Raw genomic sequence first — 44350 nt, 5'->3', positions numbered from 1 at the left:
GATGGTGGACGCATCCAGCAATGGGCTATGGTCATGAATCAACTATTAGTTCATGACCACCTAAAGGAACGTGTGAAGAAATATCTAGAATAACTTACACACTTTTCTTGACAAGCCCTAAAACTTATTCATGCAATAGAATAAATCAGGACATACCTTTTTAGCGATTTTGTATGTCCTTTTTATATCATTTTTTCTAAATAGAATAAAAAACTAGCTGCTCTAAAGTCAATTAACATTCATGTACCATTTATACTGTCAGTAAATAGTGAGCTGACTAGTGAATTAACGATGCTCTTAAATTACTAGCTCCATTTTCCAAGTATCCCTTTAAACATGTTAACATATATACCCATCCCTCTTTTTGTCCAAGCATTTTGTTCACTATTTCAGGGTCATCTGCTTTTAAGCCAGTTTCGTTTATTTCGATGATCGTAGTCGATTGTTCCAATTCTTTTAATGTAATGGTAACAACCGTTTCTTCACCATGCTCTGCTCCCCAAGAGAATACAATTTTTTTGCCTTCCTCGATTTCTAATACGTTGATTGCACCTTCTGCTTCGTATTCATCATATTTCAAAATGATTGTCTTACCTTGCTCCCATCTTTCAGAACTCGATGAAAACCAAAAATGTCCGATTTTATTCGGATCTACTATAGCATTGAACACATCATTTGCAGATTTTTGTATTTTAAATTTTGTTATTACTTGAGTATTCATTTTTCAACTCGCTCCTTGCTCTTACTAGGCGTAAATGTTTTTTTATTTCAATTAAATTCAAATCTGTTATTGTGCCTTGATGGAAATATAGCTGCCACCTTTCATCTTTCAGTTTCCAAATAGAACTGAGAGGGTGACTTTATTTAGCTTTTCATGATTTTTACATAACCTCTATTTGAAAATGCCTTTCCTCTAACGCCTTTAGATGTTCTTTTAAATTATCTTCTATATTATCTCCTCTTGCAAATACTATTTAACCATTACGTTTCTACCTTATCTTATATACTCAATCAACCAACAATCTTGATAAACCCCTTCGTGTAGCTCATGCTTTGGGAGAAATTTCACCTTTTTAAATCCACATTTTTCATAGCATTTTAACGCCCTCTTGTTCCACCCTTGAGGATCCATCACTACTCGGCTTGCTTTTTCATGCTCTAATAAGTACGTAACCATTGACGTTACAAGTAATGTACCAATTCCTTTATTCCAATACGCCACTTCCCCAATAAATTGGTCTATGCCGTAAACATTTTCGTTTAAATAACCATACTCCACTTTTGCCTCGGCATCTAATTCATAAAATTGGATATATCCTATCTCTTTACCTTCAAACACAATAATGCATTTTATCGTTTCATCTTCAGGATCATAAAAAACGTTACGCACCTTTTCTAAATGAAACGGATTGTCCCTACCTTCATAATACTTAAGAACTTCAGGGTCAGAAAGCCATTTTGCTAACAAGAATTGATCTTCTTCTTCTAACAGACGCACTAATAATTTGCCATTTTGAAATAACATATTATCCTCACAATCGATTTAATAGAGTAAGATAAGATTCGTTTTTATGAAAGAATTTCTCCTATATTTCCCCCTCAAAAACCTTAAGAATATGACAACCTTTCATCATCATACGCTTTATAAAATGATAAAGGTGTGTGAACTATTATGATATGGAACCAAAATAAAATCTTATTTTATACAATTAAAGGCTCGTCGATTAAACAGTTCTTTATTATCGATCTTGTTGTTGGAACTGGTATTTACTATGGAGTAGAAACATTCTCTTCAAATGTAGTCATAGCCATAATAGGCTGTGTGATTGGAACTGAAGGCATCAAAAGAATACCAAAGTTAATAAAATCAATTGAGTGAATTATGATGAACATATTTACTTAATTAACTTAAAAGTTAATTCAACAAAAATGCGTAAACTCCTTTGGAATTCACGCACCCTTATATTAAGAGAGTACTTTTTTAAAAGAAAATTTTGCTAATTGTTCACCCTATGATGGTAATTTTGTCTCAACAAAGCACGCTTTTTTATAAACATTTTTTGATAAGATAAAATCGACTCCCATTTTACTATTTTATATATGTATCCAAAACCGTTTCACTACATTGCCATCCTCTTCAATAAAGTCCTTATCTTGAACCCCACCGTTTTTTAAGATTACTTTTTCTGAGCCTTTATTCGTTTCATCACAAACAACAAGTACCTTTTGAATGCCAAGCTCTCGTGCTTTTTCTAATGATAAGGAAAGTAGTTTAGTTGCATATCCCTTTCCCCTTTCACTAGGGCGGATTCCATATCCAATATGCCCTCCGCAGTTGAATAGCCTCTCATTTAATTGATGGCGAATATTAACGGCCCCAATCACCTTTTTCCCTTTATCTACTAACCAATAAGTAGAGTCTGGCACCCAATTTCCCGGGAGATTTTTTCCCTCCTCGGAATCCTTTAATGATTGAATCATTTCTCGAAAATTTGTTGCGTCTTTACTTATTACCCAAGGTACCATTACCTCGCCACTTTCCTTCCATTCATTATAAAAAGATAGATATTCAGATTCATATTCCATTGAAGGCTTAGTTAAAAATATTTGCTTCAAAAAATCACCTTCTAACATATTTTTCTAATTAGTATTCGGTTTACGGACTAAAAACTCCTTTTTATTTTCGCGATTCCTTGATTTTTCAAAAGTAAAAAAAGCGTTTCTGAATATTCATCCAGAAACGCTCTAATAATAGCGAAATCATAATGGGGTTGGAGGATTAAGCATTTCATCAAAATTCATTTCAAGTAGCTGCCCAGCATGGACCAAGCCTGAACCAAATCCATACATTAAAACTTTGTCTCCGTTTTTAACTTTCCCCTCGCGAATTCCAAGGTCAAGCGCTAAAGGAATCGTTGCAGCTGAGGTGTTTCCATAATTGATCAAGCTATAAAGTGTTTTCTCCATAGGATAATTCAATTTTTCACAAATTGGCTCGATCAACCGTAAGTTTGCGCTATGAGGTATAAACCAATCCACTTCGTCCAAGCTCATATGTGCCTTATCTAAAATATGTCTAATGTTATTAGGAACGTTTCGGACAACCCAGCGAAAAACTTCTCTACCATTTTGCACAAGATATTGCGTATCAACTAATTCAATATTATTTACCTGCTTTGCTAGGCCTGTGCGATATACGTGTTGCGCTCCACTCCCATCACTTCCCATATGAAACCCAATGAAACGATTTGAGCGTTCGTCCCTTTCAACTAATACAGCACCTGCACCATCGCCAAATAAAACACATGTACTTCGATCGGTATAGTCAGTAATTTTTGAAAGTGTTTCTGCCCCGACAACAAGGACCTTTTTATGAAGACCTGAGGCAATATAGCTATTTGCTGTATGCAATGCATAAACAAAACCTGCACATGCTGCACTTACATCAATGGCACCTGTTCCCGGTATATTTAATCTGTTTTGGATGATGCTCGAAACAGATGGAAACGGGAAATCGGGCGTGCTAGTTGCCACGATAATCATATCGACATCATCAACTTTTTTATTATATCGTTTCATTAAATCCTCTACGGCAAATACACATAAATCACTTGTAAATTCGTTAGGGCCGGCAATTCTGCGCTCTTCAATTCCTGTTCTTTGAATAATCCAATCATTACTTGTTTCGACGATTTGCTCAAGATCAAAATTTGTTAACCTTTTTTCAGGCACATAAGTCCCAATTGCTGTCATTCTTGCACCAAACATTTTCTCCACCTACTTTTTTTAAAGGTTAGTACTAGTATCTGGTACTAATTATAACATAAAATATTTAATTTCCAATGGTTACCTTTTCCCAGTGATTAAATTCCCCTACTATTATGGAAAAAAGACTGTTTTCTCATTCGTTACTAATGTAAAATTACTGCCCTAAAAAAGCGCAAAAAAAAGCACAGTCCCAAGGTCTTTAAGGATTGCACTAAATATCACCCATAAAATCTATAAATTATTTCTTTGCAACGATCGTATCAACAAAAGGTTCAACAGAGGAAATTGATACATCCTGATAATAATATTTTACAATGTCTTCGTACTTCTTTCCTTCCTTTGCCATTCCATTTGCTCCATATTGGCTCATGCCAACACCATGACCATAGCCTTTCGTTGTAAAGATTAGGTTTTCACCACTTTGTTCTACCTCAAAATCATTTGAAGGAAGGTCAAGTTTTTCTCTTATATCTTTCCCTCGGAATTCTTTATCACCTAATTTGATTGTAGCTACTCGATTGCTTTCTGTAAGTTTTTTCTCTCCAATCATGTCTGTTTGTCTATTCAATTGAATCCCAAGTGCCTTTTCTACTTCTGAAATCGTTATAACTACTTGGTCATTAAATTTTGGGGATTCTTTATCCCAAGGACTTGCAACACTTCGTAAATAAGGATAGCTATTTTCCCAATAATCCTCTGAGTTTTCTGTATAGCCATTGCTTGTTGAATGAAAGGAAGGATCAATTGGTTTCCCTTCATATGTTAAGATTTGACCTTGTGTTGCATGAACCGCTTCCTGAATTTTAGTAATATTTGATTGATAATTTTCTCCCCACTGCTTGGCTAATTCAGCTTTATTTTTATAAACTTGATAGTTTTCGGGATTATCGGAAATGTCAGCATCGACAGGAAGTTCTTTATCTTTAGATTTTTCACTCACAAGCATTTTATTAACTAAAAATGTTCTTGCTGCCAACGCTTGAGCCTTTAATGCCTCTAATTCAAATGTAGCTGGCATTTCAGATGCAACAACACCTACAACATATGCCTCAAACGGTACATTTTCGATTTTCTTTAAACTTGTCCTATACACTGAAACCTCAACTGCTTGATTTGCTGCTTGATTTGCTGCTTCATCTGCCATTACATTGTTCTTATCAATTTTTAAATCTATTTCCTCATTACCTTTAATCTCTGAAAACGAGACTACTAGTATTGACGGGATTAAGAGAACTATAATAAAAGCTGAAAAGAAGATCCATAATAATGGACTGATTTTAATCATTTTGCCCTCCAAGTAAATTTTCTTATTATATAGGCTATGTACTACCGCCTTGTTATATCACCTTATTCTTCCAATATATAGGAGGTTTTTACTTCTTTTTTTATGAGAAACTGTAACTTTTTTCATTTTTAATCGATTAATAACTGAACAGCTAAACAAAAGGGGGGATACCATTGTCAAACTCCAATAAATTAGTTGAGATAATTGAGGAGGTATATGAACGGTATTATGGGGATGTGTATAAATTTTTAATCTGTTATACAGGCAACAGAAACGATGCAGAGGATTTAACCCAGGAAGTTTTTATGAGAGTCATAAAGTCTTTCTCTACTTTCAATAATGGAAGTAACCTAAAAAGAAAATCATTATCGCATTTATATCCGAATTACTGACTAAAACAATTGATCAATGCCCTGAAATTGTTCAAAAAAGAAGAACAAGTAGTATTCCCGTCACAGTGACTATTTGTTCTTCCTTCATCAATCATAAAGGTACTCACTCTTGGAGAAAGTCTTTTACAGCCGTTAAAAATGCAGGTAAATTATCATCATGTACAAAATGTCCAGCATCTTCTATTGTCACTAATTTGCAATTTGGGATAAGCTCAGAAGCCTCCTGCAATTTATTTTGTGGGATATGACTTGACTGACCACCGATAATTAGAGTTGGTATACTAATGTCTGGAAGCTGTTCCCACCATTTTGGGTTAGGGTTATTAAGCTGCTGGATGATTGACTGAATGACAAGCCAATCGAATGGTACTGGCTCAGACGGTTTCGGTGGAACTTCCAACTGCTCACCGGTAAAAGGTGGGGGAGTGTCCACAACAATCAACCTTTCTACCCTTGATGGATATGCTTCGGCGAAAAGATAGGAGACAGTTCCTCCCATCGAATGACCAATTAGTGTAAACCGCTCCAAATTCAGATCATTTGCAAAATCTAGCAAATCTTTACACATTAATTCAAATGTGTAAGCATTCGTTCTTGCACTTCCACCATGTCCTCGTTGGTCTATAGCATAAATATGGTAATCCTCATCTAAAACAGCAGCAACATTATCCCAAGACTCCCCACTCATTCCTAATGCGTGAAGTGCTATAAGAGGTGGTGCAGTAGGCTCTCCGCTTTCATGATATTGCAATGTAAGTCCATTCACATCTATTTGTTTTTTGCGTGTTTCCATCTCCGATCATCCCCTTTGTTTAAGAGCTCTTCATATACTTTTTAGTTAAGCAAACAATCCTACTTTTCTAGTTATCGTTTTCTGCATACTCACCTAGTTACAAAACTCATTTATGATTTGCTTCTTTAACTCTTCAATCGGAAACTTCTGTGGATAAGTGGAAATCATATACATAATTCCTTGGAGTACAGATGAAAAATATAATGAGCGTTGTCTCGGATTATCAACTCCTTTCCTTTCAAATATTTCGCATTGTAATTCAAATAATCTTGCATTTTCCTCAATCAGTAGTTTGCTATATTTTATAAGCTCTTCATCGGCCGCTGGCTGTGTTTGCAAATGAAGATAGAACCGGTGTACCTCAGGATTTTGCTGGATATTATCGATTGCTCCGTTAATAATATGTTCAAGCTGTTTGCTAGGTGTATCGATAGACTTTGCTCCTTCCATTACTTCAACAACTTCGTTAATTCTTTCATTAACCATCTCAGATAGTAACTCTTCCTTACCACTGTAATAGTTGTAGAGTAATCCTTTTGAAATACCTGCTTGCTTTGCTATATCGTTAATCGATGTTGCATAATATCCTCTATTAATAAACAATTGCATAGCTGCAATACGAATTTTCTCTATAGAGAGTTGACGAATACGTTCATTTTCTTCGGTAGTACGTGGCATGATAAGTTCAATCCTCCGTAATGCTATATTACTGCTTGAATTTTAATGAAATTTTGAGCTTGTATTTGCTCCAAATAAATCTCGATTATGTATAGGAAAAGCAATTCTTTTCCTAACAGTATCAGCTTCATAATATTTACCATTTCATTTTATTATTGAATGAACGTTTAGTCAATTAAAAATAAATATAAAAAGAAAAAGGCATCCCTGTTCATTACAGAAACACCTCATTTGCACATACACTAAAAATATAATCAAATAGCATGATTACGTTTTTTATTCTTTTTGTCTCCTTGCTCCTCATCGACAGCTAAAACTTCTCGTTCCTCATGAAATTCGACTTCCGATTGTCCTGTTATTTCATCAAATGGAGTATAGATAAGCTCTACACTATTCTTCTTAACAAATACTTTGTAAAATCCAATTCCAACTAATAGTACTATAGCGGCTGGAAAACCTACGACCATTAAATCAATCGGGCTCATTTTATTTCCCCTTTATTCGCCTCTTATTAACAATCTATTGAAACATCTTTTCGATATGATGAAGTTCTACCTTATCTTCTTCCTTTCGAGCATCGATATACTCATTTTCATTCGTTATTTTTATTTCTCCTTTTTTCAAGAATGCCAACAACTGCTTAGCTTCTTTGATAATTTTATCTTTACTGCTATTTAGCATTTCTCTTTTACGCTCAAACTCATGTTTATCCCATTGATCAATTTGATTAAGCTTTGGAAATGTATCAATTCCGGTAATGTAAGTAAGCCCTAGAAATCGAAGAAAGGAATAGCCATGGCAATAGTCATCATACAATTGCTCTAATAGCTCAACTAGATCACCTTCTTCTGCTATTATATGTTCCAAAAGTAATACAATTCGCTGCTGTTCGAACTGTCCAAAGGGAATTTCCATTCGAATGAGTGTCTCTAATTTATTTTTGATATACTTATCTCTATAATCTAAATCTAGTAAGCGAAAATAGAAATCATATCCGTAAATATTTTCAATATCATCCGTTTTATAAAGCCATTTTTCAAATTCCGCAATACTAATCTTTTCTTTATAAACATTGTAAAACTGTCTTTGAATATCTGTTATCTTACTCACGTCTATCCCCCTCCTTACTGAAACGCATGCTGTTAAACCTAAATTTCATTCCCCTATAGCAAAGTATCATTTATCTGAGTAATGACAGTTCCTTCAGGTAAATGAGAACATAAACGATCAATAGTAGAATATTTCTCCTCATTAGAAAATAAATAAATCCCAGCACCATCGTGACAAATCGTAATAAAGGTCGTATCTGCTTCGATATTAAAAACTGGAATTGATCTTTCCTTTTTCCTTCCCCATTCCGTAACATTTCTTAATTGGAAAACCAAATTATCAGAGTAAGAAATTGCATAAAATTCATTTTGTGTTGGAAGCCAAAAGGTCTCTTCTATAACAAACATTAATTGATTTGAATCAGTAATCATTACAGTAAAACACGGTGGCTGATAGGAATGTTTTTTTAGAATGGTATAATATGTTCTTTTTTCCTCAAGATATTTTAACGTGTACTTAATTTTATTATCATTAAATAAAGTGATACATTCGTTCACATTATCATCATATGTAATGAAGGTAAGATACAAAGGATACTTATCCTGTGCAATTAAAAAGTCTCGTAAAAATGTTTTATTTTGTTCAACGTAATCTCCCTCAGAACCTTCACTAATAAAATATGCAGATGCGATTTCATCATTTAACGTTATATAGTAACCAACCTCATCAAAAAATTCTTCTGTTTGTTCTTTTTCTTCAATCCATATTTCTGACATCGTTTACTCCCATCATATTTTTTCAAAAACTAGAGTGCACTACACATAATTATTAAAAGAATACGTTTTGGAAAATATTTGGTTTCACCTAAATTATACATGTCTAATTAGCTAAACAGTTTAAAGCAACCTCGAAAGTCTTATTCTTCATCTAAATCAATCTAACTGCTCTACCTATTTGGTTCAACCCTAGTAAAAAAGCGACTACTCTTTATGAATAACCGCATTATCTTATTATATATTTTTCATTATCTCTTATTTCATTTATCACATTAGGAATATCGTCTATAGTGTTTTTACTTGTATCAAGAAGATGTTTTCTATCTAATCCTGACTCTATAAACTCATGGACTAATACTAGACAACGTTCACCCATCCTATTCTCTAGTTTTCTCATATTATCTCTGTTCATTAAAGTTTCATTATCTGTCCATAAAACAACATAACTAACCTCTACATTTAAGTCTTTAAGCTTTTCCCTAAGCCATTTTGCTTCTTGTGGAAAGGTTACATAATCAATGACAACATCATTCCCAAATGAAATAAAATTTTTCGTCAAGCTTAAAATATTTTCCCAAATTAAAGAGAGTTCTTCCTTACTTTCCCAAGGTTTTTTTCTCCCATTAACATGCATATGACTGATGGAATCTCCAGAAATATAAGCACTCCGATATAAACTTTTTACTAGTTGTTTTGAAGTCGTAGATTTCCCAACACCAGCTGGACCGGACACAATATAAACCTTGCATACTTCAGCACGTTCCATATCATCTATTCCTCTCTACAGTTAGATCGAATAATAAATAGTATTCTAAATATCTAGATAACAATCCTGCTCTAATCAAACAAACCCTTTAACAAAAATAAGGCCATCTCAATTGGGAGAAAACCCGATAGCTTTGAGACAGCCTCTACCTATTTAGAAAACCATTTTACCTTTTCAAAATGATTCCACTCTACTGATTTTTTTAGTCTAAAGTTAATATGGCCGATTATCGATTTTTCTTTAAGAAAACAAGTCGTTCGCTGCACTATTAACAATAATGGGGCTTGTTCAATGCTAAAATACTTTTTTACTATAAATTCTGATTGAGAGCATCCATGATAAAATATACAAAACAACGACGAAAACAATCATTAATAAATATAGCTGGGTGGTCGTAAAGGATAAGAATGTTTGAATGATATCTTGTAAAAAAGTATTTAAATCAAATATAAAATTACTGACAATCATATAAATGACAAACGAAATAACCCAAGCAATTAATAAATACTGACTTTTAAAGAAATAAGAAAATGGGAAGGCAATTGAAATAAACAGTGAAACAATGCAAATAATGAACAACAATTGTTCCCATTCGATTATTTCTCCGTTAATCACCCAATTTGCTATAAAAATTGTCAAAAGCACCATAAAGGTAAAAACAAATGCACCAATATATTTTGAACTGACAATTTCTTTTCTTGTATACGGTAAAGCATTCAATAAAACGTTGATAGAGGACTTTTCATCAGTAGCAAATGCTGTCATGTTGATGACAATACTAAATAACACACCTATTAAGACCGTAGATGAACCAGAAAATAAATAGATAAATAGAATGGGTAAGAGTATCAGTAATATTTTTTTCTGCAATACGATATCTTTACGAATAAGATTTAGCATATTTTTCATTTCCTTTCTTTGTATAAAACATAATATCCTCAAGAGTCGGTTTCTCTATAATGACTGACTTGCCAAAAATAGCTTCTGCACGCTGCTTATTCGTTGTTAAAGCTTCAAAACCATGATTTGATTTACGAATTGCGATAAATTCCCGTTCTGTATCGCGATCCAATAAATTTGTTTCGCCTTTCACAATCGCATACTCTTCTTCAATTTTATAGTACTCTTTTGTGAAAATATGCTGTCCATTATGAATGAATGTTATATAATCTGCGATTCGATCTAAATCTGTCGTAATATGTGTTGAAAAGAAGATTGTTTTCTCACCATTTTGCATTAGATTATGAAGCAGCTCTAATAGCTCTCGACGAAATATTGGATCTAATCCAGATGTTGGTTCATCCATGATAATGAGCTCTGCATGGTGTGATAAGGCCATTGTTAAAGAAGCCTTCATCATCATCCCTTTTGAAAATGTTTTTATGCTTTTCTTTAAAGGCAGCTCAAACATTTCAACATATTGATGAAATAATGCATCATCCCAGTTTTTATAGGCAGGCTTGATCAATCGCTTCATTTCTTGCAAGGTAAGATTTTCATAAAAAATATTGTCATCAAACACAAAACCGATTCGTTCCTTAATCTCTTTTTCGTGCTTTTTGTAATCCAAACCAAAAATTGAAATTGTCCCACTATCAGGCTTTAGCAAATTCATGATCATTTTGATCGTTGTCGATTTCCCAACCCCATTTCCACCAATAAACCCAGTAACAAAGCCTTTTTTAACCGAGAGAGAGAAGTCCTTCAGTTGAAATCCACTAAAAGCCTTATTTACATGTTGTAGTTCAATTACATTTTCCATCACGATTCCTCCTTATATAAAATCGTAAGCAGTTCACTTAATTCTGGTAAATCGATTCCGATTTCTTTACTGTTTTGGATAGCAGCCATTAATTGTTCTTCGATTACTTTCATTTTTCGCTCCCGAATCATTTCATTATTTTGTTCAGACACGAACGAGCCTTTCCCAACTACCGAGTAGATGAATCCATTTTTTTCGAGCTCCTCATATGCACGTTTTGTTGTTATGACACTTATATCTAAATCTTTAGCTAACTGGCGCATTGAAGGTAAAGATTCCCCAGGTTTCAGTTCATTGGTCAAAATATGCTTTTTTATTTGGGCATAAATTTGCTCATAAATAGGTTCTTTTGAATTATTAGAAATAATAATTTGCATGCAAATACCTCGTTTTTAAATATTGTATATATACTTTATATACAATATACACAAACGGTTCGTAAATTTCAATATTTTTTCCAAAAAAATAGAGACTGTCAAAGAAAAGGATCTCAATCCGTCCAACAAACACTGATAGTTGGATGATAAATCCTTTATCGAAAGTTTGTCAGATTGGACCCTTTGCTTTTCAAACAGTCTCAAGCAAACAGAAATATTCAATTTCCTAAACAACTTTATTTATTATGTCTATCTACTAGCTAGTTTTTTCCTTCTTATTATCAAACGCAACATCAATAAAGAAAAGCAATATAGCTGCAACAATTTCTGTTAATAAAGAAATCGTAATACTATTCATAAATTCGTCTACTACATGTAAAGTTAACAAAGTAAATGTGCTATCAATGGCCATTCTTGTTATAAATAATGTATATTTATTTGATATGTATTGAGATGTCAACTTGATAAAAGCCATAGAAAATAAGTCTACTATAAAACCAACAAAAAAGAAGACCAACACAAAACCTAGCAGAGAATAAGCAGATGTATACTGCACTCCAAACAATTGAAACAGCCCTGCCATTCCAAAATAAAAAATTCCGATTACAAAAGCAATAGATAAGACAACAAGAAGTGTTAACGATACAATAACTACTATCTTCTCAAAGAATTTCAAATCGCGAAATGAATCGTTATCTTTATTTTCTTTCATTTTTAAAACAATTCCTTTTAGATAAAATTTTACATTTGTTCCCTTTCATTTTAACATATAATAAAGCCTCTTAAATTAGCGGTTGTTTTCCCGACGATTACCGACATGAATCATATTTTCAAAAAAATAACCCTGCCTATTAATATAGCAAGGATCCCATAGTTTCTAAGTTTATAAAATACATCATTTTTTTTGCTGATCCTTTATCGTCTTAGCCATTGCCAAAAATAAAATGATGACAAAAATTATCGCAAAAATAATACCTGATAACAAAAAATCACTCCAAACCTTTTTCCTTATTATACCACTTATTTTTTACCTTTTCTCTTCGTTATGACAATAACGTGAACAAAAATAGCGTTAATCCATAGGAATTAACGCACACACTACTTTAGCAATTAGTCTTCAAGCCTTTTAACTACTTTCGTATTATTTTCTAAAAAATATTGCAGTCCATATAATAAAAATGATTTGGAAAAGAAGTAAAGGAAAAATTGGAAGTTACTAAACCGAACTAAGCTATAATATTTCATTCTTTTTGCTAAATATGAATAAGGATAAGCAAAGAAAACATGTGCAATTCCATTAAGCAAAATAAACAATTTAAAATTTCCGAATGCAATTTTAAGAGTCCAAAATGTGACAAATAAAAATGGACCAAAATTAAAAGGAAATTCACCAAATAAATAAGAATTTGGCTTATTGTAAAAAACCCACCACTTACGTTTTTTCCCAATGTTTGCATGGATAATTTCAAGAACACCAACAATTAATGTAGCAGGTAGAAACCTCTTTATATTCTTAGCACCCAAAAAGGGAAACGTTATCCATGATAAGAGAACCATAAAAATATTCAGTAGCCACTGTTTTTTTATTGACACATTAAAAAAGCCTCCTTTTCCTTTAGAATTTCCTAAGCTTTTTTTCGTATTCATCCCACTCATATGTTGAATAAAAAAGCATTCCCCCAAAATGAAGGAATGCTTCCGTTTAAAACTCTTTGATTCACCTGCCTAAATTCTCTAATGAAGGCTGCAAAACAGCATTAGTTTTTACTAATACACTTTTCTTTGAAATCCGTGCATAATCCGTTCAAGCGGTACCCACCCAATGAGCTTTGGTTTTTCCCATCCTGGTGCTGTCGTTAATTTTTCCACATCCATGTAATGATCGATTCTTACCTTATCCCAAGCATGGATAACCTCCCCATTACCAATAGAAAAGCCGACATGGCCCCAATTTTTATGCTCGCGATTAATGACACCAAAGCAATCATAAAAAACAAAGGTTCCTTTAGGCGGTATACCTGTTTGCATAGTTGCTTCATATAAATCTGCAGATTCTTTTGCAGTATCTCCACCAAAGATTTCAATGTTATTGCTTCTTTCTAATGCATCCTCTACAAAAGCCAAACAAATAAAACAATACTCATTAGAATTTAAATGACCTTTAGCCCACTTAATTGCATTTTCAATATACCCATTATACGTTTTATCCATTTTTTATCTCCCTTATCATTTAGATGATAATGATTTATGAAGCCTCTACAGGAAAAATAAGCAATTATAAGGGCTCATAACTTATTAATTATTCTGCATTCATTTTCCAAATACCTCCATTTAAACAAAATGAATTAATTCGCTTGAAAAAGTTTAAAAAATTCATCTTTCGCACAAGATCAATAAAAAAAGCATTAATCCAACTCAGATTAACACTCCTAGCATAAACATACTCGATTTCCTATTTTTTAAATGATAAGCCTTCTTCCTCTAATGAAGCTCGTAAAATTGGTAAGGATGCTGGTCCGATACCATGAAATGTTAATATTTCTTTTTCAGTATACTTAGATAGCTCTTGCAACGTCTCAATTCCTTGGTGAACTAATGCTCTTCTCGCAGGTGAACTAAGTTTGGATAGGAACCCGTTAGAAGGCTTATTCTCTTTATCACAAGTAGGACAACTTTGACATTCACTGCTTTTATAAAAGCTATGACCTTTTTCACATACCCTCAATGTTTTTGCTGATGACAATAAAACTCCTCCTAACCATGTCAAAATCTGCTTTTTACTTAAAATTGGATTTTGCTCCATCAAAACTAAATGGCAGTATTTTTAAAACCATTTGTCTCCATCAGAAACCAATTTGTTATGAATTAAATCCAAAGAATTATCATAATCATGAAAACTAAAATAGGCAGGTAATTTCACGTTTTTCCCTCCTGCTTGATTCCAGCAATCTTTAAACCATTTTATAAAAACATCTGTTTCTAATTTCGAAATAACCTCATCATTTTGCTCATAAAACTTCCAAAATTCATCTTCTTGTTCATCACCTATTTGGTAATATTCAACATCCTCAATTAGGTCAAAGCTCCCTGCAAATAGATTGTTATCATTTCCCTGATAAAAGACTTCATTTGCATTTCTGTCCATCGAGTACATCATAATCGATAGCTCGTATGGCTGAATAAATGCTGTATAATCTAATAAATCCACCTTTTCATAGTAATGAAAATCAAGCGTTTTTCTAATTTGTTGAATTAATCTATCTGAGTGTATTTGCAAATTTCCCTTCACCGAATTTAAATAATTATCTATTGTTAACAATAGTCTCACCACATCTTTCATTTAAATCACGAGCACGCTATATAAGCTTTTGTATAACTTCAACAAAAACAGTATAAATCCTTCATAGATTATCTCAACCATTCATTCTAAGTACAAACAGTGTATAATATAAAATTTTTCTTTAAGCTTCCTCAAATTTAGTATAAGAATAAAAAAAGCTGTTTTTTTATTAACAGCCCATAGTGTTTTATATCTTGCTAATTGGATGTTCACCTTTATATAAACCATAGTTACTAAAAATCAAATTACCTCTGATACTCCATCCATCACAACTTGGGGGTTCCTAAACTGAGCATTTCAAAGAAAAAAACTTATCTACTCTCACTGTTTGGAGAAATTGTTTTGATTTTTTTTATGAAATAATAATGTTTGTAAAGACCTAGGGCAACGATGAGAATTTTCACAAATAAAATGTCTACAAAAATAATTGAGAGAATGATGAAGAAATCAGCAATTATATTAATACGAATTTTTTCTTTTCGCGTCATACCTTTTTTCTGTAAAAGTGGTTCAACGTATTTTATATATATTGTCGTATTTTTAAACCAATTATCAATTTTCTTTGAGCTTCTCGCAAAGAAAAATGTAGCTAATAAGTAAAATGGACCGCCTGGCAAAACAGGTAACACTGTACCCGCGATCCCAATCCCAAGGAATATGAAGCCAAGAAGGAAGAATAGAATATTTTTTATTTTCTTTATTGTCATCACCACATTTTTTACATAATTCTATTTCAAAATAACGAATAATTAATGATTGCATAAGTTTTTCACTCTAGACTACTATTCTACCATTTTCTTTTTAAATGATCCTATTCTTTCGTACTGCAACTTAGGTAAGAATTATGTTCATTCTATTCAAGTTCATAGAATTGACAAATAAAAAATAAAAATCATTCCCATCGACCATTTGGGAATGATTTTTATTTTTTATGATGGTTGATTTCTTAGTACATTTTTTGTAGCAAACTCCTGTAGCAGAAATCAACCCCAAAGTTTAACAGCGCCTATTTTAAAATAAGTAACTAATTAATAATCCGGCAGCTAACAGAAAGCCAAAAATTGTATTTGTCATTGCTGTTGACTTCATTGCCTCACGCATATACTGAGGTTCTTTTGCTCCTTTTTGAAAGCTTTGAATAGCTGAAATAGGCTTTTTCAATCCAAGGAACAATACCAATGCCCAAGGGCTAACATATCCCATTAAGACAATCGCAACAATCCATAAATAGGAAATAATAAATGCAATAGCTAAAGCCGCGACTGCTTTATCTCTACCGAGGAGGATAGCAAGTGTTTTTCTTCCACCTTTAATATCCTCTTCAATGTCTCGGATATTATTAGACATGTTAATGGCCCCAACTAAAATCCCAATTGGAATCGAAATTAATATGCTTACAACAGTTAACGTATTCGTTTGAATAAAGAATGCAATTAATACAAAGCATGTTCCCATTAACAATCCGGAAAATAACTCTCCAAATGGTGTGTACGCAATTGGTAAAGGACCACCTGTATATAAATAACCGACAGCCATTCCGAATAATCCGATAACTGCTAACCACCAGCTACTACTCATACAAATATATACTCCGATAAGAGCTGCAACGATATACAATAAAATGGCAACTGTTAAAACATTTTTTGGCTTCAGTCCATGACGGACGATTCCTCCACCAATACCAACAGAATCAGCTGTATCTAACCCGCGTTTAAAATCATAATATTCGTTAAATAAATTCGTTGCAATTTGCAAAGCTAAACACGCAAGCATCATCGCAATAAATAGTAGCCAATTAATCTCAGCTTCATAAAGTGCTGCAACTGTCCCTAATATGACAGGTGCAAATGTCGCCGTTAATGTATGCGGGCGTGTCATTTTCCACATTAATTTAGCGGAACTAATTTCTCTTTCATTCCCCATAAATTTGCTCAATCTCCCTAAATTTTAAGTATGGCTAAGTTAAAGATGACCGTTGATTTCCACAACAGAATTCCCTCAATCAACAATAAACTATAACATAGCCTTAGTTGTAAATCACTAGAAGGATATTTCCATCTACTTCATATCGATTTATTATATCAAATAACCATCATCGTTTTAATATTGAAGAGAAAAAAACATATATAAAAACAACGATCTTCTCCTTGAAAAAGTGTTTCTCAACCAACGAAGCTTTGCACCAAATACTTTAAGTGCATTCTTTCACAAAGAGAGCATCATTTATTATCAAAACGTCTATACATTTTTAAGCTTGCCTATTCATTTTTCACTTAGTACAAAAAGCTTTTACCCGTTCCATTAACCCTTTATAGGTCTATAAGGCTCTTCCTTAACCAAATGTCCGTAAATGATTTTGATAAATAAAATAGGCATTAGCCATTCAAATCCTGGAATAGCAGAAAATGCATATTCGTTTATCATTATGGCTAATAATATCATCAACATTGATATAGGTCTTTTCAAATATAAAGGTGCTTTCAGAACAAATAGAACTGCGGTGATAAACAATCCATACCATATCAATCCATTTTCCCAATTTGAAGGATCGAATACAAGCCAAATTATAATTGGATGGATATGAAGACAGCTAAAGAGAAAATGGTTTTTGTACATGCGCTCTATCTTACTTTCACTTTTATTTAGCGAATGATAAAATCTTTTACAAGAATTTAAGGAGTTTGCTACCATCCCACCTCCGATATCTACAGCAACGAACAAACCAATAACGAGCTGGAGAGGTGTTAATTGGAGCTCTTTAAAGAAATACGCGTACAAAAAAAGAGCGGAACGACAAAACTAGAAGCCCACACTATCATTCTTTCAGATGCATTAGCTCCAGTACCAAACAATAAATTTGTTTTACCTGAATAATTCCAATCAATGTGTTCATCTTTATCGTCCTTCAAACTTGATTCCCCCAAAATAGTTTTGTAAATCTCAATCTCCTCTATATTCTTTTATATGCGTTCGTTATGCTTTACAGTTATATTACTGATAAAAAATAAAAGCTGATTATCAAATAATAATCAACTTTTTAAAAATGATATCGTTTCTTTGAATTTTCTTCCAAATACCTTTGTTCCATCTTTTAAAGTAATAGGTGTATCCTCCCACGTGATAACAAATTCTACTTTTTCTGTTTTTGTTTTAACAGGGAAATTACTAAATTGAAGGGTATCACCAGCTTGCATGTGAGGGTGTTCAAATTGTGGAGCAAGTCCATACATTTTATTGTCATTTTCTCCATTTCGAAACGCTTCAACTTCAACGTTATATACTTCATTTCCTTTATTTGTAACGAGAAGGCTATATACTTCGTATTTCCCCTTTTTTGCTTGAGCTAACGCCTCATTCTTTGAAGGCTCTAATAGTTCAATTTTCCAATGATCTGTTTCTTTTGTTTCTGGGACTTTAAATTGAGCATTTGCTTCCGTTGATAAAATCATTGTCAATATGAAGGCTATTACTATGATGGTTCTATTCAAATACCTCACTCCTATTCATTCTTCTTTACTTTTTCGTGTTAAGTATTCCAATTAAATGGAAAAAGATACGATGAATTTGGACCGTTCTATAGATTTCATGCTTTTCCTAAATGTAACGTTAGTAAAAGCGAGGTAATAAATTAAAAAGGAAATTTCTGAAATTTTAAAAACTCCCCTTGACATTTTCATCCAAATAAAATATATTTGTATGTACAAACAAACATTTTATTTATCTTAAGTTTATTGGAATTGAGGGAACAGAAATGCTGGAAAACTATCTTAAAGAATGCTTATACTTCACCGCAAATCGTCTCAGTAGAATCGTAACAAAAATGGCAGAGGATGAATTTGCAATAACCGGTTTATCGCCTTCTTATGCATATCTACTAATGGCTGTTTATGAAAATGAAGGAATTTCGCAAAAAAGGTTAGGTGAAATTCTACAGCTCAAACCATCTACTGTAACTCGCCTTATCGAAAAGCTTACTTCTAAAGGATTAATCTATAATACTGTAGAAGGCAGAATGTCATTAATTTATTCAACAGACAAAGGAAAACAACTTGAAAAACCAATTCATGAATGTTGGATGAATCTACGCCGTCGGTACAAAGACATATTAGGAGACAAAGAAGGAGACGAATTATCCTTTCGTTTAGATGAAGTAAGTAATCAATTGGATAATAAAGAATAGATTATTCTTTATTTTTTTCGCAAAATAGTTGCTTGTGCAAACAATTTTATAAAAAGCTTATCTGATTGGCGAATTTGAAGTCCGAAACGTTAAGCTTTTTAAATAAATATGAATTATAAGGAGGAAATTAAGATGTCAGCAGAAAAATTTATCCACAGGCAAAACGAGCATGAAACGATTTTAATTCTCGGCGGAACAGGTAAAACAGGAAGACGAATAGCACAACGACTTTCACAACAGGGGCTTTCAATAAGAATTGGCTCACGATCACAAAAACCATTTTTCGATTGGAATGATAAATCAAGCTGGAAACAAGCGTTAGATGGAATAAGTACTGTCTATATAACGTATTATCCTGATTTGGCTGTACCAGGTGCTGCAGATACAATTCGTTCATTTTCAAACCTTGCTGTTCAAACTGGCGCAAAAAGACTAGTACTATTATCTGGACGTGGAGAAGAAGAAGCTCAGCGTAGTGAAAAAGCAGTTCAAGAAAGTGGAGCAGACTGGACGATTTTGCGTTCAAGCTGGTTTGCGCAAAACTTTAGTGAACATTTTCTTCTCGATTATGTACGAAGTGGAACAATTGCTCTTCCGGTTGGAGATGTAAAGGAACCATTTATAGATGTTGAAGATATTGCTGATGTTGCAGTCGCATCCCTTACAGACCCAAGACATGTTGGTAAGGTATATGAACTTTCTGGTCCACGGTCACTTTCTTTTGCTGAGGTGGCAGAGGAAATTTCCAAGGCTAGCGGTCGTAATATTCATTATAAGTATATCCCTACCGAACAATTCATCGTTGAATTGCAACAGCAAGGACTGCCTGAAGATTTGATTTCACTGATGGTAGAGCTATTTACTAAAGTATTAGACGGTCGCAATTCTCACGTCACTAATGGTGTGCAACAAGCATTAGGTCGAGAGCCACGAGACTTCAGTAATTATGCAAGAAGTGCTGCGGCAACTGGAGTATGGGATGAGGATATGAAATGATTGAGCAAATCATTCCTTATGTATTTTTCTTGGCAGCTTTAGGTTCCGGATTGATTGCTGGCGTTTTCTTCGCCTTTTCATCATTTGTTATGACTGCACTTGCCAAGCTTCCCGCTAAAAATGGAATTGCTGCAATGCAGTCAATAAATATAACTGTGCTAAACAAATCATTTTTAACTGTATTTATGGGAACAGCATTAGCTACCGCACTACTTATTGTCCATTCTATATTGAATATAGAAAATACAAATGCCTTTTATTTAATCACCGGAAGTTTATTCTATCTTATTGGTAGTTTTCTAGTTACGATTTTAGGCAATGTACCTCTAAATGATGCATTAGCCCGCGTTAGAAGTGAAGAGGAAACAAGTGTACCGTTGTGGAAGAATTACTTATCAAAATGGTCTAGATGGAATCACATCCGAACTTTAGCAAGCTTGGTAGCATTGGCATTCTTTATTTTTGCGCTAAGTTAATGGAAGTTTAACCTAAACTAAATGGTGATGATATTAATAAATCCGTCGGTTAAATGTTGTGACCCTTAGAAAAACAATTATCTAATGGGTCTTTTTTTAATCATTACAACTTTTAACTTTAAAAGTTTGGCGACTTTTCTCCATTAGGCGCAGACAAAAGATGTCAACATTACTGACTGCTCCTCATAGATAACCCCCGACTGAAAACAACAAAAAGTCCGATTTAGATGTTTTCAAAATTAGAGGTATAAATTTTTTTCTTCAAACACTTTTATTTTATTAATACGAGTTTCGTGTCTACCACCTTCGAAAGGTGCCGTTAGCCAGACTTTAGTAATTTCCCGAGCTAATCCCGGACCTATGACGCGTTCTCCCATTGCTAATACATTTGAATTGTTATGCTGCCTTGTCGCTTTAGCGCTGTAAACATCATGTACGAGAGCACAACGAATTCCCATTACTTTATTTGCACTAATACTCATTCCAATACCTGTTCCACAAATTAAAATCCCACGATCAGCTTCACCGTTTGCAACTTTTTCAGCTACAGGAATCGCATAATCCGGATAGTCAACAGATGTACTACAATCACATCCAAAATCGACATACTCAATATTCAACTCTTCAAAAAATGAAAAGGAGTAGTAGAGGAAACAAATAATGACATAACGACTTCGATAAATACCAAATTTCCATCATTTCGTAAAACATTCCCTAAAACTATGGTAAAATGTGTTAGGCATTACACTATAATTCTTGTGGAAATATCTACTATTGTGAGGTTTTTTTATGGAGGATAAAAAACAAAGTAATTTTGACTATAATTTTATCTTAACGTTAATCCTTTTCTTTCTCGTAAGTTGTATAGCTATCTATAACGCTCAAATTTTAGGTGATTTAAAAGAGAATTTTCTACTTAAACAAATTGTATGGTACATAATTGGTGTTTTAATTATCCTGTTTGTGATGTTTTTTGATATGGAACAAATCCAAAAGCTCCGTTGGTATCTATATTTATTTTCACTCTTCCTTTTAGTCGTATTAGTGATTTCTCCTGAAAGTATTGCAAGACCTATTAATGGGGCGAAGAGCTGGTTTACATTTATTCCTGGAGTTTCATTTCAACCATCTGAAATCGCAAAAATAGCTTTAATCATTGTATTAAGTTATATTATCTCAACAGCAAATCATCTTACTAACATTAGAGATCATCTCATTCTTTTAGGAAAGATGACTGTTGTCACAATCATTCCAATTCTATTGATTATGCAACAGCCAGACCTCGGTACGTCATTAGTGTTAATTTCGATTTTTACAGGATTAGTTCTTGTTTCGGGGATCTCATGGAAAATAATTTTACCTGTTTTTTTATCAATTGTTATTGTTGGTGGAGGTTTGATTTATTTAATCTTGTATCAACCAGATTTGATTAAAGCTCTTGGTGTCAAAGAATACCAATTAGGAAGAATATATGCTTGGTTAGATCCGGAAACATATAAACTTGGCGAGGGTTATCACCTCTATCAATCCTTATTAGGAGTAGGTTCTGGACAATTATCTGGGGTACAAAACACGGTCATCCATATACCAGAAAGTCAAACAGATTTTATCTTTAGTGTCATTGCCAATCGGTATGGATTTTATGGAGCAGCAGCTGTTATTTGCATATACTTTATTTTAATCTATCGGATTATTAAACTATCGATCGATGTAAAGGATCAATTCTCATCTTTAGTCTGTATCGGTGTGATTACGATGATTACGTTTCATGCCTTCCAAAATATTGGAATGACTATTGGGTTATTGCCTATTACAGGAATCCCCCTTCCATTTATCAGCTATGGAGGAAGCGCAATGATCGGAAATATGCTTGCACTTGGGTTAGTTATGAGTATTAGCTTTAGAAATAAAAAATATCTATTCGATTCATAATTATCCTTACATTCATCAAAGCCTAGTTTAAGGGATGAAAATAGCAGTCTAGTAATGGAGAACTAAGCTATATATGTTCGACATTATCAGACTGCTATTTCGTTTGATATTAGCTTAAAACAAACTTGCTCTTGAATAAAATTTTTCACTTAATGATTTATAATTTTGTTTATTTCCGCTACAGGAGAATTGATTTCCGCGGGAAGTCCGAAATATAAGCTAATCCCAAAAATTAAAAATGATCTCCCCAATTATTTTAGGCTTCCAGTAAGCTATTTGCTCCAATTCAGCTTGATTCAATTCGTTATCGTTTTGTAAAATATCTTTTTTAGAACCTTGCCTTAGTATTACATGTAGATTCAGTTCAGAAGAATGTAATACATGGTAAAAAGGGCTTAACCGTTTGAATAGCTCCGCATCATCAATAAATCGTATCTTTTCATATTCAACAGCTGAAGCAAAGGCAACATATGGATAATGTTCATTAAGCAATATATGAAAAATCCTATTACGAAATTTAACTTTAGCATCATAAAAATTAGTTGGATACTTTGGTTCTTTAAACATTAACACCTCACCTCCAAGCCGAGACAAAGCAGTTACACATACCTGATTAAAATGCTTACCATCAACATTCGGAGGCTTGTTTTTCGAATTATAAAATCCAGTTATTCCATTTGGAAGCTTCATTTCATCACCATTATTTAATGTTTTTCCCTTAATCACTCACTGCAATATTTACAAGTTAATAGATCGATAATTCAATGCCTTTTCGACTATTTCCTTCGGTGATAAGTCTTCCTCATTCCAAAAAATTAAATCGCTTGGGGCTGGATGAGGTACATTTTTTTCGAATAGCTCAATTTTTTCATTTATTTCATCATCGCTTAATTTCGGGTTACCTATTTCCTCAACAAGTTTTATTAATTGTTCTTTATTTAATTTATCAGTCAATTTGAAAAAACTCCTTGTCTTTTTGTTTATCTAGCTTTAATCCTTAAATCAAAATTTCCCACAAAAGTTCTTCAATCTCAATATTTTTTTACTTTTTTCACTAACAACCTAATATATTAAAAAGGGGTGTTGTTATAAAAAATTTTTTTGCAGGTATTGGGGTTATATTCGTTACGCTTGGATTACTATTATTCGAGGATGTTTCTGAGCTTTTTTATAATTTCATTTTTTCTTTTTCAGGAATTTTACTTATGTGTGTTGGTATCAGATTGAAAAAAATAAGGTAACATAGGCAGTTACTATGCAATATGAAAACCAAAGGATCAGACCCCTCAAATACAATAGACTAATGGTGAGGTTAGTTTATGTTGGGGTCAGACCCTTTTGAGTCACCGTCTTTATTATTCATTCAGCTATTCCAATCCGTACGTTTTAACCTCTAATTAGAATACTTAATCAAAAATAATGAATTTAATTTTCCACTAAATCTTCTCTCCAAGTTTGAATAAGCCAATCTGCAAAAGCTTTTTCTTCTTCAAATTGTGGATAGTGTGCTGAATTTTCAAAGACGATAAAATCTTTTGTTGGTGCGGTTAAGTTATCAAAATAGTCTTTTGCTGCATTAAATCTTCAAGTGATTTGAGCTTTTCTACATCCTTTACATTTCCAGCTTGTCCAGCTGACGAATTGTATATTCGAGACTATCTATTTCACTATTCGTATGATTAGAAACTTGTCCAATGCCAATATAACCAGCATATTTTTCAGGAGCTTTATCCACTGCCTTCAATCCTATATATGTACCGAATGAATGGCCGATTAATAAAACCTTATCTTTGAGAAATTTCATCTTTTATATAGTCTGTTAGTGCCAATAAATCTTCCACATGTAGATCTGTTGTTATATTTGAGTAATCCTCAAAAAATTGATATGATTTTCCACTAACTCTTTGGTCATAGTGGACAATTGTAAAATGCTTCTCAAGTATATCCTGATATTTCCTAACATAAGGAATTTCTGAACCCCTGGCCCGCCATGTACGAATATGATAATTGGATTTGTTTTATCAACACCTCTAATCATCACTTCAAGCTCAGTATCATTTATTTTCACCTTTTCTAATATAGCAATGCTGTTTTCTCCCTTTATACTAGGTGTCCATGTAGGAAAAAAGGGCAATGAGAATGAACAGAAATATTAATAAAAAGGAAACTAGCAGCTTTTTTTACAGTTCACGAGATAAACTCCTTATCTACCTTTCGTGTATTCACTCTTTTATTAGACTTACCAACACGGTTAAGAGTATAGCTTTGAAATTTAATAGAATGCTCTTTCAATTGTTATCTTACCTTTTTATCTACCCAACAATATATTCTGGAAAACATTTCAAATTCCTTTTCCGTTTTAAATGTTCTGGTAGTATTAGAAAAAACCCCCCAATGAACTGACTGTTGAAAATGTCTATCCAGTAATTTGTACCAAGGAGATAGTCTTCATATTCCTATCATAAGACACTATTCAGTTTAAATTCCATCAAAAAAACCGCTCCAACCATGAAGCGGCAAAGACAAACATTAAATATATCGTTACTACTTACATGCTCTTACAAACTCTAGAAATAATTTAAAGTTATTATCGTCAAGCTTATAGTTGAACTCAGGGTGCCATTGAACTGCTAAAGTAAATGTTTTATTTGGCATGATAACCGCTTCAATTAATCCATCCTCTGCTTTTGCAGCAGGTACTAATTTTTCCGATATCTTCTTAATCCCTTGATGATGATAGCTGTTCACTTTTAAAGTATCTACTTGAAGAATCTGATAAAGCAATGTATCTTTTGCTATGTATACATTATGAGTCGGTTCAGTATATGGGGGTCTTTGCTTATGGTTAATTTCGCTACTAGTTAGTTGTGTCGGTATATCCTGGTATAAGGTTCCACCTAACAAAACGTTAAATAATTGCAGACCACGACAAATCCCTAATACAGGTTTATCCAATTCGACTACTCGCTTAAAAAGAACCTCCTCTATACAATCACGTTCATTGCACATTTCCCCGTTAACATCCGAAATTTTTTCACCATAAAGCTCTGGATTGATATCCTGACCACCTGTAAAGAGAAAACCATCAAAAGTATTTGCTAAACTTAAAATAATCTCTTCATCTGTCGTTAATGGTAGCATTACCGGGATTCCCCCAGCATCCTCAATCCCTTTCATATAACCTGGCAGCATCCAGTAACTATCCTTTTCGTTATCATACAACGGTAAAACACCGATTATTGGTTCCCATAACTATTCACTCTCCATTTTCAGCCTTACAATTTCATTATAAATCAAAAAATAAAGCTCTGTTGAATACTCTGTTTTGTTTACTTTCCATGAAGTCTTTTTTCAGAAGGACCAATATGTTAATTTTTAAAACCCGATTTCATTTACTAACTCCAACATCTAACAAAAAAGACCGCCATTGCGCTCTCCACTTAAAGCTCTTATTCCGCCACTTTATATTAAGGCAATTAATCAATATACAATTCCTCTTTCAGCTTCATCTTCTTTTGTTCTATTTTCCTAATTTTCTTAAATGTAAGGAAAGAGATAACACGAAAAAATAAAAGGGGCATTTCTTTTTCTTCTCGATTTTGCTCAATAATTTTTTCCAAAGAACTCCCTCCTAACTAGTAATTTCTCCGATTAACTTACTCTTACTTTAATAAAAATCCTTCTGTTGATACAAATATAAAAAGCAAAACAACAACAAATAACCAGCCTTTTGTGGTTCGTTCCTTACGAAAATGCTCTACTCCTATAATTAGCATGGTTAAACCAATGAATGCAAGCACATGTTCAAGTAATCCACTTCTCCATAAATATTAAGTCATGTTTTTTAAATCCTTGTTTTTCATAAAAGCTTTGGACATTTTCATTACTTAGTTCAACCAAAAGGTTCATTTTTTCACAACCGATTTTCTTAAAACGCATTTGTAGTTCATCAATTATTTGTTGACCAAGCTTCTTTCCCTGGTATTCAGGGTGAACCGCTAAGTGGTTTATCCATCCTCTTCTTCCATCAAAACTCCCCATGACTACACCGATAATTCGCTTCTCCTCTTCCATAACAAAAAATAAATCAGGATCCCTTTTTAATTTAACCTTCAGACCTTCATATGTATCAGACCGAGAAAGCTTTAATCCAGCAAGCTTCCATAAATCTATTACCGATTCATAATCATTTAAAGTAAATTCTCGAAATTTCATATTTCCTCCCCTACATCATTTCAAATATGATTGAAATAACGATCCCTTGAAAAACAAGGACCACTATTGAACCCCAGCTAATTTTATAATCTTCCTTCTTCATTAAATACGTTTGGGTAATGAAGTTTATGAGGAATAAAACGATGAAAACGATAATAAAGGTAAACCAAAATGGTGATTTAATCATAACCGACATTTTAAACGCCTCTTTAATCAATTTTATCCCAAATTATACCATTCTTTTAGATGAAATTTGTACTTTTTCATAGAAAGAAAACGATTATCTTAATATAACAGCACATTTATCTCAATAACTTTGTAAAATGGGATTATAAGGGAGTACAGTAGAGAAGCACCGATGTTCTTACAAATTTCAGCTAAACTATTACAAAAAATCATAATCGTAAAAGGGAAAGGGAGGATATTCAAATGCTATTTCATTATCATTTTTGGACTCCTTATGTAGAGGAAACGGAAAAGTTTTATATGGATATCGGCTTTCGAATCTCTCAACGCATCGGAAAATATCACGGAGATTTTCAAGCTTTTAATCCACCATTAACGTGGGATGATTTCCGAGATAAATCTATAATTTTCCGTATTATAGAGGCAAGGAAAGGCGCGATAAATATTACCTTTGGCTACGGAAAGAAGATTAAATTTGACCATATTGGCTTTTTAGTCTCTGAAAATGAACAAAATATTATATGTGAGAAAGCAGATAAAATGAATTGGACAGTTGCTAAAGGGGAACGAAGAACGTTTATTACAACACCTTATCATTTTAGGATTGAACTTCAAACGAGCGAAGACATCGTTGATTCTATGAATGACAACATAAAAATACAAAAATTAAAATTAGAAACAAAGAGAACAGGATTAGAGGATGATCTTTCTATTTTATTTGGTACTCCTGTTAAAACTATTCAATCGTTAATTGGTGATACAGTGACAATCACCGAGGCTGTTATCAAGGACTCCCTACCTAAAAAGCTAGTTGACCCTAATGGTGTGATAATTTCGAATGAATCACTACATTCTATCTAATAGTATTACATAAAAAAACTTAATCTATTAGGGGAACGGATATTTTCTAACTGATAAATTAAACTGAGAGCCGATAGAGATTACTAGTCGGCTCAACCTTTTTATCTGTCGTTTACATAAACTATATAATTTAAAATAAATCCATTATTACCTATTACTTTTTAATTCTAGAACTATCAAATAAGCATAAATCCGCCACTTGAATATAATTATAACTCCTCTTTAATGACGCGGTGCCAATAACATGACCCCTACACCAACTAAGCATATACATGCACCTATCCAATCATATACATCAGGTGTTTTTTTATCTATTCCCCACCCCCACAGAACTGAAAGAACAATAAATACTCCTCCATATGCAGCATACACTCTGCCGAACGATGGAAATGATTGAAATGTTGCAATTACACCATATAGCGCCAATGCTAAGCCTCCAAATATCCCCCAATAAAACGGTTTGCCTTCTCTTAACCATAACCAAATTAAATACCCACCACCTATTTCTGCTATACCTGCTAGTAAAAATAAACCAATTGCATAAATCATTTCGAACGAACTCCTTTTCATTCTTCTGACAGTCGTTATATCACCGACCTACGATTGAACAAACATTTTAAGCTTATTTGTTCACATCTATTATTCACTATCTGTTTTAAAGAAACGATCAGCTTGCCAAGGGAACCCAGCCTGTTAAAAGTGCTCCTCCTTCTTTATCATTTTCCGCAATAATGTCTCCTCCATGCTGCCTGATGATTCTCTGCGATATCGTTAAGCCTAAACCGAATCCACCTGTTGAATAGTTTCTCGAAACTTCACCTCGATATAATGGTTCAAATACATGATGAAGTTCATCTGCGGAGAATCCCTTACCTGTATCACGTATTGTAAAATACACTCGGTCACTTTCTTGATAGCAGTGAATAAAAATCCTTCCTTTAGTTGGAGAATGTCTAACTGCATTGTCTAATAGATTGTTCAAAGCTCGTTCTAATAAATGAGCATCGCCGTTAATCATGCAATGGTTCGGAAAATTGCCTTCTGTAATCGAGATATACTTCAGCTGTGCTTGCGGCATGATGCTGTCTATAGCTTTTTTTAGCACATGTGTAAAGTCGACTTTATTTTCGTTAAATTCTATTTCTGAGTATTCCGTTTTTGTATATGTAAAAAGATCCTCTACAAGTCTGTCCAACTGAGCTGACTTCTCTTTACAAACTGCTATATATTTCGCTTGTTTTTCAGGGGAGGTAGCAATTCCTTTTTCTAAACCATCTAAATAGCCACGCAAGGCAAACAACGGTGTCCGTAAGTCATGTGCAACAGAAGCAATAATAAATCTACGCTCAGCCTCCATTTCAACTTGTTTCTGAAATGACTTTTTCAAGCCTGCAACCATCACGTGAAAACCGTCCCGAACCTCAGCAATTTCAGTGATTTCAGATGACGGTAATTGGACATCTAAGTCTCCCTCTGCTATTTTCCGAGCACAATTACTCATCTTTTCAAGAGGTATAAGAATATTTCTTCGCATGAAATATCCGACAATAAAAAAAGCAACTATTAATCCAACAAACGCTGCAATGATTTGCTTAAGTCTCGAATTACTATAATAAATCGTAACCTTACCAGTTACTTGTCCATCCTCAATGAGCGAAAACTGCTCGGATTTCATAAATGATTGTTCGTGGTTGGAAACAGATTGATAGATTGTTTCATTCAGGGCAGATTGAAGCAATACATTCATGTTTGTATTCTCTAGGTGTTTATTCAATCGGTTTTGCCAAACAGGGTCCTTCCAGTTTTTTAAATTCGTTTCGATGAGTTGAACCGTCTCTTTTATATCTGCCTTTTGTTTATCACTTATACCAAAACCGAGCGTCTTTGTTTCAAGTACCTGTGCAGCTACAAAAAAGAGCCAGGGGAATAAGAGGAGTAGAAACAGACAGATGACCGTAAACTTACGAATGCGTAAAGTTTTCATATTATTCTCCCTTGAATCGATACCCAATGCCCCAGACATTGATTATGAATTGTGGCTGGTTCGGTTCATCTTCAATTTTCTCGCGAAGTCTGCTGAGATGGACGCGAACAGTATGCTTGTCTCCTATTCCATCCCAAAACTTTTCAAGTAATTGGTCATAAGTAAACACATATTTTGGATGTTCGGCAAACAAACGAAGCAATTCATATTCCTTCGGTGTAAGCGAGATGATTCTCCCATCTATAAGCACTTCTCTCGTGGACAAATCGAGTGTAAGTCTGCCATATTTCAATACTCTTCGATCGAACTCCAGCTGTAAGCTTGTGCGCCTTAATACAGCTTTTACTCTCGCAACAATCTCTCCGGGTGAGGCTGTTTTCACGATATAATCATCTCCTCCGAGAGCTAGCCCCCTTATCTTATCAACATCATCACTTCTTGCACTTAAAAATAATATCGGAATATTGCTTTTTGTTCGTATTTCACGACATAACTCAAAGCCATTTTGTCCTGGCATCATAATATCTAGAATGATGCAATCAATTCTTTCAGCAGAAATGACGTCAAGTGCCTGAATAGAATTAAAAGCTGTTTTAACACGAAAACCGTCATTCTCTAAGAAATCCTTTAATAGCTCGACAATACTTTTGTCATCATCAACGACAAGAATTGTATGCATTTCCTTCACAACTATCCTCCATTTTCATAAAAGCATTTTCCAACTAAAATTAATCGAAATCCACCTTTAGTTTATCATTTTACAAACAGGGAACAAGCATTGTCAGTCGTTTTGTGATGAATCGTTATTGTTTTGTGACTTTTTTGTAGCTACGTCTGAGATATTTAAACGTTACTCTTTTGTTGTGGCATAAACGGCCAATATGTCAGTTTGTTCATTTAACAATTTGAAGGAGGTTTTCTAACATATGAGTACATTTAGTACTTTGTATTGTCTTACACTTTTCTGTTTTGTAGCGATTTTTATCATTAAAATGCGATATCGATCTAGAAATACCATTCAACATGACCGGCAGCTCTCCTCAATTCTTAAAAAACGATTGGCTGAAGGAGCGATTGATGAAATGGAATATCAAAGATTGATAGAGATTCTTACAAAAAAATAAAAATATTTAACCGAAACAAATGCAAAGAAATGTTCAGAGAATGGAGGCATTATAGATGAATGTTCAAATCGTCTTATTTGATGGATTTGATTTATTAGACGCGATTGCTCCTTTTGAAGTGTTTACTGCTGCTAATATGTACTCAAATGATGAGATCGTCGTTAAGCTTGTGTCTGCTGAGGGCGAAAGAATGGTAACGAGTGGAGTTAACAAGCTTAAACTCCAGGCAAGCGATAAACTTGATATAAGCTGTAAAGGAATCATTCTAGTACCAGGTGCATCTGGTTCTGTTGTAGGGAATGAGCTAGATTCAATACCAATGAAATTAAAACAGGCAACCGAGACAGAGTTAGGTCCTTTACTTAAACAAGCGATTCACATACCTGAAATCTTACTTGCAACAGTTTGCGGCGGTTCCCTCATTTTAGCAATGGATGGTTTATTAGAAGGGCGCCATGCTGTTACACATCATATGGGAATGGAGGTTTTAAGTGCTACAAAGGCGATTCCAATCCATGCACGCATCGTTGATGATGGGAATCTTATTACAGGTGGAGGGGTTACTTCTGGTCTTGATGTTGCACTTTACTTAGTTGAGCGTGAGTTAGGTCCACGTATCGCCCATTCGGTAGAACAATTATTTGAATATGAGCGTAGAGGAACGGTTTGGAAGCCTGAAGGAATATCACCTAAAGAAAGCCAACAAGAAGATTCAATTGATGAAACGCATGAAGATTCCTTCCTTGAACCAAATAAAAAAGTGAACTTTCAAGGAAAATGGGATACAACCATTACAACTCCGCTCGGAAACCTTTCCGTTCTATTTGATTTAGCATTAAAAGATGGACAAATAGTTGGAACTGCAAAGCAAGGCGAAGACGTTGTGTCATTAGACAATCTTCAATTTGCTGGGAACCAATTAAAATGGTCTATGAAAGTTACAAAACCATTGCGACTCTCTTTAAAATTTTGCGTTAATATCGAGAAAAATAAAATGTATGGGGAAGCAAAAGCTGGGCTGTTGCCTACATCAAAAGTAACAGGTCATCGTGTTTTGTTGACAGAGGAAAGCCGCCATGAAAAAAACGATTAAAGTAATCATCGTGATCATCTCAATTATGTGGGTCATGCATACAAGTTCAAAAAATTTTATAGTTGATCCAACTTTCGAAAAGTTTATTGGACGAAAGGATCAAATTTTAACGAATGAATGGCTATGGGGAATGATGATTCGGATTCATATCGTGCTCGCCATTCTCTCACTTATAACCGGTCCGCTAGGTGTTATAAAGGCTATTCGAGTAAAGGCTCTAAACTTTCATCGTTGGAATGGTCGGATATATGTCCTATCAATCCTTTTAAATTTCATTCCAGGTATTTATGTCTCCCTCTTTGCAACAGGAGGCTGGCTAAGCACGGTAGGATTCCTGATTTTAAATTCGTTATGGTTTGGAACAACGCTCAGAGGTTATCTTCTTATTAAGCGCCGAAACATTGTTTTACATAGTCAATGGATGATAAGAAGCTTCTTTCTTTCATTTGCCAATATGACAATCTATATCATTGTTTCATTAACACATTATGTTATGAACTTTTCTTATGGACACTCCTATACGATAGCTGTTTGGCTATGCTGGATAATGAATCTACTCTTAGCAGAAATCATCATTAGGAAAAAAGTAATCGGTTAAAACTAGTTCAAACATATGGCTAAAATAACATTTATTCAGAATGTGATAAATGTTATTTTAGCCTTAGTTTCCTTTTAAAAATTGTCCAAGAAAGCTCTTCATTATAAAATACTTGAAATTCTTTTTAGGAAAAAAATAGTTATTAAATTTAAAAACTAATCCTTTTCTCTAAACAAAAATGTGGTTTATGATTATAGATTAATTGCTTATATTTTTCTAAATCCTAAAGAGCTCCAAAGCTGGATGCCTTGCACGTTGATTTCGTGTACAGCTAAGGAAATTATCTTTTTACCTTTTTCTAATATTCTCGTTTCAAATTGAGAATATATTTTTTCGGCTAATCCGCTTCCCTGGTACTTTTTGTGAATAACAAATAAACTAATCCATGTTTTTCCGTCAGATGGATTTGATAGGCAGTAGTCGATTATCCCAATGTAGTCATCTTTATTTTTCATAAACAAACGTACAACCTCTAAATCTACACTTTCCCGAAACTCTTCTTCAACATCTTGTTCATCAATAGCTTCTTTACCTTTAGCTATCAAATTGTATGTTGGATTAGAGTTCATCATATCGATTTCTATATGCTTTTTATCAATCGTGTTTAATTCGAAGTGAATCACTTCTCACAATCTCCTTTAAAACAATATATTAAATACTAAGAAACTATTTATAGACTACTCAAATGCTCATGAATCAACTTCCATTCATTTGTTGAATCCTTTATAAAAATATTTGTTGCTCTTCCACTTCCCGAAACAAATGTACCGTTATGAAAACCTTGATAATGATATGTATAAACACATGTAGCTGTGTTATCGTCAACAGTTATCCACTTAACGTCATTTGCTGAATATACCTCATCCTTAATTACTTCCCACGCATTTTCAAAATAAGCTTGAATTTCGTTAATCGTCGAACAAGTTTTATCGGTAAACCAGTACAATGCATTCTCGTGAAGCACCTTTTTAACATTTTGAAAGTCATGGGAATTTGTCGCTTCTATATATTGCTTTAACGCGTCTTGATAATCCAAATTATGAAACCTCCACTTCATTTTTATAGCAGTTGCTCTTTTTAGATCAATAACGGCCTATAAATTCATAGCAACCCTACCTCATTGCTTTCTCTAAAATCTTATTAATAAAATTTGTTTTCCCATCGGTTTAAGCTGTTCGGTCTTTTGCCGTCTTTACCAAGTTCCTTTTTAACTGTACATATTCTTTAACGGCATCCGGATTGTTACGAAGATAATTTCGGAACGCTATATGTCTCGCTAATTCTTCGCTATTTTTATGACAGACATATAGATGATGTTCAATCCAATTTGTCTTTCTTCCATCCCATGGAACTAATGGATCCCTTCGTCCAAATGCTTCCCTTCCCTTAAAGCTCCAATTTTGCTGATGATCGTATCCTATTTTCTCAAGGTTACTTGTTACAGCTGGTAGCACAGAATAATCTTCAATGACAATATCTATATCTAAAATCGGCTTTGCTCCTAACCCTTTCACAGATGTACTTCCAACGTGTTCAATGCATATGATTAAATCTTCTAGTGTATTTTGGAGAACTTCCTCCAATAATCTAAACGCTTTTTCCCATTCTTCATCGTAATCGACTATTTCAATACCTGATTGGCTATTCTCCTTTTCGGACCTCACCATTAGCCCTCCAACCTGTAATACTTCAGCTCTCTATAATTTAAAACTACACATCAGCACTTAATAAATTGCCATCATAATCAAAATGAGTATGTATTCTATGTCCACCAAATAAATCGCCATCATCATATTCACAATAAAAATCATTCGCTCGAATAATGATGTCATACAGAGTAAGCGCTTTTTCAAATTGTTCCTTTGTTACATCATATTCTCCTGCTTCAACAGCATCCCAGTCTAGATTTTCATCATCCACATCATACTCTGGCCAAAAATCATTTTTATAAGCAATCAATTTCTCTGCAATGGCTTTTTTAGCATTTTTATCAAATTCCTCTAGGCGTATAAACAGCTTTTCTGCGCTTTTTTTCATCTCTTTAACATCTACACCTTCATGACTAATATCCAATTTCCAATGTATTTTTCCTTCATGTACCTCATATGCTTTCATTTCCTCATTGTATGTAAATACCCCAATAAGCTCACTTTTTATTGATTTTTCCATCTCCTACTTCCCTTCTTTTATTCTCATGTTTCGCTCTTTACATGTCGCATTTCTGCACGATAATAATGAAGAGTACTCTTTGCGATTTCCTATTTCGCCAGCACTTAAATACCTTTATATGTATAAAAAGAAATGGTATGAGATTCATCTTTGATTATTAATCAAAATAGACAGGCTCCTGGGGATTATGTAAATGTTTAAAAGCTAGTTGAATTTGAGATTCTGTATTTCTTGCTATAGATAATGCTGGTAGTTCATTTTCAGCAAAAAACTCGACAGCACTCGTTTCAATTCCTTCCTTTGCTTGCCCGCCAATTATTTCACATTGAATAAATAGCTTATATACGTGGTATGGGGAAAGAGGATGTGGGTGACACTTCTTATCAAATACAGCTATTAATTTTTTTGCTGTGACATCAAATCCTGCTTCTTCCTTTACTTCTTTTGCAGCAACTTCACTCGGAGTTAATCCAACGTCACCCCAGCCACCTGGCAAAGACCAATCCCCATCAGTATTTTCTCTTACCATTAAAATTTTTTGCTCCTTAAAAACAACAGCCCGAATATCAACCTTCGGGGTGGCATAACCAGTTTCATTAGCAAACAACTCTTTAATAACCGTCTTATCTATACCTGTTTGCTGTGACATCATTTCAACGCTAATATTTCTAATCAATTCAAATCTTTCCAGATCATAGATATCCTTTGAATATGTTAATCCTGCCTGTGCAATAGATTGCAGCTGCTTTGCCCATTCAAGCCATTTAGGTTCCATTTATCGTCACCACCAATTCAATTATACCTAAATATTACCATAATCCTTTTATAACCTTAAACAGCCGTTTATTTACCCATTCTGCTTCATTTGTCGATTAAAACTAACCTTGCTCCACCATTGGAATAACAATCTTAAAAACTATGCTACCTCTCTAAAATACTATTATTTTTATAATTATTTTTGTAAGCTAATGGTGTCATATTCATCGTCTTTCGAAATTTATCAATGAAATAGCTTGTACTGTTAAACCCAACTTGATATGCAACATCTGTAACATTAGCTTCGAATTGCTGCAGCAAAATTAAACTTTTTTGAATTCGATAATCTGTTACGTACTTCATGGGAGTTTTCTTTAAGATTCGTTTGAAATAACGGCAGCATTCGGAACGACTTATTTGACCCGCCCGTGCAATATCATCTAAGAGGACCTTCTCTGCATAATGCTGATGTATCCAATTTAACATCTGCTTCATCCGCTGATTCTTAACCACTTCTACCTGTTCGTATTCTAGTTGAATTCCATTCTCTATAAGGTTTTTCCAAATTAGTGTTAGATGTACACTTATGTCCATTTCATAATATCGAGGTTTTTGATTTATCAGTTGATTAATTTGCAAAATCGACTGTAAAATATTCTTCGCCCAAAGCTCTTTTGAAACTAATCGTATATAAGAAATATTTGTAGCCTGTATATAAGGGCTTACATAGATAGTATATAGCTCTTGTGATAAACCGAAGCTCGGCGAAACATTTAAACAAATATAGACACAACCTGAATTATTCTTATCTTTTGCCATGTGCAGGTAACCACTATTTATAAAAAGCCCCTCTCCCTCTTGAATCGAAACATCTTCTTCATTTATTTGAAATATTGCCTCTCCATTTACAACGAGAACAAATTGAAATTCATCATGCCAATGAAGTGGTATATACCCATTTATATTCTGATTAATCGTTGTTTCGTAACATGCAATTGGTAGTACAACCGTGCGATGTTCAGTTAATTCTCGTAAACTTTGATCAATCTGAAAATCTTTAATTTGCATACTTCCACCTCAATATTTTTATATTTTTACATTTGATTCATGTATTAATTAAAGGTATTCAAACTTATCATTTAAAAATATAACATTATTTTTATATTTTAAGGTGGAGAATCAATAATGAGCAGAAGAAAGGGAATATTTCTTGTTCTAACAGGTGCTATATTTTGGGGGATTGGTGGCACAGTTGCAAAAAAGCTTTTTCTACTCCAAATCGATGTAGACTGGCTTGTAACAACTCGATTACTCATAGCTGGATTCTTACTCTTGGCAGTGCAATTTTTCGGAAAGGACCGTTCCCAAATACTTGGGGTTTGGAAAAAGAGAAGGGATGCTATTCAATTATTGATCTTCGGTTTACTTGGTATGCTTGCAGTTCAATACACATATATGGCTTCTATTAAACATGGTAATGCAGCTGTTGCAACACTATTACAGTATTTAGCACCTGTAATGATTATTGTATACTTAGCTTTACGCAAACAAGCTGCTCTAACACGAAGAGATTTGTTATCTGTTTCGTTGGCTTTAATTGGTTGTTTTTTCTTACTAACTAACGGATCTATCTCTCAATTATCTGTGCCAACACCTTCAATCATTTGGGGGATTTTATCTGGAATAGCTTTAGCCTTTTATACTTTATATGCGATTCCTTTATTGAAACAATACGATTCCCTTGTCATTGTTGGATGGGCTATGATTATTGGTGGTTTTGCATTAAGTTTTATCCATCCACCATGGTTATTAGAATTTAAAAGCTTACCACTAGAAGTCTATTTATATTTAGTTTTCGTTATCATTTTTGGTACCATGATTGCCTTTTGGTTTTATATCGAAAGCTTACAAAGTCTACTACCTAAAGAATCGAGCCTTTTAGGAAGCATTGAGCCATTAGCAGCTGTTATAACGACAGTCTTTTGGTTAAAAGAGCCCTTTGGACCTTTTCAATGGGTTGGTACAAGTTGTATTATCGTAATGATTTTATTATTGGCTTTGAATAAAGGCTCTTCTCAAAAGGCCCATTGATGAAAGTAAAGTCTCTAGTTTTGCAAAGATAAACTTTCTTAACCTACTACTCATTTATTAATTTCCCAAAACGGGATAATAGAAAATGAAAAGGCGCCTTTTAATGATAGATAGGCGCCTAACTTATCAAACCGTTCACTCATATTTCAAAAGAGTAAAATGGTTATGCAATTCCCGTTCATTTATCGATATCCTAGTTGTAAGATCCTTCGTTCGCAACACAAAATCTTTAACACCGATAAACTCAGACTCTGCGATTAAATAGAATTGAGTTCCCTTTTTTAACCCTTTAAAGTTATTTTTCAGCTTATATACCTTCATCCTCTTTTCTAGCTACTCCCTTTTAAATCGATTTAATGAAAACTGAGAAATATCTATGTCATTCTTTCCTGAAATAATTAAGTTACTTAAGGCTTGTCCAACCGCACTGCTAAATTTGAATCCATGTCCTGAGAATCCTGCTGCAATCGCAACGTTGGAATGCTTTGGATGCAGATCGATAATGAATTTCTCATCAGGTGTCAGAGTATACATACAGGTTTTTCCATACTTTAGCTCTCCAGTATTCGGGATATATTGATGCAAAAATCCGACTAAATCACCTTCATCCTCTTGCTTCTCCCCAAATCCTTTCATTGCTTCATCCGGATTTATTTGCTCTCCTCCATCATGGCGGCCAACCTTTAAGCCAGAACCATCAATACTCGGAAAGCCGTAATAAAGTCCTTGAGGTGTCTCAAAGGCAAAGGCCGGAAAATAGTGATGATGATAGATCGCTTCTTTAGCATGAAACCATGCAAATGTCTTTCTCACAGGTGTAAGTGGAACATCCAAATCCAACATCGAAAGGAGGCTCCCTGACCATGCTCCTCCAGTAACTACTAACGAATCCGCGGAAAAGCTCTTATCATCTGTCTTGATAGTGACAGCATCATTTTGAACGGAAATGTCCTTTACTCTACTATTTGATAGAATCGTAGCACCGTTCCTTTCAGCAAGCTCTTGGTATGCTTTAATGCTTTCCTCACATTTTAATACTCCAGACGTAGGTTCATAACAGCCGATAAATTCATTAGGTAACGTAATTCCAGACCAACGCTGATGAATTTCCTCCGAATCCATTACATCAAGTGGCAATGAATACTTTTTAGAGCTTTTCATAATATTTTGAATAAAATCTGACTTTTCCTTCCCAACATTGAGGACTCCTGTTTGAATAAATACTTGTTTTCCCGTTTCCTTTTCTAATTCATCCCATAATTGTTGAGCTCTAAGAATGAATGGGACATATTCCTCTCCCTCAGCATATGCATAGCGAATAATTCTCGTTTCACCGTGATGGCTTCCTTTATTATGTGGTGGATTAAAGGAGTCTAACAATAACGTTTTTTTCCCACTCTTTGATAAAAAATAACCTGCTGCCATTCCCATTGAGCCTGCACCAATAACGATTACATCATACTTCATATTTATTAACCTCCAAAACGAATCAAAGACACTCTTATATTCAATACATTATAATTGATATGCAACCCTTGCTTAAAATAAATTTTTATAAATTCTGAGTATATTAAAGAATTCGGTTATTTTTTATCATTCAGTTCGTCCGCAAAAGTCATTTTCAATAAATGAATTTAGATTTCCCAAGCATCCTTTAATAGGCTAATGCCTGTATCAATTTCCGCTTCTCGCAAACCTCCAAAGCCTAACAAAACTTGGGGGCTGCTATCTATAACACCATCATAATAGATTGATAAAGGGTATACCTTTACGCCTGCCTTTAACGCTTTTTTTATTAACTCCTCTTCACTCATCCTATTTTTTACCTCTAACACAATGTGAAGTCCGGAATTTTCTCCTATGACCTTTACCTTATTTCCAAAATAGCGTTTGATCGATAACATTAATACTCCATGCTTTTTACGGTAAAGGGTTCTCATTTTATTTAAATGACTTTGAAAATACCCCTCTTTCATAAAACGATAAAGGGTTTCCTGATGGAGCCTTGAAGCCGTTTGCTTATATATTGTAAAGCTTTCCTGATATGGATGAATGAAAGATGGTGGTAATACTATATAACTTATACGAATAGAGGGAATCAACGACTTAGAAAATGTTCCTAGGTAAATCACCCTTCCTTTTGTATCGAGCCCCTGCAAGGAAGGGATCGGCTGGCCTTTGTATCGGTATTCACCATCATAATCATCTTCAATGATAAACCCGTTGTTCATCTCAGCCCATTTTAACAATTCCAATCGGCGTGATATCGGCATGATCATCCCATTAGGAAATTGATGGGATGGTGTCACATAAACAACCTTAGCCTCGCTATCGATTAATTGCTTCATCTCTATACCGTCACGATCTAATGGGATTGGGACTGTTTTTGCTCCTAAATTGTTCATAACAGCTTTAATGCGATGGAATCCAGGATTCTCAATACCATATAAATTGTCCTTCCCAATTAACATCACTAATAATGCGATAAGCATCTGAGTACCTGCTCCGATAATAATTTGGTCTGCTTGGCATCGAACACCCCTTGATGCATATAGATGCTTTGCAATTTCTTCTCTAAGAGGCAGCTCCCCTTGTGGATTTCCTAGCTGAAACAATTCACCTTGATCCTCATATAAGGACTGTATCGTTATTTTCCTCCACAATGAATATGGAAAATGATCAATATCTACATTCCCTGAATTAAAATCAAAACTAATCGTTTCTTCTCTGTTATCTACTTGCTCCCATTGTTTGGGAGCTTTTCCCCCTATAGATAGTTCATTTTCAAATGCTGTAACAAATATTCCCTTCCGCGGTTTACTTTCAATGTATCCTTCCGCATTTAACTGCTCATAGGCCGTTTGAATCGTATTTAAGCTTAAGCCAAGGTAAGAGGAAAGCTTTCTTTTGGACGGCAGTCTTTCTCCAGGCTTTATTCTTCCACATACAATTTCTTGCTTTATGTAATTTGCTAATTGAATATAAAGCGGTGTGTTAACTTTTCTATTCAAGTATGGTGTAAGCTCAATCACATTTTCCACCTCTTAATCTGGTACTATTAAATTCACCATAACTGATACTTTTGATTATACCAGTTTGTGGTTTAATAATCATAATTTCATTTAGGAGTTGAGAGTATGATGCAAAATACAACTTTCATTAAGGAACTGAAAAACTTGCAGGAGTGGAAGGAAGCCTATCCAGTCATGAAGCAGCTAAGAACCGCTCTGGATGAGGACAGTTATCTTCAATTAGTACACGAAGCAACAGAAAAAGAAAATTATAAAATAGCTGCTTTATATCATAATGAAAAAATTGTTGCCGTAGCAGGCTTTATGCCGATGATCACTCTGTACAATGGCAGGTTCATCTGGGTTTGTGATTTAGTTACAGATATTGCTTATCGCTCAAAGGGATATGGTGAAGCACTTTTGCGTTATGTCCATAGCTGGTCTCAGGAGAATGGCTATGATCTTGTTTCCCTCTCCTCAGGGCTACAACGATTAGATGCACATCGTTTTTATACAAATAAAATGGAATATGAGAAGGTTAGCTATGTTTTCTTAAAAAGGCTATAAATCCTTAATTCTCTTATGTACGAGCAAAAGCCGAGAAGATTATTGACCCTAACTATACTAATCTGGTAGTCTCATAGATATTAAAAGAAGCGTTAGTAGTTGGAATTAGTACAACTTCAGGCATTTCAGAGGATGTAATCAACGATTATGAGACAAACAAAGGTGGCTTCAATGTAATGTAATGTAATACTGCTAGTGAAATATTACAAGAGTCAATGTGAGTTTAGAAAAAATGGGGTTAAAAGAGAAAACTAAAATAAAAAGTGATAGGATTTGATAGTAAAATATGGTGAGTGCTCCTAATAATATAAATTTTGAATATCAATTCATTAGTAATAAAGGAATTATTTCCAATAAGCTTAGAAGGGACGTCCCCTCCATTTTAGCTGTCGAGGCCATGCTTACAATCAAAATCAATGACGAAATATATTTTCAAGCCGAGCTTCCTATCCTAGAGTTTTATAAGGCTTTGTTTAAATGGAAGGAAAATATATCAAAAGATCATATACCGGAATTTCATTACTATACTATTGAATATGACGATTACGAAGATGGTGCGATTATTTCATTACTCCCGTTTTCTAATAAGGCTAGAATTAAATCGATATGGGCAGAATTAGATATTGATAATGTCTTTGAGCTAAATTATATTGTTCCTCAAGTTTGTGCCTTGGAGCAAAAGTTAAGAAAAGATATAGAAGAATACTATGGAATCGACTTAAAAGACTTTATGAAACATATTCCATATAGTTTAAATAGACATTAAGTAAAAACGCCAACTATGAACGAAATGAGTTGGCGTTTAATTTCAGGATTAAGAATAACAGGATTGAATTCTCTACTAAATAACTTCAACAAAACTTGAAACATCTTAGTTATAAAAGTTATAAATCAAGACCAAATTCGATATTGATAAATAACATTTTATAACCCAATGCTTTATATAAAGCTATTGCCTTTTGATTTTCTCCAAATACACCTAGTGTAGCTTCCGTTTTCCCATTGCTTTTTAGAAACTTTAAAGCCTCTGTAATAAGCGCTTTCGCCATTCCTTTTCGTCTCCACTCATGTAAGACAAAAATATTCTCTGTCGCGCTTCTTTCTTCACCTAATCCCCAGGTCATGACACTCCCGACGATTTTGTCACCAGCAAATGCTGTGAACGTATCCCATTCAGAACCGTTCTTTGTCCATTGCAGTCGATTTAAGCTCCATGATACTCCATTATCATCACTTTCGGCCTCAGCTCGCAAATATTCCTCTTGTTCAGCTTCAGTATCCATTTTCCAATTGATGATTTTCATATGATCTGAAATTGGGAAATTCGGAATTTCCTCTGTTAAATCACGTTTCATAATTAGATGGTTTCGTATCACATAAAAACCTTTTGCGAGGAAATAATCCATTTCATCTATTTCATCCGAAGGGATCGTGTGACTGATAGTTACATTTTTATCAGGATATTGGTTCCTTATCTCATTCGCTCTATTTAATAAAGTAGAAAACAATTCATCTTTAATTTCTATTGGACAATGAAATTTTCCATTTAAAGAAATAGATAAATTTAATTTATAAACAAAATGAGATGGCTTCGTGTTCTTATCAATAAAAAACCATGTTTGATCTGGTTCTAAGTGACCTATCCCTACTATATTTTCCTCCGTATCAACCGCACAAAATATATTGGAAGCTTCATAGTCACGATTGTACCTATACGCTAGCATTGATAAGAAATCAAATTCAGCAATTTTATCCGCATCTGTATCTATATAATTTCTTATTGTATACTTCTGATTTTCAGTTACTGACATATAATTAATATCCTCCTCATGTTTTCATTCAAACCTAAAACTCCATGATAATTTGTATGTTTAATCATCTTCATCACCCTTTTTCTGTTTATAAACCCATCATATTTGACACACTAAATTTTGGCAATTGGTATCTTCCGCTATAACCTTCCTGCTCCCTTCAGCAATCAATAAAAAAAGACCGCATTTCGCGATCTTTTCGTTTTAGTTGCAACATTGTATATTTCTCATTGTTAAATAAATAGCCTTCAACATATATCAGCCGTCAATTATCCTAATGCTACATCGAGAATCATCATTAAAACAAACCCAACCATTAAACTCATTGAAGCTAAATCTTTATTTCCTTTTTCTTGTGAGCTTGGGATTACTTCTTCTGCTACAACAAATATCATTGCTCCAGCGGCAAAGCTTAATGCATAAGGTAATAATGGTTCAATAAACGAGACAGCCAGCGCGCCAATGACCGCAGCAATCGGTTCAACCATTCCCGAAAATTGACCGTAGAGGAAGCTCTTTCTCCGCGACATCCCTTCCCCTCTTAAAGGCATAGATACAGCAACACCTTCTGGAAAGTTCTGAATCCCAATTCCTAGTGCTAAAGTTAATGCCCCAGCTAAAGAAGCTTCTGTTCCCCCATTTGCAAGTGCACCAAAAGCAATTCCGACAGCTAGCCCTTCAGGAATATTATGAAGAGTTATCGCAAGAACTAACAGAGTACTTCTTTTTCGCTCTTTCCGATAAAACCCTTCCGCTTTGTCAATCGATGTATTTGGATGAAGATGTGGTAAAAGCTTATCGATTCCCCACAAAAAAATACCGCCTAATAAAAATCCAAATGCTGCTGGAAACCAAGCTCCAATTGCATTGTTTTCAGACATTTCAATGGCTGGTCCGAGCAAAGACCAATAACTTGCGGCAATCATTACACCACCAGCAAACCCTAGCATGCTATCTAAAAGTCGTTGGTTTATTGTTTTTGTTGCGAAAACGAGCGTTGCCCCTAATGCAGTCATACCCCATGTAAATAAAGTAGCGATAAATGCTTGTGTTACCGGATTAAAATTTTGAAAAAAATCAACCATGAGAAGGACTCCTTTTTAATAATCGATAAAATTTAGAGCAATTTCAAAATGTTTACCTCGTGAAACATTTTAGTCCTAAGTAAAATAATAGTCAAACATTTAATACTAAAAAAAGAGGCTGGGACAAAAGAGGCCACTGAAAAACTTACGTTTTTTAATTTTATTTCAAGATCGTAAACGAAAAAGGCGACTATCCGTTCATTTTTTGGACGGATAGTCGCCTTTCTT

59 protein-coding genes and 1 pseudogene are annotated in these 44350 nt (G+C 34.0%); 14 read left to right on the top strand and 46 right to left on the bottom strand.

What is annotated here, in order from left to right:
• Positions 1-277: 277 nt before the first annotated feature.
• Both ACTJJ9_RS21610 and ACTJJ9_RS21605 read right to left on the bottom strand, forming a co-directional pair.
• Positions 278-721, bottom strand: coding sequence for an SRPBCC family protein (locus tag ACTJJ9_RS21610; RefSeq protein ID WP_145583778.1), 444 nt, complete (start codon positions 719-721; stop codon positions 278-280).
• A gap of 273 nt (positions 722-994) precedes the next feature.
• A complete protein-coding gene (locus ACTJJ9_RS21605; protein WP_440768866.1) occupies positions 995-1525 on the bottom strand; it encodes a GNAT family N-acetyltransferase in 531 nt (176 codons plus the stop codon).
• A 147-nt stretch (positions 1526-1672) separates the two neighbouring features.
• Between ACTJJ9_RS21605 and ACTJJ9_RS21600 the strand changes: the two genes are divergently transcribed.
• The gene (locus tag ACTJJ9_RS21600) at positions 1673-1879 is read left to right on the top strand and encodes a hypothetical protein (protein ID WP_145583782.1); all 207 of its coding nucleotides are present in this window, start codon (positions 1673-1675) and stop codon (positions 1877-1879) included.
• Between the two features lie 215 nt (positions 1880-2094).
• On the opposite strand, the gene ACTJJ9_RS21595 is transcribed toward ACTJJ9_RS21600, so the two are convergent.
• The 3 genes from ACTJJ9_RS21595 to spoIID all read right to left on the bottom strand — a co-directional run bounded on the left by ACTJJ9_RS21595 (position 2095) and on the right by spoIID (position 5053).
• The gene (locus ACTJJ9_RS21595; protein WP_440768868.1) at positions 2095-2586 is read right to left on the bottom strand and encodes a GNAT family N-acetyltransferase; all 492 of its coding nucleotides are present in this window, start codon (positions 2584-2586) and stop codon (positions 2095-2097) included.
• Positions 2587-2760: 174 nt separating this feature from the next.
• Positions 2761-3768, bottom strand: coding sequence for a ketoacyl-ACP synthase III (locus ACTJJ9_RS21590; RefSeq protein ID WP_440768865.1), 1008 nt, complete (start codon positions 3766-3768; stop codon positions 2761-2763).
• A gap of 238 nt (positions 3769-4006) precedes the next feature.
• Positions 4007-5053 carry a stage II sporulation protein D gene (gene spoIID, locus ACTJJ9_RS21585; protein ID WP_145583787.1) on the bottom strand — a complete coding sequence of 349 codons (1047 nt, stop codon included), beginning with the start codon at positions 5051-5053 and terminating at the stop codon, positions 4007-4009.
• 173 nt (positions 5054-5226) lie between these two features.
• Here spoIID and ACTJJ9_RS21580 point away from each other — a divergent pair, with 173 nt between their 5' ends.
• Positions 5227-5445 carry a sigma-70 family RNA polymerase sigma factor gene (locus ACTJJ9_RS21580; protein WP_255451979.1) on the top strand — a complete coding sequence of 73 codons (219 nt, stop codon included), beginning with the start codon at positions 5227-5229 and terminating at the stop codon, positions 5443-5445.
• Positions 5446-5548: 103 nt separating this feature from the next.
• Here the strand turns inward: ACTJJ9_RS21580 and ACTJJ9_RS21575 are convergent, their stop codons facing one another.
• From ACTJJ9_RS21575 to ACTJJ9_RS21495, 17 genes are all read right to left on the bottom strand, one after another.
• Positions 5549-6238 (bottom strand): alpha/beta fold hydrolase, encoded by a 690-nt coding sequence (locus ACTJJ9_RS21575; protein ID WP_145583789.1) that lies wholly within the window; start codon positions 6236-6238, stop codon positions 5549-5551.
• A gap of 93 nt (positions 6239-6331) precedes the next feature.
• On the bottom strand, positions 6332-6916 hold the full coding sequence (locus tag ACTJJ9_RS21570) for a TetR/AcrR family transcriptional regulator (protein ID WP_145583791.1): 585 nt from the start codon (positions 6914-6916) through the stop codon (positions 6332-6334).
• Between the two features lie 254 nt (positions 6917-7170).
• Positions 7171-7401 carry a DUF3951 domain-containing protein gene (locus ACTJJ9_RS21565; protein WP_145583792.1) on the bottom strand — a complete coding sequence of 77 codons (231 nt, stop codon included), beginning with the start codon at positions 7399-7401 and terminating at the stop codon, positions 7171-7173.
• A 34-nt stretch (positions 7402-7435) separates the two neighbouring features.
• Positions 7436-8026, bottom strand: coding sequence for a hypothetical protein (locus tag ACTJJ9_RS21560; RefSeq protein ID WP_145583794.1), 591 nt, complete (start codon positions 8024-8026; stop codon positions 7436-7438).
• A gap of 53 nt (positions 8027-8079) precedes the next feature.
• Positions 8080-8742, bottom strand: a complete 663-nt coding sequence (locus ACTJJ9_RS21555; RefSeq protein ID WP_145583796.1) for a hypothetical protein — start codon at positions 8740-8742, stop codon at positions 8080-8082.
• A 226-nt stretch (positions 8743-8968) separates the two neighbouring features.
• On the bottom strand, positions 8969-9508 hold the full coding sequence (locus ACTJJ9_RS21550; protein ID WP_145583798.1) for an AAA family ATPase: 540 nt from the start codon (positions 9506-9508) through the stop codon (positions 8969-8971).
• A gap of 294 nt (positions 9509-9802) precedes the next feature.
• Entirely contained in the window at positions 9803-10408 is a 606-nt protein-coding gene (locus ACTJJ9_RS21545; protein WP_095300685.1) for an ABC-2 transporter permease, read from the bottom strand.
• Complete coding sequence (locus tag ACTJJ9_RS21540) at positions 10389-11270, bottom strand: ABC transporter ATP-binding protein (protein WP_095300684.1); 882 nt, start codon at positions 11268-11270, stop codon at positions 10389-10391. Before ACTJJ9_RS21540 ends, ACTJJ9_RS21545 begins: the two co-directional genes overlap by 20 nt.
• Positions 11270-11647, bottom strand: coding sequence for a GntR family transcriptional regulator (locus ACTJJ9_RS21535; RefSeq protein ID WP_095300683.1), 378 nt, complete (start codon positions 11645-11647; stop codon positions 11270-11272). The genes ACTJJ9_RS21540 and ACTJJ9_RS21535 overlap by 1 nt, the downstream gene beginning before the upstream one ends.
• A 256-nt stretch (positions 11648-11903) precedes the next feature.
• Complete coding sequence (locus ACTJJ9_RS21530; RefSeq protein WP_095300682.1) at positions 11904-12359, bottom strand: YrvL family regulatory protein; 456 nt, start codon at positions 12357-12359, stop codon at positions 11904-11906.
• Positions 12360-12757: 398 nt separating this feature from the next.
• On the bottom strand, positions 12758-13240 hold the full coding sequence (locus tag ACTJJ9_RS21525; RefSeq protein ID WP_145583800.1) for a hypothetical protein: 483 nt from the start codon (positions 13238-13240) through the stop codon (positions 12758-12760).
• 174 nt (positions 13241-13414) lie between these two features.
• Positions 13415-13858, bottom strand: coding sequence for an NlpC/P60 family protein (locus ACTJJ9_RS21520; RefSeq protein WP_145583801.1), 444 nt, complete (start codon positions 13856-13858; stop codon positions 13415-13417).
• 241 nt (positions 13859-14099) lie between these two features.
• Positions 14100-14390: an RNA polymerase alpha subunit C-terminal domain-containing protein gene (locus ACTJJ9_RS21515; protein WP_145583803.1), complete on the bottom strand. Its 291-nt coding sequence runs from the start codon at positions 14388-14390 to the stop codon at positions 14100-14102.
• Positions 14391-14471: 81 nt separating this feature from the next.
• Positions 14472-14975: a hypothetical protein gene (locus ACTJJ9_RS21510; RefSeq protein WP_440768864.1), complete on the bottom strand. Its 504-nt coding sequence runs from the start codon at positions 14973-14975 to the stop codon at positions 14472-14474.
• Positions 14976-15298: 323 nt separating this feature from the next.
• On the bottom strand, positions 15299-15694 hold the full coding sequence (locus ACTJJ9_RS21505) for a YbaN family protein (protein ID WP_145583807.1): 396 nt from the start codon (positions 15692-15694) through the stop codon (positions 15299-15301).
• Between the two features lie 304 nt (positions 15695-15998).
• Positions 15999-16910, bottom strand: a complete 912-nt coding sequence (locus tag ACTJJ9_RS21500; protein ID WP_145583809.1) for a 1,4-dihydroxy-2-naphthoate polyprenyltransferase — start codon at positions 16908-16910, stop codon at positions 15999-16001.
• Positions 16911-17288: 378 nt separating this feature from the next.
• Positions 17289-17678 carry a hypothetical protein gene (locus ACTJJ9_RS21495; protein ID WP_186324274.1) on the bottom strand — a complete coding sequence of 130 codons (390 nt, stop codon included), beginning with the start codon at positions 17676-17678 and terminating at the stop codon, positions 17289-17291.
• Positions 17679-17735: 57 nt separating this feature from the next.
• Between ACTJJ9_RS21495 and ACTJJ9_RS21490 the strand changes: the two genes are divergently transcribed.
• The gene (locus ACTJJ9_RS21490) at positions 17736-17861 is read left to right on the top strand and encodes a hypothetical protein (RefSeq protein WP_255451980.1); all 126 of its coding nucleotides are present in this window, start codon (positions 17736-17738) and stop codon (positions 17859-17861) included.
• 155 nt (positions 17862-18016) lie between these two features.
• Here the strand turns inward: ACTJJ9_RS21490 and ACTJJ9_RS21485 are convergent, their stop codons facing one another.
• Positions 18017-18475 (bottom strand): hypothetical protein, encoded by a 459-nt coding sequence (locus tag ACTJJ9_RS21485; RefSeq protein WP_145583812.1) that lies wholly within the window; start codon positions 18473-18475, stop codon positions 18017-18019.
• A gap of 263 nt (positions 18476-18738) precedes the next feature.
• Here ACTJJ9_RS21485 and ACTJJ9_RS21480 point away from each other — a divergent pair, with 263 nt between their 5' ends.
• From ACTJJ9_RS21480 to ACTJJ9_RS21470, 3 genes are all read left to right on the top strand, one after another.
• Positions 18739-19167 (top strand): MarR family winged helix-turn-helix transcriptional regulator, encoded by a 429-nt coding sequence (locus ACTJJ9_RS21480; protein WP_145583814.1) that lies wholly within the window; start codon positions 18739-18741, stop codon positions 19165-19167.
• A gap of 132 nt (positions 19168-19299) precedes the next feature.
• Positions 19300-20163, top strand: coding sequence for an NmrA family NAD(P)-binding protein (locus ACTJJ9_RS21475; protein ID WP_145583816.1), 864 nt, complete (start codon positions 19300-19302; stop codon positions 20161-20163).
• Positions 20160-20639, top strand: a complete 480-nt coding sequence (locus ACTJJ9_RS21470) for an anthrone oxygenase family protein (RefSeq protein WP_145583818.1) — start codon at positions 20160-20162, stop codon at positions 20637-20639. The genes ACTJJ9_RS21475 and ACTJJ9_RS21470 overlap by 4 nt, the downstream gene beginning before the upstream one ends.
• Before the next feature lie 239 nt (positions 20640-20878).
• Here ACTJJ9_RS21470 and rpiB read toward each other — a convergent pair whose 3' ends face one another.
• Positions 20879-21322: a ribose 5-phosphate isomerase B gene (rpiB, locus tag ACTJJ9_RS21465; protein WP_145583820.1), complete on the bottom strand. Its 444-nt coding sequence runs from the start codon at positions 21320-21322 to the stop codon at positions 20879-20881.
• A 106-nt stretch (positions 21323-21428) separates the two neighbouring features.
• On the opposite strand from rpiB, the gene ACTJJ9_RS21460 reads away from it, so the two are divergent.
• Positions 21429-22571, top strand: a complete 1143-nt coding sequence (locus ACTJJ9_RS21460) for an FtsW/RodA/SpoVE family cell cycle protein (RefSeq protein ID WP_145583822.1) — start codon at positions 21429-21431, stop codon at positions 22569-22571.
• Positions 22572-22790: 219 nt separating this feature from the next.
• On the opposite strand, the gene ACTJJ9_RS21455 is transcribed toward ACTJJ9_RS21460, so the two are convergent.
• From ACTJJ9_RS21455 to ACTJJ9_RS21420, 8 genes and pseudogenes are all read right to left on the bottom strand, one after another.
• The gene (locus ACTJJ9_RS21455; RefSeq protein WP_440768863.1) at positions 22791-23297 is read right to left on the bottom strand and encodes a hypothetical protein; all 507 of its coding nucleotides are present in this window, start codon (positions 23295-23297) and stop codon (positions 22791-22793) included.
• Positions 23298-23309: 12 nt separating this feature from the next.
• Positions 23310-23525: a bacteriocin immunity protein gene (locus ACTJJ9_RS21450; RefSeq protein ID WP_145583825.1), complete on the bottom strand. Its 216-nt coding sequence runs from the start codon at positions 23523-23525 to the stop codon at positions 23310-23312.
• 471 nt (positions 23526-23996) lie between these two features.
• Positions 23997-24705 (bottom strand): annotated as a pseudogene (locus ACTJJ9_RS21445) (alpha/beta fold hydrolase).
• A gap of 410 nt (positions 24706-25115) precedes the next feature.
• Positions 25116-25793, bottom strand: coding sequence for a gamma-glutamyl-gamma-aminobutyrate hydrolase family protein (locus ACTJJ9_RS21440; protein WP_255451981.1), 678 nt, complete (start codon positions 25791-25793; stop codon positions 25116-25118).
• A 254-nt stretch (positions 25794-26047) separates the two neighbouring features.
• A complete protein-coding gene (locus ACTJJ9_RS21435; protein WP_186324275.1) occupies positions 26048-26191 on the bottom strand; it encodes a hypothetical protein in 144 nt (47 codons plus the stop codon).
• Between the two features lie 42 nt (positions 26192-26233).
• Positions 26234-26371 carry a DUF3953 domain-containing protein gene (locus tag ACTJJ9_RS21430; protein WP_145583826.1) on the bottom strand — a complete coding sequence of 46 codons (138 nt, stop codon included), beginning with the start codon at positions 26369-26371 and terminating at the stop codon, positions 26234-26236.
• 4 nt (positions 26372-26375) lie between these two features.
• Complete coding sequence (locus tag ACTJJ9_RS21425) at positions 26376-26786, bottom strand: GNAT family N-acetyltransferase (protein WP_145583827.1); 411 nt, start codon at positions 26784-26786, stop codon at positions 26376-26378.
• Positions 26787-26796: 10 nt separating this feature from the next.
• The gene (locus ACTJJ9_RS21420; protein ID WP_145583828.1) at positions 26797-26982 is read right to left on the bottom strand and encodes a hypothetical protein; all 186 of its coding nucleotides are present in this window, start codon (positions 26980-26982) and stop codon (positions 26797-26799) included.
• Positions 26983-27215: 233 nt separating this feature from the next.
• Here ACTJJ9_RS21420 and ACTJJ9_RS21415 point away from each other — a divergent pair, with 233 nt between their 5' ends.
• Positions 27216-27833 carry a hypothetical protein gene (locus ACTJJ9_RS21415; RefSeq protein WP_145583829.1) on the top strand — a complete coding sequence of 206 codons (618 nt, stop codon included), beginning with the start codon at positions 27216-27218 and terminating at the stop codon, positions 27831-27833.
• A 222-nt stretch (positions 27834-28055) separates the two neighbouring features.
• On the opposite strand, the gene ACTJJ9_RS21410 is transcribed toward ACTJJ9_RS21415, so the two are convergent.
• From ACTJJ9_RS21410 to ACTJJ9_RS21400, 3 genes are all read right to left on the bottom strand, one after another.
• The gene (locus ACTJJ9_RS21410; protein ID WP_095302719.1) at positions 28056-28382 is read right to left on the bottom strand and encodes a YnfA family protein; all 327 of its coding nucleotides are present in this window, start codon (positions 28380-28382) and stop codon (positions 28056-28058) included.
• A 118-nt stretch (positions 28383-28500) separates the two neighbouring features.
• A complete protein-coding gene (locus ACTJJ9_RS21405; protein ID WP_145583830.1) occupies positions 28501-29817 on the bottom strand; it encodes a sensor histidine kinase in 1317 nt (438 codons plus the stop codon).
• A gap of 1 nt (position 29818) precedes the next feature.
• On the bottom strand, positions 29819-30505 hold the full coding sequence (locus ACTJJ9_RS21400; protein ID WP_095302715.1) for a response regulator transcription factor: 687 nt from the start codon (positions 30503-30505) through the stop codon (positions 29819-29821).
• Between the two features lie 238 nt (positions 30506-30743).
• On the opposite strand from ACTJJ9_RS21400, the gene ACTJJ9_RS21395 reads away from it, so the two are divergent.
• Genes ACTJJ9_RS21395 through ACTJJ9_RS21385 form a run of 3 tightly spaced genes read left to right on the top strand, consistent with a single transcriptional unit; the run spans position 30744 to position 32632 of the window.
• Positions 30744-30941: a hypothetical protein gene (locus ACTJJ9_RS21395; protein WP_145583831.1), complete on the top strand. Its 198-nt coding sequence runs from the start codon at positions 30744-30746 to the stop codon at positions 30939-30941.
• A 55-nt stretch (positions 30942-30996) separates the two neighbouring features.
• Positions 30997-32034 carry a DJ-1/PfpI family protein gene (locus ACTJJ9_RS21390; protein WP_095302711.1) on the top strand — a complete coding sequence of 346 codons (1038 nt, stop codon included), beginning with the start codon at positions 30997-30999 and terminating at the stop codon, positions 32032-32034.
• Positions 32018-32632, top strand: coding sequence for a DUF2306 domain-containing protein (locus ACTJJ9_RS21385; protein ID WP_095302710.1), 615 nt, complete (start codon positions 32018-32020; stop codon positions 32630-32632). The genes ACTJJ9_RS21390 and ACTJJ9_RS21385 overlap by 17 nt, the downstream gene beginning before the upstream one ends.
• A 206-nt stretch (positions 32633-32838) precedes the next feature.
• On the opposite strand, the gene ACTJJ9_RS21380 is transcribed toward ACTJJ9_RS21385, so the two are convergent.
• The 6 genes from ACTJJ9_RS21380 to ACTJJ9_RS21355 form a co-directional block, all read right to left on the bottom strand.
• Positions 32839-33255 (bottom strand): GNAT family N-acetyltransferase, encoded by a 417-nt coding sequence (locus tag ACTJJ9_RS21380; RefSeq protein WP_145583832.1) that lies wholly within the window; start codon positions 33253-33255, stop codon positions 32839-32841.
• A 47-nt stretch (positions 33256-33302) separates the two neighbouring features.
• Positions 33303-33668: a YybH family protein gene (locus ACTJJ9_RS21375; RefSeq protein ID WP_095302706.1), complete on the bottom strand. Its 366-nt coding sequence runs from the start codon at positions 33666-33668 to the stop codon at positions 33303-33305.
• A gap of 130 nt (positions 33669-33798) precedes the next feature.
• Entirely contained in the window at positions 33799-34299 is a 501-nt protein-coding gene (locus ACTJJ9_RS21370) for a GrpB family protein (RefSeq protein ID WP_145583833.1), read from the bottom strand.
• 43 nt (positions 34300-34342) lie between these two features.
• On the bottom strand, positions 34343-34801 hold the full coding sequence (locus tag ACTJJ9_RS21365) for a DUF2262 domain-containing protein (protein WP_145583834.1): 459 nt from the start codon (positions 34799-34801) through the stop codon (positions 34343-34345).
• 157 nt (positions 34802-34958) lie between these two features.
• Positions 34959-35576, bottom strand: coding sequence for an NUDIX hydrolase (locus ACTJJ9_RS21360; RefSeq protein ID WP_145583835.1), 618 nt, complete (start codon positions 35574-35576; stop codon positions 34959-34961).
• 146 nt (positions 35577-35722) lie between these two features.
• Positions 35723-36619 carry an AraC family transcriptional regulator gene (locus tag ACTJJ9_RS21355; RefSeq protein ID WP_440768867.1) on the bottom strand — a complete coding sequence of 299 codons (897 nt, stop codon included), beginning with the start codon at positions 36617-36619 and terminating at the stop codon, positions 35723-35725.
• Between the two features lie 123 nt (positions 36620-36742).
• Here ACTJJ9_RS21355 and ACTJJ9_RS21350 point away from each other — a divergent pair, with 123 nt between their 5' ends.
• Positions 36743-37648 (top strand): EamA family transporter, encoded by a 906-nt coding sequence (locus ACTJJ9_RS21350; protein WP_145585181.1) that lies wholly within the window; start codon positions 36743-36745, stop codon positions 37646-37648.
• Between the two features lie 135 nt (positions 37649-37783).
• On the opposite strand, the gene ACTJJ9_RS21345 is transcribed toward ACTJJ9_RS21350, so the two are convergent.
• From ACTJJ9_RS21345 to pdxR, 3 genes are all read right to left on the bottom strand, one after another.
• The gene (locus tag ACTJJ9_RS21345) at positions 37784-37969 is read right to left on the bottom strand and encodes a hypothetical protein (RefSeq protein WP_145585179.1); all 186 of its coding nucleotides are present in this window, start codon (positions 37967-37969) and stop codon (positions 37784-37786) included.
• A 12-nt stretch (positions 37970-37981) separates the two neighbouring features.
• Positions 37982-39115, bottom strand: coding sequence for an N-methyl-L-tryptophan oxidase (gene solA / locus ACTJJ9_RS21340; RefSeq protein ID WP_145585177.1), 1134 nt, complete (start codon positions 39113-39115; stop codon positions 37982-37984).
• Between the two features lie 167 nt (positions 39116-39282).
• The gene (gene pdxR / locus ACTJJ9_RS21335) at positions 39283-40680 is read right to left on the bottom strand and encodes a MocR-like pyridoxine biosynthesis transcription factor PdxR (protein WP_145585175.1); all 1398 of its coding nucleotides are present in this window, start codon (positions 40678-40680) and stop codon (positions 39283-39285) included.
• Positions 40681-40788: 108 nt separating this feature from the next.
• Here pdxR and ACTJJ9_RS21330 point away from each other — a divergent pair, with 108 nt between their 5' ends.
• The gene (locus ACTJJ9_RS21330; protein WP_145585183.1) at positions 40789-41226 is read left to right on the top strand and encodes a GNAT family N-acetyltransferase; all 438 of its coding nucleotides are present in this window, start codon (positions 40789-40791) and stop codon (positions 41224-41226) included.
• A 286-nt stretch (positions 41227-41512) separates the two neighbouring features.
• On the top strand, positions 41513-41992 hold the full coding sequence (locus ACTJJ9_RS21325; protein ID WP_095302689.1) for a DUF7878 domain-containing protein: 480 nt from the start codon (positions 41513-41515) through the stop codon (positions 41990-41992).
• 118 nt (positions 41993-42110) lie between these two features.
• Here the strand turns inward: ACTJJ9_RS21325 and ACTJJ9_RS21320 are convergent, their stop codons facing one another.
• Positions 42111-43037, bottom strand: a complete 927-nt coding sequence (locus tag ACTJJ9_RS21320; RefSeq protein ID WP_145585173.1) for a GNAT family N-acetyltransferase — start codon at positions 43035-43037, stop codon at positions 42111-42113.
• A 269-nt stretch (positions 43038-43306) separates the two neighbouring features.
• Positions 43307-44122: a ZIP family metal transporter gene (locus tag ACTJJ9_RS21315; protein WP_095303615.1), complete on the bottom strand. Its 816-nt coding sequence runs from the start codon at positions 44120-44122 to the stop codon at positions 43307-43309.
• Between the last annotated feature and the right edge of the window lie 228 nt (positions 44123-44350).

This window comes from Metabacillus sp. 22489, assembly GCF_052044855.1.
GTDB classification, from domain to species: domain Bacteria; phylum Bacillota; class Bacilli; order Bacillales; family Bacillaceae; genus Metabacillus; species Metabacillus niabensis.
Note: the sequence above shows the minus strand (reverse complement) of the source record. Positions and strands in the feature narration are given on the sequence as shown.

What these genes read in the sequence shown, in the direction of transcription:
- ACTJJ9_RS21610 (WP_145583778.1), bottom strand. Translation starts at nt 721, where the DNA reads ATGAATACTCAAGTAATAACAAAATTTAAAATACAAAAATCTGCAAAT.
- ACTJJ9_RS21605 (WP_440768866.1), bottom strand. Translation starts at nt 1,525, where the DNA reads ATGTTATTTCAAAATGGCAAATTATTAGTGCGTCTGTTAGAAGAAGAA.
- ACTJJ9_RS21600 (WP_145583782.1), top strand. Translation starts at nt 1,673, where the DNA reads ATGATATGGAACCAAAATAAAATCTTATTTTATACAATTAAAGGCTCG.
- ACTJJ9_RS21595 (WP_440768868.1), bottom strand. Translation starts at nt 2,586, where the DNA reads ATGGAATATGAATCTGAATATCTATCTTTTTATAATGAATGGAAGGAA.
- ACTJJ9_RS21590 (WP_440768865.1), bottom strand. Translation starts at nt 3,768, where the DNA reads ATGTTTGGTGCAAGAATGACAGCAATTGGGACTTATGTGCCTGAAAAA.
- spoIID (WP_145583787.1), bottom strand. Translation starts at nt 5,053, where the DNA reads ATGATTAAAATCAGTCCATTATTATGGATCTTCTTTTCAGCTTTTATT.
- ACTJJ9_RS21575 (WP_145583789.1), bottom strand. Translation starts at nt 6,238, where the DNA reads ATGGAAACACGCAAAAAACAAATAGATGTGAATGGACTTACATTGCAA.
- ACTJJ9_RS21570 (WP_145583791.1), bottom strand. Translation starts at nt 6,916, where the DNA reads ATGCCACGTACTACCGAAGAAAATGAACGTATTCGTCAACTCTCTATA.
- ACTJJ9_RS21565 (WP_145583792.1), bottom strand. Translation starts at nt 7,401, where the DNA reads ATGAGCCCGATTGATTTAATGGTCGTAGGTTTTCCAGCCGCTATAGTA.
- ACTJJ9_RS21555 (WP_145583796.1), bottom strand. Translation starts at nt 8,742, where the DNA reads ATGTCAGAAATATGGATTGAAGAAAAAGAACAAACAGAAGAATTTTTT.
- ACTJJ9_RS21550 (WP_145583798.1), bottom strand. Translation starts at nt 9,508, where the DNA reads ATGGAACGTGCTGAAGTATGCAAGGTTTATATTGTGTCCGGTCCAGCT.
- ACTJJ9_RS21545 (WP_095300685.1), bottom strand. Translation starts at nt 10,408, where the DNA reads ATGCTAAATCTTATTCGTAAAGATATCGTATTGCAGAAAAAAATATTA.
- ACTJJ9_RS21540 (WP_095300684.1), bottom strand. Translation starts at nt 11,270, where the DNA reads ATGGAAAATGTAATTGAACTACAACATGTAAATAAGGCTTTTAGTGGA.
- ACTJJ9_RS21535 (WP_095300683.1), bottom strand. Translation starts at nt 11,647, where the DNA reads ATGCAAATTATTATTTCTAATAATTCAAAAGAACCTATTTATGAGCAA.
- ACTJJ9_RS21530 (WP_095300682.1), bottom strand. Translation starts at nt 12,359, where the DNA reads ATGAAAGAAAATAAAGATAACGATTCATTTCGCGATTTGAAATTCTTT.
- ACTJJ9_RS21520 (WP_145583801.1), bottom strand. Translation starts at nt 13,858, where the DNA reads ATGGATAAAACGTATAATGGGTATATTGAAAATGCAATTAAGTGGGCT.
- ACTJJ9_RS21505 (WP_145583807.1), bottom strand. Translation starts at nt 15,694, where the DNA reads ATGACAATAAAGAAAATAAAAAATATTCTATTCTTCCTTCTTGGCTTC.
- ACTJJ9_RS21500 (WP_145583809.1), bottom strand. Translation starts at nt 16,910, where the DNA reads ATGGGGAATGAAAGAGAAATTAGTTCCGCTAAATTAATGTGGAAAATG.
- ACTJJ9_RS21495 (WP_186324274.1), bottom strand. Translation starts at nt 17,678, where the DNA reads ATGGTAGCAAACTCCTTAAATTCTTGTAAAAGATTTTATCATTCGCTA.
- ACTJJ9_RS21480 (WP_145583814.1), top strand. Translation starts at nt 18,739, where the DNA reads ATGCTGGAAAACTATCTTAAAGAATGCTTATACTTCACCGCAAATCGT.
- ACTJJ9_RS21475 (WP_145583816.1), top strand. Translation starts at nt 19,300, where the DNA reads ATGTCAGCAGAAAAATTTATCCACAGGCAAAACGAGCATGAAACGATT.
- ACTJJ9_RS21470 (WP_145583818.1), top strand. Translation starts at nt 20,160, where the DNA reads ATGATTGAGCAAATCATTCCTTATGTATTTTTCTTGGCAGCTTTAGGT.
- ACTJJ9_RS21460 (WP_145583822.1), top strand. Translation starts at nt 21,429, where the DNA reads ATGGAGGATAAAAAACAAAGTAATTTTGACTATAATTTTATCTTAACG.
- ACTJJ9_RS21425 (WP_145583827.1), bottom strand. Translation starts at nt 26,786, where the DNA reads ATGAAATTTCGAGAATTTACTTTAAATGATTATGAATCGGTAATAGAT.
- ACTJJ9_RS21420 (WP_145583828.1), bottom strand. Translation starts at nt 26,982, where the DNA reads ATGTCGGTTATGATTAAATCACCATTTTGGTTTACCTTTATTATCGTT.
- ACTJJ9_RS21415 (WP_145583829.1), top strand. Translation starts at nt 27,216, where the DNA reads ATGCTATTTCATTATCATTTTTGGACTCCTTATGTAGAGGAAACGGAA.
- ACTJJ9_RS21410 (WP_095302719.1), bottom strand. Translation starts at nt 28,382, where the DNA reads ATGATTTATGCAATTGGTTTATTTTTACTAGCAGGTATAGCAGAAATA.
- ACTJJ9_RS21405 (WP_145583830.1), bottom strand. Translation starts at nt 29,817, where the DNA reads ATGAAAACTTTACGCATTCGTAAGTTTACGGTCATCTGTCTGTTTCTA.
- ACTJJ9_RS21395 (WP_145583831.1), top strand. Translation starts at nt 30,744, where the DNA reads ATGAGTACATTTAGTACTTTGTATTGTCTTACACTTTTCTGTTTTGTA.
- ACTJJ9_RS21390 (WP_095302711.1), top strand. Translation starts at nt 30,997, where the DNA reads ATGAATGTTCAAATCGTCTTATTTGATGGATTTGATTTATTAGACGCG.
- ACTJJ9_RS21385 (WP_095302710.1), top strand. Translation starts at nt 32,018, where the DNA reads ATGAAAAAAACGATTAAAGTAATCATCGTGATCATCTCAATTATGTGG.
- ACTJJ9_RS21370 (WP_145583833.1), bottom strand. Translation starts at nt 34,299, where the DNA reads ATGGTGAGGTCCGAAAAGGAGAATAGCCAATCAGGTATTGAAATAGTC.
- ACTJJ9_RS21365 (WP_145583834.1), bottom strand. Translation starts at nt 34,801, where the DNA reads ATGGAAAAATCAATAAAAAGTGAGCTTATTGGGGTATTTACATACAAT.
- ACTJJ9_RS21360 (WP_145583835.1), bottom strand. Translation starts at nt 35,576, where the DNA reads ATGGAACCTAAATGGCTTGAATGGGCAAAGCAGCTGCAATCTATTGCA.
- ACTJJ9_RS21350 (WP_145585181.1), top strand. Translation starts at nt 36,743, where the DNA reads ATGAGCAGAAGAAAGGGAATATTTCTTGTTCTAACAGGTGCTATATTT.
- ACTJJ9_RS21345 (WP_145585179.1), bottom strand. Translation starts at nt 37,969, where the DNA reads ATGAAGGTATATAAGCTGAAAAATAACTTTAAAGGGTTAAAAAAGGGA.
- solA (WP_145585177.1), bottom strand. Translation starts at nt 39,115, where the DNA reads ATGAAGTATGATGTAATCGTTATTGGTGCAGGCTCAATGGGAATGGCA.
- ACTJJ9_RS21330 (WP_145585183.1), top strand. Translation starts at nt 40,789, where the DNA reads ATGCAAAATACAACTTTCATTAAGGAACTGAAAAACTTGCAGGAGTGG.
- ACTJJ9_RS21325 (WP_095302689.1), top strand. Translation starts at nt 41,513, where the DNA reads ATGGTGAGTGCTCCTAATAATATAAATTTTGAATATCAATTCATTAGT.
- ACTJJ9_RS21320 (WP_145585173.1), bottom strand. Translation starts at nt 43,037, where the DNA reads ATGTCAGTAACTGAAAATCAGAAGTATACAATAAGAAATTATATAGAT.
- ACTJJ9_RS21315 (WP_095303615.1), bottom strand. Translation starts at nt 44,122, where the DNA reads ATGGTTGATTTTTTTCAAAATTTTAATCCGGTAACACAAGCATTTATC.